Raw genomic sequence first — 57,671 nt, 5'->3', positions numbered from 1 at the left:
CGTCAGGCAACAAAAGATGCTGGTAAGATCGCAGGACTTGAAGTAAAACGTATCATCAACGAACCAACAGCAGCAGCATTGTCTTATGGACTTGATAACGAAGAAGAACAGAAGATCATGGTATACGACTTAGGTGGTGGTACATTTGATGTATCTATCATCGAGATCGGTGATGGTGTCATCGAAGTATTATCAACAGCTGGAGATAACAAATTAGGTGGAGATGACTTTGATAATGTTATCACACAGTATATGTTAGATGAATTCAAGAAACAGGAAGGTGTTGACTTATCAACAGATAAGATGGCAATGCAAAGATTAAAAGAAGCAGCAGAGAAAGCTAAGAAAGAATTATCTTCTGCAACAACAACAAATATCAACCTGCCATTCATCACAGCAACAGCTGAAGGACCAAAACATTTTGATATGAATCTTACAAGAGCAAAATTCGATGAATTAACAGCTCATTTAGTAGAAAGAACAGCAGGACCTGTAAATTCTGCATTAAATGATGCTGGAATGACAGCTTCTGAATTAAGCAAAGTATTATTAGTTGGTGGTTCTACACGTATCCCAGCCGTACAGAGTAAAGTACAGCAGTTAACAGGAAAAGAACCATTCAAGGGAATCAACCCAGACGAATGTGTAGCAATCGGTGCATCTATCCAGGGTGGTAAATTAGCTGGAGATGCTGGTGCCGGTGATGTACTTCTTCTTGATGTTACACCATTATCACTGTCTATCGAGACAATGGGTGGAGTTGCAACACGTCTGATCGAAAGAAATACAACAATCCCTACAAAGAAGAGCCAGATCTTCTCAACAGCAGAAGATAACCAGAGTGCTGTAGATATCAACGTTGTACAGGGTGAAAGACAGTTCGCTAGAGATAACAAGTCTTTAGGAAGATTCAGATTAGATGGTATCGCACCTGCAAGACGTGGAGTGCCTCAGATCGAAGTAACATTCGACATCGATGCAAACGGTATCGTAAATGTATCTGCAAAAGACTTAGGAACAGGAAAAGAACAGCACATCACGATTACAGCTGGATCTAACATGTCTGACGAAGATATCGATAAAGCTGTAAAAGAAGCTGCTGAATTCGAAGCTGCAGATAAGAAACGTAAAGAAGCAATTGATGCAAGAAACGAAGCTGATTCTATCGTATTCCAGACAGAGAAAGCATTAGAAGAAGCGGGAGACAAAGTAGATGCTACAGAAAAAGCAGCAGTAGAAGCTGACTTAAAAGAATTAAAAGATCTTGTAGAATCTACAAAAGATCAGGAAATGACAGATGCTCAGGTTGAAGATCTGAAAGCTAAGAAAGACAAACTGATGACAAGTGCTCAGAATTTATTTACTAAGATGTATGAAGCAGCAGCACAGGCTCAGCAGGGAGCTCAGGGAGCAGCAGATGCTGGAGCTAATCAGGGAGCAGCAAATGATGATGTTGTAGATGGTGACTACAAAGAAGTATAATTTTAAAGAGAAGGTAGACTAAAAATGGCGGAAAAAAGAGATTACTATGAGGTGTTGGGAATTGACCGCAATGCCTCAGCATCAGAAATAAAAAAAGCCTACCGAAAACTCGCCAAGAAATATCATCCAGATACGAATCCTGGAGATAAAGAAGCAGAAGCCAAATTTAAAGAAGTAACAGAAGCTTATGAAATATTAAGCGACTCTGAAAAGAAAGCGCAGTATGACCAATATGGTCATGCTGCCTTTGAGCAGGGTGCTGGTGGATTTAATGGCGGCGGATTTGGCGGTTTTGACTTCGGTGGTGATATGGGAGATATCTTTGGAGATATTTTCGGCGGTATGTTCGGTGGAGGAAGCCGTGGCGGGGCCAGACAGGCAAACCGTCCAACACAGGGAGCACATGTTCGTGCAAGAATCCATGTAACATTTGAAGAAGCAGTATTTGGTACATCAAAGAAGATAGAAATTACATTAAAAGATGAATGTACTACATGTCATGGAACCGGTGCAAAACCAGGAACCAATCCAGAAACATGTCCAAAATGTCAGGGACGTGGTCAGGTCGTATTTACACAGCAGTCCATGTTCGGAACTGTTCAGAATGTTCAGACATGCCCAGATTGTCATGGGTCAGGTAAGATCATTCGGGATAAGTGTCCAGATTGCCATGGAACAGGTTATATAAGCAACCGTAAGACAATTGAAGTCACAGTACCAGCAGGTATTGACAATGGACAGAGTATCCGTATCCGTGGAAAAGGAGAACCAGGTACAAATGGGGGACCAAGAGGAGATCTGTTAGTAGAAGTAATCGTAGAACGTCATCCAAAATTCCAACGTCAGGATACAACCATCTACTCTACAGAACCAATTTCCTTTACACAGGCAGCTCTTGGTGGTAAGATTCAGATTCCAACTGTGGATGGACCATATGAATATACCATCAAACCAGGAACTCAGACAGACACCAGAATCCGCTTAAAAGGAAAAGGTGTGCCAATGGTACGTAACAAGAATGTACGAGGAGATCACTATGTAACACTCGTAGTTCAGGTACCAGAACATTTGAATGGAGAGCAGAGAGCAGCTCTTCAGAAATTCCAGGAAGCAATGGGTGAAGTCCCTAAGAAGGAAGAAACTCATAAAGAACATAAAGGATTCTTTGGAAAACATAAAAAATAATCAAAATTAATGAATTGAAAAGTTCTATAAAAAAGCGATGAGAGAATTAATCTTTCATCGCTTTTTGTCGTAATATATTTTATAAAATTTAAGAGATCAGGTCTTTTATGACTTTTATGAAAAGATCAGATGATTTAGAGTGTGAACGATTCCATTTTCGTTATTAGTAAGTGTAACTTCATCGGCACATTCTTTTAATTCATCACAGGCATTACCCATTGCAACACCATGACCGGCCAGCTTGATCATTTCAAGGTCATTTTTTGCATCACCAAAAGCAATGATCTGATCAGAATGGATTCCAAGTTTTTCACAAACCTTTAAAAGCCCGGTTGCCTTACTTGTACCATGAGGGACTGCTTCAATATAAAAGTCAGCACTCTGTACAAAATCAAGAATTCCTTCATAAGGTTTCCCAATCACTTTAAAGACATCTGGAAGTTTCTCAGGTTCAATCGCAGTAAGAATCTTAATTAATGGGAAATCCAGACAATCGATCAAAGAAGAAACCTCTACACAGTTCATAGAGTCATTTAAAGCTTCTTCACGGACACGGTAAGCATTTTTATCTGTTACATATAAAACATTTCCATCATCGATCATTGGAACAACTGGAAAATTTCCAAGATATTTTAAAACTTCAACAGCAAGCTCATGAGGAATTGTATTTTCATATAGAGTCTCGTGATTTGTAGTATCAACAACTTTTCCGCCATTGTAGGAAACAAGCATACCATGATATTTTTGGAGATTAAGAGCATCTCTGGCATGAAAAAGACCGGGAAGAGGACGGCCGGAAGAAATTGCAACTCGAATTCCCATTTCTTGAGCTTTGATCAGTGCCTGGATCGTTGCTGGGGAAATTGCAGGTTCATCATTGTAAAGAGTTCCATCAAGATCTACAGCGATTAATTTATAATTCATAACATAATCCTTTCTTTAGTTAACACCATGACAATATTGATGCATGATATCATAAAACAACTTTAAATATTATAACTGGAATTAACGAGTGTTGTAAAGTGGTAAAATATATCATTATATGTATACAACATACAGTATAAAAATACTAATAGAAATTAAAAATAAATTTATAAATAATAAATTAAGAGAAAATTTATAAAAATGTAATGATTTTGCAACAAAATATGTATACAAAAGGCATATAATGTCCATGATCCATTCAAGAAGATCTTTGTGATCAGACAAAGATCTTAGGCACGGTATGTGGAAAGGAGAACATTATGTTAATGAGAATGAAAGAAAATTATTATATAAAAAAATGTTGTGGAGATTTTGTGTTATTAAAAAGAAGAAAGAATCAAGAAAAATGTAAAAAAGTATTGGAAAGAGTCGGTGTATATGGTACTCTTAAAGAGACGAAAGAAGCAATCATCAAAGAGATGATCAAAGACGAAGTCAATCATCGTAAGACGGAACCACTTTATAAATTGATTCCCTTAATGCGACAGATGTATGACAGATTTTATGAAGAGAATATGGAGTGTTGTTTCGTTGGATAGTCAGGAAGAACATGTCTTTGTTGGCATTTTCGAATAATAAACAACAGAGAAAGCAGAAGGTTTATGGAGTGCCTTCTGCTTTTTCGTGTTTTTCCAGCAAGAAGATTTTGTCCTCTATAGGTAAAAAGGATGCCATAAAGAAAAATGATAAATATTTTGAAAAAATAAAAAACGTTGTAAAAACAACAGACTTTCTTCGAAGCATCGATTATACTGACGATACAGTAAAGGATAAAAAGTCAAGAAAAGGAGAATAGAAATGATTCGTAGAATTATTGAAATTGATGAAGATAAATGTAATGGATGTGGGCTTTGTGCTGATGCATGCCACGAAGATGCAATCGGAATGGTTGATGGAAAAGCGAAGTTATTAAGAGATGATTATTGTGATGGCTTAGGAGATTGTCTGCCAAATTGTCCAACCGGAGCGATCAGTTTTATAGAGCGTGAGGCAGCTGCATATGACAGAGAAGCAGTCGAAGCCAATATGAAGAAAAAAGCCCAAATGGCAGCAAAAGATAAAGAAGAAAAGCCAGTATTCCATGGATGTCCAGGAACAAGGATGAAGATGATAAATCATAAGGAAGAAGTACAGACAGAGCAGTCAGTACATGCATCTTCCCAGTTATCCCAATGGCCAGTTCAGATTAAATTAGTACCAGTCAATGCACCATATTTTAAAGATGCCAATCTTTTGATTGCAGCAGACTGTACAGCTTATGCTTATGGAAATTTCCATCAGGAATTTATCAAAAACAGAGTGACACTAATTGGATGTCCAAAACTTGACGAAGGAGATTACAGTGAGAAATTGACACAGATCATTGCTAATAATGATATTAAGAGTGTAACGATCGTAAGAATGGAAGTTCCTTGCTGTGGAGGACTTGAAAATGCAGCTAAGAAGGCAATTCAGGATTCTGGGAAATTCCTTCCATGGCAGGTGCATACAATTTCCATTGATGGACAGATTTTATAGTCATAGAATTATCAAAGAAATTAATAAAAACAATGGGAAAAAGAGAATTCTAATAAAGAGGGGATTCTCTTTTTCTTGTATTCCATGCTTTTCTATGATACACTAATTAATTGATATGTTATGAATACGAAATAGAAAAATAAGATAGAAAAAGAAAGGAAACACAGTGTCATGGGATGGAATAAAATTACAATTGATACATTGACATCAGCGGAAGACATGATTAGTTATGAACTTACAGAACTTGGTGCAACAGGTGTGGAAGTTGAAGATCATGTGTCATTGACAGAAGAAGAGATGAAAGTTATGTATGTGGATCTTCTGCCAGACGATATTGCACCAGATGATGGGAAAGCAAAGATCAGTTGCTATTTTGATGAGAATGAGAACTTAGAACACATCACAATGCAGATTCAGGCAATGCTTGAAAGACTTCGTGGATTTATGGACATCGGAGCTGGAACAATTTCATTTGATAAGACAAAAGAAGAAGACTGGGTAAATAACTGGAAGAAATTTTTCAAACCAATCCGCTTAGATGAACAGATCGTGATCAAACCAACATGGGAGACATTAGAAGATCAGACAGAAGATACGATCGTAGTTGAGATCGATCCAGGAACAGCATTTGGAACTGGGTCTCATGAAACAACAAAGCTTTGTATTGAAGGAATGAAACCATACATTAAAGAAGATACAAAGATTTTAGACGTTGGATGCGGAAGCGGAATTTTATCAATTATCGGATTAAAACTTGGAGCCGGACATGCGGTTCTTACAGATATCGATCCACATGCGATTTCAGCTTCAGAAGAAAACTTTGAAGTAAACCATATCAGTAAAGATCAGTTTGAAGTTTATCAGGGAAATGTATTAGATGATAAAGAATTTGCAGAATCCTTGGGATCAAAATGTTATCCAGTTGTTGTAGCAAATATTTTAGCAGACGTTATCTCTCCGCTGATTGAGATCGTAGATCAGTTTCTGGCAGAAGACGGAGTATTTGTTATTTCTGGTATCATTGATACAAAAGAAAAAGAAATTGCTGACAAATTAAATGCATATGGTTTTGATGTCATTGAAACAAGAAGAATGAAAGACTGGGTTTCTATGACAGCGAAGATGAGGTAAGAGATGTACCGATTTTTTATAAAAGAAGAACAGATTCATGATGGAATGATTGAGATCATGGGAAGTGATGTAAATCATATTAAGAACGTTCTCCGTATGAAAACAGGAGATAAGGTTTATTTAAGCAATGGATCCGATTTGGAATATGAATGCAGCCTTAGTGAATGGACACAAGATTCGATTCTTGCAAAGATTGAAGATGTCCATGGAATGGAAACAGAACTTCCAGCAAAGATTACGCTGTATCAGGGACTTCCAAAAGGTGATAAGATGGAGATGATCATCCAGAAAGCCATAGAATTGGGCGTGACAGAGATTGTTCCAACTGCTATGAAACGCTGTGTTGTAAAACTTGATGCCAAGAAAGCGGCAAAGAAAGTAAGCAGGTGGAATACGATTGCACTAAGTGCAGCCAAACAGGCAAAACGTGGAATTATTCCAGAAGTTCGTGAGGTAAGAAGCTTTAAAGAAATTTTAGAGGAAGTAAAAGATATTGAATTGATGCTTGTTCCATATGAAGAAGCAAAAGGAATGCAGGAATCCAAAGAGCTGATCAACAAGGCAAAAGGGAAGAAGTCTATCGGAATCATTATCGGGCCAGAAGGTGGATTTGAAAAAGAAGAGATTGAACAGATCAAAGCCGTAGGCGGCAAAACAATGAGCCTTGGAAAGCGTATCTTAAGAACTGAGACAGCAGGAATGACAGTTTTATCTATTTTAATGTTTACAATAGAAGAATAGAGGAGAAAGTGACATGATTTATTTTGATAATGCAGCGACAACCTGCGTATTTCCAGAAGTTGTAGAAGCAATGCAGGACGCAATGCAGGTCACGTATGGAAATCCATCTGCGAAACATATGAAAGGTATTGAAGCAGAGAATAAAGTAAAAGCTGCACAAGAATTAATTGCCAAAACATTAAGAGCAAAACCAAAAGAGATTTTATTTACCTCTGGAGGAACAGAATCAAATAATACAGCAATCATCGGAACAGCGATGGCCAATCGTCGCAAAGGGAAGCATATCATTACAACAAAGGTAGAACATGCATCTGTATATGAACCAATGTATCATCTGGAAGAAGAAGGATATGAAGTGACATATTTAGATGTTGATGCAGAAGGAATCGTTGATCTTAAGCAGTTAGAAGAAAGCATTAGAGAAGATACGATTCTTGTATCCTGTATGATGGTTAATAATGAAATTGGGGCAATTGAACCAATTGAAGAGATCGCGAAGATCATCAAAGCAAAGAATCCGAATACGATCTTCCATGTGGATGCGATTCAGGCATACGGAAAACTCCCGATTATTCCAAAGAATATGGGGATCGATTTATTATCCACAAGCGGTCATAAGATTCATGGACCAAAAGGAATCGGATTTTTATATATCAAAGAAGGAACAAAGATTTCTCCAATTATTTTTGGAGGTGGACAGCAGAAAGGAATGCGTTCTGGAACTGAAAATGTACCGGGAATTGTAGGATTAGCTGTTGCATGTGAGAAAATGATTGGTAAAAAATATGAGAATGCTGAAAAGATCCGAGAAGTCAAAGAATACTTTCAGGAGAGGATCAAAGAGATTGAGGATATCAAGGATAATTCAGGGAAAGCACCACACGTAGCAAGTATCAGTTTTAAAAAATTAAGAAGTGAAGTTTTGTTGCATGCTTTAGAAGACAGAGAAATTTATGTATCCTCAGGATCTGCATGTTCATCTAACAAGAAACAGGCAGTCAGCGGAACATTAAACGCAATCGCATTAAGTGATGAATTTAAAGATGGAACACTTCGATTTAGTTTTTCCATCGAGAATACAAAAGAAGAAGTTGATCAAACGATCGAGGCATTAAAAGAATTAGTTCCAATGCTTCGAAGATTTGTAAGAAAATAAAGTCATAAAAGAAAATAAAGGAGAACAATATGAAAGTAACCGCATTTTTGATCAAATACGGTGAGATTGCCATCAAAGGTAAGAACCGTTATATGTTTGAAGACGCATTAATGAAACAGATCCGTCATGCAATGGCACCAGTCGGGGATTTTAAAGTAAGAAAAGAATCCGGACGTATGTTTGTTGAAGCACAGGATGATTTTGATTACGACGAAGCAGTTGAAGCATTACAGAGAGTCTTCGGTATTGTTGGAATCTGTCCAATGGTCATTGAAGAAAATAAAGATATGGAACATTTGACAGAAACAGTCATCAAGTTTATTGATGAGCAGTATCCAGTCAAAGATTTTACTTTTAAAGTTCATGCAAGAAGAGGAGACAAACAGTTCCCGCTTGACTCCATGGCAATCAACATGGAAATCGGAGGACAGTTATTAGACGCATTCGAGGGAATCAAAGTAGATGTGCACCATCCACAGGTTATGGTAAATATCGAGGTGAGAAAATATATCTATATTTATTCTCAGGAGATCAAAGGACCAGGTGGAATGCCAGTTGGAACTAATGGAAAGGCAATGTTATTGTTATCCGGAGGAATCGACAGTCCTGTTGCTGGATATATGATCGCAAAACGTGGAGTACACATTGATGCAACATATTTCCATGCACCACCATATACAAGTGAGAGAGCAAAACAGAAAGTTGTAGATCTTGCAAAGATCGTAGCAAAATATGCGGGACCGATCAATCTACATGTTGTAAACTTTACAGACATTCAGTTAGCAATTTATGAGAAATGTCCGCATGAAGAATTAACGATCATCATGAGAAGATATATGATGAAGATTGCAGAACATTTTGCAAATGAAGGTGGAAGCCTCGCTTTGATCACAGGTGAGAGCATTGGACAGGTAGCAAGCCAGACAATTCATAACTTAGCAATTACAAATGAAGTATGTAACATGCCAGTATTTAGACCATGTATTGGTATGGATAAGCAGGAAATCGTTGATATTGCAGAAAAGATCGGAACATTTGAGACATCTATTCAGCCATTTGAAGACTGCTGTACGATTTTTGTCGCAAAACATCCGGTTACAAAAGGAAACTTAAAGAGAATTAAGAAATCAGAAGAACATCTTGATGATGTGATTGATGATTTAATGAAAAAAGCCATTGATTCTACAGAAATCATTCATGTAAAATAAATGGCTTAAGCTGATCAAGTATGTCATCAGTTTCATCCGAATCAATCGAAAGCGTTAAAGACTTAGAAAGATTGAGACTTAACATACTCATCAGTGATTTTGCATCCACGACATAATCATTGGCAACGATTTCAAAAGTGCCAGAATGATTGTTCAGGATATCGACAAATGAGTATAGCTCTTTGATGGAATTCAGTTTGATCAATGTATCATACATGGGATAATACTCCTTCCAATTAACAAGGATAGTGTACTCGCATTTGCCGAAAAAGTCAACTAAGAAAGGAATTGTATGAATTTACAAGGAAAAAGAGCAGCTATTGTAACACTTGGCTGTAAGGTAAATCAATATGAAACGGATGCCATGTATGGAATGCTTAAAGAAGCAGGGGTTACGATGGTTGATCCGAAAGAAGCAGCAGATATTTACATTGTAAATACATGTTCCGTAACAAATATGGCGGAACGCAAATCAAGACAGATGCTTCATCGTGCTAAAAAGAAGAATCCAGATGTTGTAGTAGTAGCTGTTGGCTGCTATGCACAGGTTGGAAAAGATGAATTATCAAAAGATACTAATATTGACTTGATCGTTGGGAATAATAAAAAGAAAGACCTGATTAAGATTTTAGAAGAACATATGGGAGAGATGGAATCTGTTGAAGAGTCCATCGAAGTCATTGATATTGCACAGGATCAGGAATATGAATCTTTATATGTAGAACAGTTAAAAGAACATACAAGAGCGTATATCAAAGTTCAAGATGGATGTAACCAGTTTTGTTCTTACTGTATTATTCCTTATGCAAGAGGAAGAGTGCGAAGCCGTAAGGTAGAAGATATCTTAGAAGAGATTGCGAATTTAACAAAACATGGGTGCCAGGAATTTGTTATTACAGGAATTCATGTAACTTCTTATGGAAAAGATCTTGGAGATATTACATTGATCGATCTGCTAGAAGAGATTGCACAAATTGATGGGGTCAAAAGAATCCGTCTGGGATCATTAGAACCTGGATTTATTACAAAAGACACATTAGATCGTCTTTCAAAGATTGAAAGTTTTTGCCCACATTTCCATCTTTCATTGCAGAGTGGATGTGACAGTGTGCTAAAAAGAATGAATCGTAAGTATACAACACAGGATATCAGAGAAAAATGCAAAGCGATCAGAGAACATTTTGAATATCCAGCACTTACAACAGATATTATCGTTGGTTTTCCAGGGGAGACAGATGAAGAATTTGAACAGACAAGAGAATTCTTAGAAGAGATCAATCTCTATGAGATGCACATATTTAAATATTCTATCCGTAAAGGAACACGTGCAGCAGATATGAAGCCACAGATCGATGATCAGATCAAAGCAAAACGCAGCAATATTTTACTGGAAATGTCAAAACAACATCAGAAAGCATTTGAGACAAAACAATTAGGAATGGTCAAAGAAGTGTTGATCGAGGAAAAAATGCACGGAAAAGATCATTATTATACGGGGCACACAAAAGAGTATATGAAAGTTGCACTTTACAGTGAAGAACCATTAGAAAATAAGATCATTAAAGTAAAATTACTACAAGTTTTAGATGATGGATATGTGCTGGCAAAGTGTTAAGTGAATGGAAAATTTTATGATTTCCATTGCTATTTCATACATTTTATATTAAAATGATAAATAAATGAAAGGGACGTGATAATTATGGATAATAATCGAACACAACATTTTTCGGTTGTAAAAGAAGAACTGGATGTACACATGATCTTAGAGCGTGTATACGAAGCACTGCAGGAGAAAGGATATAATCCTGTCAACCAGATGGTAGGATATATTATGTCTGGAGATCCAACATACATTACCAGTCATAACAATGCAAGAAGCATCATCAATAAAGTTGAACGTGATGACTTGATCGAGGCATTGCTTGAGAACTATATTGAGACAAGATTAAAGTAGAGACCGTGATATTATGAGAAGAATATTAGGGTTAGATTATGGGACAAAGACGGTCGGAGTAGCATTAAGTGATGAACTTCGCATTACTGCACAGCCGCTTGAGACGATCACAAGAAAAGATGCGAATAAGTTAAGAAAGACATATGCAAGAATTGAAGAACTTGTGAAAGAATATGATATTGAGAAGATCGTTTTAGGACTCCCAAAGAACATGAATAATACAGTAGGTGAACGCGGAGAAGATACTCTATCTTTCCGCGATGCCTTAGTGCGTCGTACAGGATTAGAAGTAATTCTATGGGACGAGCGCCTGACAACAGTAGCATCAGAGAAAGTGCTGATGGAGAGCGGCGTAAGACGCGAAAACCGTAAGAAAGTGATCGATCAGATCGCTGCATCTATGATTTTACAGGGATATCTTGATTCCCTATAGGAGGAATAGACAATGAGTAAAACAGATAATAAGATTCTTTTTCTGGACGAAGATGGATCAGAGATTGAATTTCGTGTCATAGAACAGACAACGATCGCAGGACATACCTACCTTTTGGTAGAAGATTGTGAAGCATCAAGTGAAGATGAGAGCGTTGTACTGATCATGAAGGAAGTGCAGCTAGAGGATGATTATGTGTCCTATGAGATCGTAGAAGACGATAAAGAACTGGATATGATCTCAGATATTTTTAATGCATTACTAGATGGACTTGAAGTGAGTTTATAATATATATAAGAGTGTTTAAAACAATAGATTGTCAGACTTACAAAGATATGGAGGAAGAAAGTTGAAGGACAATCAGGTAAGACAGCAGGCAAAAACAAAACGAAACAATTATTATTCAAATGATAACAAGAGATCATACAATAAGAATAATTATCAGGCAAGAGGAAGAAGACCAATGCCTAGAAGAAAGCCTAGCTCAGTAAAGATCATTCCACTTGGCGGACTCGGCCAGATTGGAATGAACATCACAGCATTTGAATGCAATAACCAGATTTTGATCGTGGACTGTGGACTTGCGTTTCCAGATGAAGATATGTTAGGAATTGATTTAGTTATTCCTGATATCACATATTTAAAGGACAATGCAAGCAAGATTCGTGGACTGGTTATTACCCATGGTCATGAGGATCATATTGGGGCGATTCCTTATTTTGAGAAGGAATTGAATGTACCGATCTATGCTACAAAACTTACAATGGCACTGATCGAGAATAAATTAAAAGAGCACGGTATCTTAAATAACGTGGAACGCCATGTTGTAACACATGGTGACAAAGTAAAACTTGGAATCTTTAATGTAGAATTTATTAAGACAAATCACAGTATTGCGGATGCAGCAGCACTTGCGATCACAACACCAGCTGGTGTGATCGTGCATACTGGTGACTTTAAGATTGATCATACTCCATTATTTGGAGAAGCAATCGATCTTGCAAGATTTGCAGAACTTGGAAGTAAAGGGGTTCTGGCATTGATGGCAGATAGTACAAACGTAGAACGACAAGGCTATACACCATCGGAGAAGAATGTAGGTAAACGTCTGGATAGTCTGTTTGCAGAACATCTAAAAGGGCGTATGATCATTGCAACATTTGCATCGAATGTGGATCGTGTACAGCATATCATTAATTCCGCACATAAGTATGGAAGAAAAGTTGCAGTAGAAGGACGAAGCATGGTAAATATTATCTCAACAGCGTCCGAATTAGGGTATATCAAGATTCCAAAGAACACATTAATTGAAACTGATCAGATTAAGAATTATCCTGACGATCAGATTGTTTTAATCACAACAGGAAGCCAGGGAGAGACAATGGCAGCATTATCTCGTATGGCAAACTCAACTCACAGAAAAGTATCCATCGTACCAAGTGATACGATCATATTCAGCTCAAGTCCAATCCCTGGAAATGAGAAGAATATTTCAAAGATTATGAATGAACTTGCACTAAAAGGTGCACAGATTGTATTTGAAGATACACATGTTTCTGGGCATGCGTGCCGTGAGGAATTAAGACTTATTTATGCACTGACAAAACCTAAGTATGCAATTCCTGTTCATGGAGAATATCGTCATCTGATGCGTCACCGTGAACTTGCTATTGAGATGGGAATTCCAAAGGAGAATGCATTTGTACTTGCGGAAGGTGATATTCTAGAGCTTAATAAGAGACAAGGAAAGATCACTGGAAAAGTTCAGGCAGGAGGAATCCTAGTTGACGGACTTGGAGTTGGAGATGTTGGTAATATCGTATTGAATGATCGTAAGATGCTGTCTCAGAACGGACTGATCATTGCAACTGTCACATTACAGAAACATGGTAATGTAATTCTTGCAGGACCAGATATTGTATCTCGAGGTTTTGTATATGTTAGAGAATCAGAATCTTTGATGGAAGGTGCAAGAGAAGTTGCAAGAGATGCGGTCGAAGAATGTTTAGAACGTAACATTACCGACTGGGCAAGAATCAAGACAAAGATCAAGGATGAGCTTAGCAATTATATTTGGAAGAAAACAAAGCGTAATCCAATGATTCTTCCAATTATCACAGAGGTTTAAGATGAGTCTTTCAAAACAAAAGAAATTCTTTGAATCAGAAGCATGGCAGCTGTTTTTTAAGACATTAGGCAGAGCATTTTTAATCTGTGCGATTTTCTGTATTTTCTATGGAGCATATTTTGTGGCAGAACAGACATTTTCTAATCAGCCATATAATGCACAGAGCCATAAGAAGGTAACGATCAGCGTCACAGAGAATGAGTCAGAAGAGGAAGTTGCCGAAACACTCGTTTCAAAGAAACTGATTTATGGAAAGGCAAGATTTGTGATCCGCAAATATTTTTCAAAATACAAGAAGAATTCATTTCTTCCTGGAAGGTATGAATTTACACAATCACAGGGAATGGATGATATCATGGGTATTTTATGCGGAGATCACGTATCAGAGGAGATCATACAATGATAGTGGATTTAAATATCACAGAATATATCCGCTCATTGATGAAAGAAGAGAAGAATGATCTAAGTAAGATCGAAGCAGAGGCCAGAGTCAATCACGTTCCGATCGTCAAACCAGAGACGAAAGAACTTTTAAGGACTCTGGTCCTTTTAAAGAAACCGATGAAGATCTTAGAGGTAGGAGCAGCGGTTGGGTTTTCTTCTCTTTATATGAATCGTTACCAGCCAGAAAGTGGAACGATCATAACCATTGAGCGAAATGAAAAACGAATCAAGAAAGCAAAAGAGAATATCAAAAATCAGGGAAAAGAAGATCAGATTACATTGCTTGAAGGTGATGCAATTGAGATTTTAAAAGAATTAGATGGAAAGTATGACCTTATTTTTGTGGATGCAGCGAAGGGACAGTATATTCATTTTTTAGAAGATGTATTAAGATTATTAGCACCAGATGGTGTTTTAGTATCTGATAATGTACTTCAGGATGGAGATGTAGCGAAATCACGTTATGCGATTGAACGAAGAGACCGTACGATCCACAAACGAATGAGAGATTATTTATATACGATCAAGAATCACCCACTGTTAGAGACAACGATCCTTCCAGTAGGAGATGGAGTAGCAATCAGTATTAAGACAGGAGATAACGAATGAGAGACGTTGAATTATTAATTCCAGCAAGTAATTTAGAAGTATTAAAAGTTGCTGTATTATATGGTGCAGACGCTGTTTATATCGGTGGAGAGATGTATGGACTACGTGCCAAAGCGAAAAACTTTTCTATGGAAGATGTCAAGGCCGGAATCGAATTTGCACATAAACATGGAGTGAAAGTTTATATCACAGCCAATATCGTAGCACATAACGAAGACTTAGAAGGAATCAGGAAATATTTCGAAGAATTAAAAGAGATCAAACCAGATGCACTGATCATTTCTGACCCAGGAGTCTTTATGATCGCTAAAGAAGTTTGTCCAGATATCGACCGTCATATCAGTACACAGGCAAATAGCACAAACTATGCGACATACAAGTTTTGGTATGATCAGGGAGCAAGCCGTGTTGTATCCGCAAGAGAATTATCTCTGGAAGAGATTAAGGATATTCGTGCCCACATTCCGGATGATATGGAAATCGAATCATTTATTCACGGAGCAATGTGTATTTCCCATTCTGGAAGATGTCTGTTAAGTAATTACTTTACAGGAAGAAATGCAAATAGCGGAGAATGCACACATCCTTGCAGATGGAAATACTCCGTAATGGAACAGACAAGACCAGGAGAATATATGCCAGTATATGAAAATGAACGTGGAACATATATATTTAACTCCAAAGACTTAAATATGATCGAATACATCGACCAGATCTTAGATGCCGGAATTGACAGCTTAAAGATTGAAGGACGTATGAAAACAGCACTGTATGTTGCAACCGTTGCAAGAACATACAGAAAAGCAATCGATGACTGCAAAGAATCTGTAGAGAAATATAAAGAAAATATGGATTACTACAAAGAAGAGATTGCAAAATGCACATATCGTCAGTTCACAACAGGATTCTATTTCGGAAAGACAGATGAGACATCCCAGATTTATGACAGTAATACTTATATCAAGAATTGCACATATATCGGAATTGTTCAGGGACATAATGACAAAGGATACGCACTTTTAGAGCAGAAGAATAAATTCTCTGTTGGAGAGACAATCGAAGTCATGATTCCAGATGGAACAAACAAAGAAGTTGTTGTAAGAGCAATTGAAGATGAAGACGGAAGAGCTATGGAATCCGCACCACATCCAAAACAGATGGTATATGTTGATTTTGGAGAAGAGATTAAAGATGGATATCTTTTACGCAGACAAGAAGTTGTAGAAGAAGAGAATTAAGATCTATCAACAAAGAATTCAGAATAAAGATGGAAAAGCACTTTTCTAAGTAACTTATCATAGTATGATAAAAAGGCTTAGAAGGGTGCTTTTCTTTTGCAAGAGTTTTTACAACCTTTATCACCAGAGGAAGAACGACATTATCTGATCCTAAGCCGCAAGGGAGATATCAATGCAAGAAATTTGCTAGTGGAACACAATCTTCGCTTAGTTGCACATATTGTAAAGAAATATCATAATTTAGACAGAGAGAAAGAAGATATGCTCTCAATTGGGACGATTGGGCTTATTAAAGCGATCAATACCTACGATATCAGCAAAGGCCATCGCCTTGTAACCTATGCTGCAAGATGTATAGAAAATGAATTATTAATGATGATTCGTCAGGAAAGAAAGACTTCAAAAAATACATCACTTTACGAACCGATCGGTGTCGATAAAGAAGGAAATGAGATTCATCTGTTAGATATTTTAGGGACACAGGAAACAGATTTTCTGAAAAAGATGGAACAAAAAGAAAATATCAAACAGATTTATGACGAATTAGAAAAAATGGAGATGAATAAGGAAAAGAAAACACTGATCATGCGATATGGACTTTATGGAAGAAAGCCAATGACACAAAAAGAAGTAGCAAAAGAGCTTCATATTTCAAGATCTTATGTGAGTCGGATTGAAAAACGTGCGATTATGTTAATAAAAAGTAAAATAAAGACATAAAAAAAGAAAAAAAGGTCCTATTGTAAATTTCAAAATTTGTTATAATAAAACCATAAACACATGAACACCCATTTAAATAATGAAAACTCAAGGGAAAAGGGGCTGTCGCATTAAGCGGCAGTCTTTTTTGTAATGATCTGGAAAATGAAAAAATCTTCACCAAATAAAGAAAATAATTATAAAAATATTCAAAAACTAAGCAGTGATATAAAAAAGTGAAAAAATTTTCATACCATTTCCATGACAAAACAGGTAAGATAATTGCATACAAAACACACGGACCGATAAGGAGGATAAAAATATGGACGCAATGAAAATCGCAAACAGTATCCCAATGTGGCTTGCCTGTGCACTTCCAGTTGCATTTGTCATTTTACAGGCAGTTTTATTTGCAAGGGGTGCTTATAAATCAGGAAAGAAATTAGGACTTAATGACAAACAGATGAAAAAAGCAATGAAAAGCAGTGCGGTAACATCAATCGGACCATCCATCGTTGTATTAAGTGCGATGCTTTCTCTGTTAGTATCTGTTGGCGGACCAATCGGATGGATGAGATTATCTATGATCGGATCCGTTATGTTTGAATCTATCGCAGCAGGACTTGGAACATCCGCTGTTGGAGTGCAGCTTGGAACTGATACTTTAACACCAGAAGCTTTAGGAATGGCCGTATGGACGATGATCCTTTGTTCTATCGGATGGGCATTATTTGCAACATTTTCAGCAAATAAGATGGATAAGATTGAACATAAGATTTCCAAAGGAAACACAGGAACACTAACAACGATTGCTTCCTGTGCCATCATCGGTGTATTCTCAGCAATGTGTGCAAGCCATCTTGCAAAACCATTTTATTCAATGATGATGAAAGCAGACCAGATCACAATGAGCGGAGCATGGAAGAATGCCTTAGCATGTGTGCTTGGAGCAGTGATCATGTTTGTACTTACGAAAGTTGCAAATAAAAAAGATATCGGATGGTTAAAAGAATGGTCTTTAACGATCACAATTCTTGGAGCCATGATCATCACAGCATTAGTATAAGCAGGAGGAAGATACGATGAACAATCAGGATTATTATAATAAAGAATATGTACCACAAGTCAATAAGATCGGTAAGATTACAGGATACCTTGGAGTTCTTCTTTCTTTTACTCCAGCACTTGTATTAGCCATCATCTATGGAATCTTACCAAAACCAGCTGCATTGTTAACTGCATTTATCAGTGGTGCCAGTGCATTTGGAGTGTTATGGTTTGTAGAACCGATCTCTTACTTCCCAGTTGTTGGAGCTGCTGGAACTTATATGGCATTCTTATCTGGAAATATCTCTAATATGAGAATCCCATGTGCAAGTATGGCACAGGTGGCAGCAGATGTAGAGCCAGGAACAGAAAAAGGATCTGTCGTTGCAACTCTTGGAATGGCAGTATCTATCGTAATTAATGTATCTGTTCTTACGATCGGAGCGATCCTTGGAACTTCTGTATTAGCAATGCTTCCAGAAAGTATTAAAGCAGCGTTAAACTACTTATTACCAGCCTTATTTGGAGCTTTATTAGTACAGTTTGGAATGAAAATGAAAAAACACAGTGTCATTATGGTTGTATTTGCGGTCATCTTATATTTCATGATTGGAATGGGATACTTTAACTGGTTACCAGGAGCATCAAACTGGCTTGGAACATTAGGATGCGTCTTCGTAAGTATTGCCGTTGGAATGGCAACCTTAAAAAATACAACAAAGGAATAGAAAGCAGGCGATAAAATGATCAAACAGGATGTTTATGATGAAGTACAAGGCTTAGAATCTTTGTGTCAGGAAATCTGTCATACACTATGGAATCATCCGGAACTATCTGGAAATGAAAGGGAATCCGCCAATTACTTAAGAAAACTTTTGAGTGAAGAAGGATTCACGATTGAAAATAACGAACATTTAGAACATGCATTTATTGCACAATATGGGGAAGGAAAACCAGTTATCGCAATCCTTGGAGAATACGATGCACTTCCTGGATTATCACAAAAAGCAGATGTCACAAGAGAAATGGTATCCGAAGATGGTGTTGGACACGGATGTGGACACCATATGCTAGGCGCCGCAGCCACAACTGCAGCCATTGTGATCAAACGTTTTTTGGAGAAAGGAAATAAAAAAGGAACGGTAAGATTTTATGGATGTCCAGAAGAAGAGCTGTTAAGTGGAAAGGTAAAAATGGCATATTATCATATGTTTGATGGATGTGATGCTGCCGTTACATGGCATCCATCCAGTACAAACATGGCACATGATCATGCATACCTTGCTAATGCATCCGCACATTTTTACTTTCATGGAGTCTCTTCTCATGCAGCATTTGCACCGGAACAGGGAAGAAGCGCTTTGGATGCTGTGGAACTGATGAGTGTTGGAGCAAACTACTTAAGAGAACACGTCATTGACCGCACAAGAATCCATTACTCTACAGACAGTGGCGGATTTGCACCAAATATCGTGCCAGACAAAGCAAGTGCATGGTATTTTGTAAGAGCACCACATATGGCAGATGTCAAAAGTACCATGGAGCGCTTAAAGAAAGTCGCTCAAGGTGCAGCGATGATGACAGAGACAACTGTGGATATCGAAATGGAATGTGGATGCTGCGAGTTATCCACAAATGAAGCATTTGCAGATCTTGCATATGCAAACCTGATCGAAGCAGATGGACCAAAGTACACAAAAGAAGAACTCCAATTTGCAAAAGAGTTGCAGAAAACCGTGGAACAGGGTATCATAGAGAAAGAAAAAAATCTTCACCAAGTCTATGATGAAGCAATGATCTTGGGTGTTTCACCAAGAGATAAGTGGAAAGAAGCAGAACTTAGTGCATCCTCCGATACTGGAGATGTCAGCAGAATCATGCCAACCTGTTTGTTTACAACAGCATGCTGGCCGATCGGATGCTCTCCACATACATGGCAGGCAACCGCAAGCGGAGGAACTTCCATTGGAGATAAAGGTGCCTTATATGCATCCAAAGTGGTAGCAGGAATTGCCTATGATCTCTTCACGAAACCACAGGTCTTAGCGAAGATCACAAAAGAATTTAAGGAACGAAATAAAGAACCATACACACCGATGTATGAAGAATGATCGATATGCAAAGAAGCATCCGGTTCCTATTGATGGGAGCCGGATTTTTTCGTATAGATTGTGTTTCATATAAGAAAATAGATATTATAATAGAAGAAACACGATAAAGAATGGAGGAAACGAAGAATGGGAATCGCCGTCAAGGAATTACTGACACTAGAATATTTTAAAGACTATCATGTTATCGCAGGAAAATCAGGCTTACACAAAGAAATTCAGGGAACAACCCTCCTTGAAGCACCCGATGCCCTGCGCTGGGCAAAAGGAAAAGAGCTGATCCTTTCCTCAGGATATGTATTAGATCAAGAACCAGACTGCCTCGAAGAAGCATTCAAGTCAGGAAGTATGCAGGGAACCTCCGCGATGATGATCAAGCGAGGCCGCTATCTTGACGAGATTCCACAGCGGCTGATCGATCTGTTTGACGAATATGAGATTCCGCTCATCAGTATGCCATTTTCCGTTCCATGGATGGAACTGATGAGTCAGATCAATACCGCGGTGATGAACCGAACGATCCGAAGATTCAAAGTCCACAGCAATAACCATCTGCAAGTATCAGATCAGTCCTACAAAGTCCAGAAAATCAATAAGATCCTTAGAGCCGTAGAGGTCGAGATGAAATTCCCAGCATTTATCTATGATCTTGCCGAAGAAAAAAGCTACTACAGCTCTCCAGACTTTAAACGTATCACAGAATCCTTCGGATTATCCGAAAGTGATTACTGGGAACCATCCATGCCGTATACGAAACATACCTTATGCGATTACATCAACATGGCAAGGATCCGTCTGATCAATCCAGGCAATTTAGCAGGACCACGTGTCAGTTGGATCATTATTCCAATTGTCATGGAAGATATCGTGCAGGCATACTTTGTCGTGATGGAATCCAGAGAATTTATTGATTACTACGATGAATTTGCCATTCGTATCGCTTTTTTAACCTTGCAGGGAGTTTACGAACAGATTATGATCGCAGAAAATATGGGAAATATCGGATTTGAGAACTTCATTCATTTTGCTCTTGATTACACAGAAAAAGATGCTAAGAAACTGTTCTATCAGGCGAATATTCAAGGAATTTCTGTAAATACAGCCTATCAGTACATTGTGTTCCATCAATGTAACGAAGAATATAACGCACGAAATGAAAGAAACACATTTTTGGAAGACTTCCATCAAAGCAAGTTAGGAAAGATCGGAAAGATCGCTTTTCTGGATGAAAATGACGGATTGATCTTATTAGAAGCAGAAAAGATTCACAACAGCACACTCTGGACCAAAGACACAACCACGGATTTATTAAAAGAATTCCAAAGATACATCGGATTAAAATTTGCTGATATGAAATTAGAATTTGGAATCTGTCAGGAAGAAAAGACACTGCTTGAAGTCAGAGAATGTGTAAAAAAATGTCAGAAAGTATTAAAGATGGGAAGTATCATATTCCCAGAAAAAGATATCTGGGAATATGAAATGTTAGGACCTTTAACATGGATTGAAATTCCTGAGAATGAGTTAAAAGAGATGCTGAGGAAGTATAGGGAGTTGATGGAAGAAGAGAAGAATATTGAATTATTAAAGACATTAAAGATCTATCTCGAAAACAATATGAACTACAGTGTGACCGCAGAGAAAATGTATGTGCATATCAATACGATCCGAAAGAGAATTGATAAAGTGAATGATCTGGTGAAGATTGATTGGGAAGATCATGTGGATCGACTGAAGATGGAGATTTTGTTGCAGTTTTTAAAGCTTGATGACGGAAGACTTAAAAATATGTAAAAGGCAATATGGTGCTAAAATGAATAATAGGATGAAACAAATAACAAAGACAAGATGGGACAATCCCTTGTGTTATTTATAAATCAATCATCAATCCCAAATTTATTTTCCAAGGCATCTTCCAAAAGATCAAGTTGATCTTCAAGTTTTTCTATTGTCTTTTCTCTGGATTTGTAAGTTTTGAAACTCAGTTTACCATTTTCATAAGTATGCTCAAATTCATCATCCAGATGATCTAGTTCATCATCTACTACATCGAGTTCCTTTTTTAAAGTGTAAAATCTTTTTTCGTTGACGGATGCATTGGAAGAAGATTTTGCATTGTTTACTTTTTTAGTGAGTTTTTTGATTCTTTTTTTATAAGCCGAAAAATCATAAGAATCATTTTTCGCAGATGAATCAGAGGTAGAAGAATCGGTGGTATTCTTCGTATTGGAAGCAGTTGTTGCAATTTCCTGCGTTGTGGTAGCTTCGGCAGAATCTTTCTTTGAAGAACTGCATCCTGCAAAAGTAAAAATGATAGAACATGCGAATAATAAAAATAATATTTTTTTCATGATAAACTCCTTTCGTTTGGTTGAATTGATTTCTTTTTGTTATAAATATCATAACCAACAAAGATTAAAAGAACATTAAAAATGAAAACTAGATTCAGAAAACAGATTGTATTATAATAAAGACATTATGAGAATATTAGTTGTTGAAGATGAAAAAGATTTAAGAAATATTATAAAGAAACGTCTGGTAAGAGAACATTACAGTGTGGATGTCTGTGGAGATGGAGAAGAAGCTTTAGATTACATGGAAATGACATCATATGATGGAATTCTTCTCGATATTATGCTTCCTGGGAAGGATGGTTTTACAGTTTTAAAGGAAGTTAGACAGACTGGAAATGATACCCCGATTCTTTTACTGACAGCCAGAGATGGCATTGATGACCGAGTAAAGGGGCTTGATCTTGGAGCCGATGATTATTTGATCAAACCATTTGCGTTTGAAGAGCTACTTGCAAGAATTCGTGTGATGATGCGAAGAAAACCACAATTTATAACGAATCAGTTAAAGGTTGCAGATCTTATTCTGGATCGAGATACGAAAGTTGTAACAAGAGCTGGAAAAGAGATTAGTTTGTCATCAAAAGAATTTATGGTGTTAGAATGTCTGATGCGCAATCAGAATATCGTGATGACAAGGCAGCAGATTGAACAAAATGCCTGGAATTATGACTTTGAAGGAGGATCGAATGTGATTGATGTATATATCCGCTATCTGAGAAAGAAAATTGATGCTGGATATGACAAAAAATTGATTCATACAGTGCGTGGGACAGGTTATGTGATGAGGAAAGAATGATGAAGCAGATGACGATCAAGAAAAAGATCACGTTGTGGTATACAGGGATCATTGCGCTTATTTTGGGAATGGTTCTTGGCTTTATGTTTTACTTTGTCGATAAAGTCGGGATTTCAGCGACGGAAGAAGAAGTCAGTACAGCAGTGACAGGATTTTCTTCGAATTTCCAGTTTCAGGATGGAACCTATTATTTATCAGAAGATACCAAGTTTTATGAAGATGGAGTCATGTTTTGTGTATATGACGACAATGGAAAATTACTGTATGGTACAATGCCAGAGAAATTTCCGAAACAGACAATGTTAAAATCCCATACACCAAGGGTTATTAAATCAGGCAGCAGTAAATGGATGGTATATGATAGTGTATATACCTATGGACAAAATAAGGTAATATGGATCAGGGGAATCACATCCATTCATGCAATCGAAGTATTTATGACAACATCTCAGAAAATGATGCTCGTTTTATATCCATTGTTTATTTTATTGATCGGAACGACAGGATATTTTATGTTGAAACGTGCATTAAAGCAAGTTGATCGAATCTGTGATCAGGTAGAAACCATCAGTTATGGAAAGGATCTTACAAAAAGACTTCCATTGCCAAAAGCAAGAGATGAATTGTATGAACTATCACAGAAATTTAATCAAATGTTCGAAAGACTGGAACAATCCTTTGAAAAAGAGCAACAGTTTACAGCAGATGTATCCCATGAACTTCGAACTCCAGTGACTGTGATCATTTCTCAATGTGAATATTTAATAGAAGATCCAACATTAGAAAAAGGAGAAAAAGAAGAGATCATGATCATTTTAAGGCAGGCAAGGCGTATGTCAAAATTGATCAGTGAGATGCTAATGATCGCAAGGGGTGAGATGAAAGAATCTTATGATATGGAAGAGGTGGATCTTGGACTATTGACAGAAGTTGTTGTAGAAGAATTGCAAGAGCAGGCAAATAAAAAGAAGATACAGATATCTGTTTCCAATGATTTGGATATAAAGATGATGGGAAATCATACGTTATTATTACGAATGATGATGAATCTTGTTCAGAATGCGATCAGCTATGGAAAAGAACATGGCCATATTGAGATTTTGTGGAAAAATCAGGGAGAATTGATCATAGGAGAAGTAAAAGATGATGGGATTGGAATTGATCAAAAACATCTACCTAAGATCTGGGATCGATTTTACAGGGTAGATAAAAGCCGCTCCAGAGAAAATGGAGGAACAGGACTTGGTCTTTCAATGGTTCGTTTTATCGTAGCAGTACATGGTGGAAAAATACGAGTGGAAAGTAAAAAAGGAGAAGGAACAAGTTTTATATTTCAGTTTCCAAAAGAAAGTATTAAATGAAAAAGGATAGATGCCATAGAATCAAGGCATCTATCCTTTTTACAATCATCATAAAATTACTGAATATGTTTCAATCCTTTACAAATACTATCAAGAACAAAATCATCTCCAAGAGAAGTATCCAGTGTTAGATGATAATTTCTGGATAATCCCCAAGGCTGATGTGTATAATAATGATAGTTATCAGAACGTTTTCGGTTCATCTCAATTGCTTTGGTCAGTGCTGCATCATGTGATAAATTTTCGGTTCTCATAATTCGTTTCACACGGTATTCAGCGGGGGCATGTAAAAATATTCGCATGCAATGAGGACGGTTTCTTAAGATATAATCTGCACAACGACCGATCACAACACAATTTCCTTTGGAAGCAAGATCAAGAATTACCTTAGATTCTGCCGCAAAGATATTATCTTTAGGAGCTGGGTTTTGTGGTGCATGAGAGTATGCTTGATTGACAAGGTCATAGAGAAGAGAGCTTCGCATCTGTTCATCATTATTCTTAATAAATTCAGGATCATAACCAGTAGATCCGGCAGCCATCTGAATGATCTCATTGTCATAGAAATCAAATCCAAGACGTTTCGCAAGAGCTTCTCCAAGATCATGTCCACCGCTTCCATATTCACGTGCGATTGCAATGACAGTAGGAGTATTTGCTGAATCTGCAGAAACTTCGGAATTTTCGGCAGTCTGTGATTCTGTGAAAAGCATAGGTTCCACAAAAGATAAGAAACGTCCAAGCAAACGTGCGATAAATCCAACAAGCAAAGCGGCAATGATAGTACCTTCACGAACACCGTCTAATTTACCTGCGAATACAAAGGAAAGAACACCAGCGATCACTGTCATAGATACGTCAAAACAGATCTTAGTGACACCGAATTCTGTATGCCATGTCATTACAATGGCACGAACAAAAGATTCCCCAGGAAGCATCGCAACATTAGCAAGTACTTCGGTATACACACCAAATCCAAGAATCAGACATCCAATTAACAGATAGATCAATTTCATCAGATATAAATGAGGGTTTACGAATCCAAGAAGGATCATAGACCAGTCAATAAAATACCCAAATAATACAGAAATCGGAATCTGTAAAAAATGTTCTAGTTTAAAATTTTTTCTTAAGATCAGCAACTGTAAAAAGATTAAAAACAGACTGAAGAAAATTGTGAAATTTCCAAGTGTAAATGGGAAATTAAGACTTAGTACATAAGGAATTGATGAAATTGGTGATGTACCAAGACTTGCTTTTGTGATCAGGGCAACTCCAAGGGAGTTAATGTAAAGTCCAATAAAAAAGATGATATAACGTTTTAGTTTTTCCATGATGTAATTTACTCCTCTTTTGTAATATTTTGATATAGTTTTTCAAAGATCTTTAAAAACTGTTCCTTTTCAGTATTAGAAATTCCAGAAAAAACTTCATGTTCAAGAGTCAAGAAAGCTTTTTCAATCGATTCAGACTGTTCCATCCCATAATCGGTAAGGAAAATATGATATGACCGGCGGTTTCCATTTAAGATTTTACGTTCGATCATGTTTTGTTTTTCCATTCGATTCAAAATGGAAGTTAAGGAAGCTGGTTCGATATGACAAGCATGGGCAATGTCTTTTTGACTGGCACCATTATGATATCGAAGATGGTCTAAGACCTTAGGCTGGCCAGTTGATAAACCAAGCGGCTTTAAGATGGCCATGACTTTCTTCTGGAATCCTAAATGATTGGACATCAGAAGGTAGTGGTAAGATGATTCATACATATATTATGATGCTCCTTTATGATTAGAAAGCTAATAGTTAGAATTCTAACTATTGCGACGTTCATTATTATAAGACAAAGGAAAGCATCCTGTCAAGAAGATTTCTTTCAAAAATCATAAGACAAGCAAAGGAAAATCAAGTATAATAGACCACAGACAGAAAAGAAACATACCATATATAGAGAAAGAAATTGTTTCAAAAGATAAGGAAGGGAAGAATCATGACATTAACACAGTTAAGATATATTATTGCGATCGCAGATACAGGATCTATGAATGAAGCAGCAAAAAGCCTATTTATTTCACAGCCAAGTCTGTCTCTAGCAGTAAAAGAATTAGAAAAAGAAATCGGGACAGAACTGTTTAAGAGAAGTAACCGTGGAGTATCCGTTACACAGGAGGGAATGGAATTTCTAAGTTATGCAAGACAGGTTGTAGAGCAATATCAGTTGATGGAATCACGTTATATTGAAAAGAAGAATATTAAGAAGAAATTTGGGGTTTCCATGCAGCATTATACATTTGCGGTAAATGCATTTGTAGAAATGGTCAAACAGTTCGGGATGGATGAATATGAATTTGCAGTTAGAGAAACAAAGACATATGAAGTGATTCAAGATGTCAAAGATTTTCACAGCGAAATAGGGATTCTTTATATGAATGAATTTAATAAGAAAGTATTAAGCAAGATGCTGCAGGAATCGGGGTTGGAATTCCATCCATTATTGGAATGCGGAATTTACGTTTATATGTGGAAAGGGCATCCATTGGCAGACAAAGAGGAAATTTCAATCGAAGAGCTGGAAGAGTATCCATGCTTGTCCTTTGAACAAGGAGAATATAATTCCTTTTACTTTGCAGAAGAAGTATTAAGTACTTATGAATATAAACGTTTGATCAAAGCAAATGACCGAGCAACAATGCTGAATCTTATGGTTGGATTAAATGGATATACCTTATGTTCAGGAATTATATGTGAAAGTTTAAATGGTGACGATTACTGTGCAGTGAAACTGAAATCTGATGAAGTAATGACGATTGGCTATATCAAGCGAAAAGGAGTCGCGATCAGCCCATTGGGCGAGAAGTACTTGGAAGAAATCAAAAAGTATAAAGCTATGGGCGATGATTCTGGATATAAAGATCTTTTATAATAAGCAATATAAAAGAAATTATAAAAATAAGGGTACACCGGAAATTAATTTGATCCTTATTAAGTCCTTCAAGAAAATCTTTTGTAGGTCCTTATTTGACTTATTTTAGAACGTTAGCTATATCTTTCTGATTTACTGGTATAGGAAGAGTGTTAAATATATTAGTTTGTCTTGCTATAGGTTATAGCTATAACCAGATGTTGACTTTTCATATTGGACAAGTAGGAAATAAGATGGTAAGATAAGTTTGTAATCAAGAAAGACAACAAACAAAATTAAAAATAAAAGTCAACAAAGGAGATAGAAATTATGAGTAAAGAAAGAAATTATAAGTTTGAAACATTACAGTTACACGTAGGACAGGAACAGCCAGATCCAGTAACAGATTCAAGAGCAGTACCTATTTATCAGACATCATCTTATGTATTTAGAAACTGCGATCACGCAGCAGCTCGTTTTGGACTTGCAGATGCAGGTAACATCTATGGAAGATTAACAAACCCAACAGAAGATGTGTTTGAACAGAGAATCGCAGCACTTGAAGGTGGAGTTGCAGCATTAGCAGTAGCATCTGGAGCAGCAGCTATTACATATGCGATCGAAAATATCACAAAAGCAGGAGATCATGTCGTTGCAGCGAAAAATATTTATGGTGGAACATACAACTTCTTAGAGCATACATTACCAGATTACGGAATCGAAACAACATTCGTAGACATTTTCAATGAAGATGAAGTAAGAGGAGCAATCAAAGAAAACACAAAATTATTATTTATCGAAACATTAGGAAATCCAAACTCAGACGTTGTAGACATTGAGAAAGCAGCAGCGATCGCTCATGAACATAATATTCCACTGATCGTAGATAACACATTTGCAACACCATATCTTGTAAGACCAATCGAATACGGAGCAGACATCGTTGTACATTCTGCAACAAAATTCATCGGTGGTCACGGAACAACAATTGGTGGTGTTATTGTTGATGGTGGTAAATTCGATTGGGAAGCATCAGGAAAATTCCCATCATTAGTAGAACCAAACCCAAGTTATCATGGAGTAAGCTTTACAAAAGATGTTGGAGCAGCAGCATTCGTAACAAAGATTAGAGCATTATTACTTCGCGACACAGGAGCAACATTATCTCCAGTACACGCATTCATCTTCTTACAGGGATTAGAAACATTATCCTTAAGAGTAGAACGTCATGTACAGAATGCATTAAAAGTAGTAGAATACCTGAAAAATCATCCAGCAGTAGAAAAAGTAAACCATCCATCTGTATCTGACGACCCAGAACAGCAGAAATTATACAAGAAATACTTCCCTAACGGTGGAGGATCTATCTTCACATTTGAAATCAAAGGTGATGCACAGAAAGCAAAAGATTTCATCGACCACTTAGAGTTATTCTCATTGCTTGCAAATGTAGCAGACGTAAAATCTTTAGTAATTCATCCAGCATCTACAACACATTCTCAGATGACTGAAGAAGAATTATTAGGATCAGGAATCAAACCTAACACAATCCGTCTGTCAATTGGTACAGAAAATATTGATGATATCATCGAAGACTTAGACGAAGCTTTTAAAGCAGTACAGTAAGAATATTTCTTGCAAAACACAATAATTAAAACATTAATGTCAATTTTCCTAAAAAATAATATAATCTCGACCATATAAAAAAAGCATCAAGATAAGGTATTGGAAAGTACCTATCTTGGTGCTTTTTAGCTTATATAGAAGTCTTTATTATTGACTCTTTATAATTTGTTGATTTTATCGATGAAAGTATTTATTTTTTCAGATAATGATTGTTTTATTGTATGAAACATGTCATGAATCGTGGCTTTCTTTCGGAATAAAAACAAAAGAATCAAAATCAAAACAACAACAGGAATGCCCCATTTTAAAACATTCATCCAAAAGCTTGCAGCTGTATTGCCTTGATAATTAGCCTGAAAGCTGTTTCCAGTCAATTCAAAATCGCAAAGATCATGGATATTTTCATCTGAATGAACAAGTTCGGAGATCGTTTTTGTCGATGTATTTTGTTTTGTCTTGTTCTTTACATTGTGTGCAGGTGTAATAGACACTGAAATAGATTCTTTTGGATTGATCGAAGCAAAAATATAATGACCAGATAGTTTTTTACCATTTTCATTGAAAGGCAATGCAATTTTATCCGAAAAATTAATTTTTCTACCAGCAGTCAGGGAAAAATGCTCTTTTGCAGTCATTGCACTGTTCTTAAACAATGCTGAAAAATCCTTATTACATTCAGAGATACTTCCTGTTTGTACAAAAGATAAAGTAATAGTTTTGGTGCCACTTAAAGTTACATCACTGATCGTAGGTCCCTGAAACTGTTTTTTGAGGATGGATAATTGATGAGTGGTGATCATTTTTCTAAAGGAAAAAGAAACCTTGCGTCGGATATCTTTTGATGTATTCCACACAACAGCAATCTCATATTTAGAAATTGGTTGTGTAATGGAAGAAGTAAAACTGATTTCTTTGTCCTTGATCGAGTCATTAAAAATCTGTTTACCATTAAATGTATAAGTGACAGGGACACTTCCTTTTTTGGAAAGAAAGTTTGATACGTCCAGAGATTCCTTGTAATTGATCTTAAGTTTAAATGGATTGTCCTCACTGCATGTAGAATTATAGGTCCCAAAGGAACTTTTAGAGTGAAGAACAGATCTTGTTTTCTGTGCAAGATCAGAAAAATTATTAGCATTAAAACTTATACATAAAGTTTTTCCATCGGAAGTATTCTCCCATGTAATATCATTTCTATCAAAATAAGAACGGATCTTTCCGGAATTTTGATCTAATGTTTTCTGTGGAATATTAAATTTTATTTTTCTTGTAAGTTTTCCAGATTTTTCCGTTATAGTATCAATATCAATCGATGATAATGGAACATATGTCATCTCATTAATGTTGATCTTATCTTTTGTCTCATAAGTTTTTCCAAGGAAGGAAATCTGAGTTGTTTTTAAATCCCATAGGTCGGATGAAGAGTCTTTATCAATATATTTTTTCTCATATAGTGCTGTGTAAAGCCATGTCATTAAATCTTTAGATGTAAAGTTTTCTTTATAAATAAGCCCATTTACAAATGGAGAATCTCCATATTCATAAGTGATATCCGGCGAAAAATTAAGAAGATCACTAACTTTTTTCTTATAATCATCCAGAGATGAAAATCTTAGATAAAATGTATAAGTATCATTCTCACCATCTGAAGATGAAGTATAAGTAAGAGAATCTGGGCAAGATTCTTTGATCAGTTTGTTAAGATCTTCTTTACTTCCTTTGAAATAAGCATTAAAATCGCGGGAAGAAAAGGTACAAGACATTGTTCTTGTACCTGAAAAGTCTTTATTGAGTTTTATCTTGCTGCTAAGGTTTACACCACATCCGCTTAAAAGAAGCAGAGACAACAGCATAGTTAAAAGAAAAACTTTTTTCTTCATATATAAGGTTCTCCTTATTATTTGAGATCTGCTAAATAAGCATCATTGATCGCAATAACTTTTTCCATAGCATCGTGCCCTGGAGCTCCGATCGTATTACGTTTTTCAACACATGTTTTCATGCTGATCGCTTCGTAAATATCTTCTTCAAAAACAGGGCTGATCTTCTTATATTCTTCAAGAGACAGATCATCTAAAGGAATCTGTTTGTCGATGCAAAGAAGTACAAGTTGTCCAACGATTCCGTGAGCATCACGGAAAGGTACTCCATGATTTACAAGGTAATCAGCAGCATCTGTTGCGTTTGTAAATCCATGTTTTGCACTGCCTTCCATCTGTGGTTTGTTAAATGTCATAGTCTTCATCATTCCATTAAATAAAGAAATACATCCTTTGACAGTATCGATCGCATCGAATGTAAGTTCTTTATCTTCCTGCATATCTTTATTATATGCTAGTGGAATTCCTTTCATTGTTGTAAGGATAGAAGTTAGAGCTCCATATACACGTCCTGTCTTACCACGAACTAATTCAGCAATATCAGGATTCTTCTTCTGAGGCATGATACTGCTTCCTGTACTGAATCCATCGTCGATAGATACGAATTTATATTCATTAGAGTTCCAGATGATAATTTCCTCGCTGAAACGGCTTAAATGCATCATGATCGTAGATAAAGCAGATAAAAGCTCAATTACATAATCACGGTCGGATACAGAATCCATACTGTTTAGTGTAGGACCATAGAAATCAAGCAGAGAAGCTGTTTGTTCACGATCTAATGGGTAAGTTGTACCTGCAAGAGCACCAGCTCCAAGAGGACAGTAGTTCATTCTGTCAAAAATGTCATTTAAACGGCTGTAATCTCTCTTAAACATTTCCATGTAAGCTCCGACATGATGAGCAAGAGTGACTGGCTGAGCCTTTTGAAGATGTGTAAATCCAGGCATAAATGTATCAATGTGTTCTTTCATGATACCATGAAGTGTTTCCATTAATTCTTTTACTAAACCTTTGATCTCAACAACTTCATCTCTTGTATAAAGTTTCATATCTAAAGCAACCTGATCATTACGGCTTCTTCCAGTATGAAGTTTTTTACCGACATCACCGATACGATCGATAAGATTTGCTTCTACAAAGCTGTGGATATCTTCATATTCACTTGTGATCTCAACAGCTCCAGATTCGATATCATTTAAAATACTATTTAAACCATCAATAATCTGATCACGTTCTTCTTCTGTTAATACACCAACACTTGCAAGCATCGTAACGTGTGCAATACTTCCGCGGATGTCCTGTTTATAAAATTTCTGGTCAAAGGAAATAGATGCGTTAAAATTGTAAACTAACTGATCTGTTTCTTTTGTGAAGCGACCGCCCCATAATTGTGCCATAAGTGTTTTCCTCTTTTCTGTATATATTTTTATTTTTTATCATAAAATCAAATGAATTTACTTTTCTATTTTACATGAAATAGCAGTATTTTGCTACAAATTTTTCAAATCAAAGGAAAAAATTGAGGGATTCTTAAGAAAAAATAAATAAGATTCTCTTTAATAAGAAAGAATATACTCGAAGAAAATAACGCACAATAAAAAGAAAGTTAGAAAAATGGATGGGTGGTTATGAAAATAAAATATCAAATAGAAAAATATATGATTTTATTTGCAATTGGAGGAATGGCATATTTTTTACTGGAAGTTTTGGTACGTGGATATTCTCATTATTCTATGTTTTTATGTGGAGGAGCATGTTTTCTTTGTTGTGGACTTTTAAATGAGAATATGAAGATAAAAATGAGCTTTATCAGTCAGATGGTTTTATCAGCTTTGATCATTACGGCACTGGAGTTTATCACAGGTCTCATCGTTAATATATGGCTGAAAATGGATATATGGGACTATTCACAGCTCCCATATAACTTTATGGGGCAGATCTGTTTGTTATATTCCATATTCTGGTTTCTTGTATCAAGTGTAGCGATCGTGCTAGATGATTTTTTGAGATATAAAATATTTAACGAAGAAAAACCACATTACAAGATTTTTTGATCAATGGATATGACAGGAAAGCTATCGACATTTTTAAGAATTTCTGCTAATCTAATATAGGTATAAAAATAGATTGGAGGAATAACAAAATGAAAATTACAATGGGAAGGACAATGAAGATCGTTGTAGCGGTTTTGATCGTAGCAGTTCTTGCGTTCGTTATGCTTTCACCATATTCTTTTGAAAAATATACTGCATCATCCAAACTGATTCAGGTTACATCAACAGATACTGTAACAAAAGATGCTAATGGAAAGAAGCAGCAGCAGGTATACTCATTTAAACAGGGAGATAAAAAGTATACAGAAATCGTAAATGTTTTAGATCAGTATTCTTATCACTATACAACAAAAACATTAACGAATTCATCCCAGATGGGAGAATCAAGTAAGCCACAGATGATCATGTTATTTGGAAAGAAGATGCTGGTTATCAGTGATTCAGGAGAAATCCTGTTAGACGATCATGTATACCGCATGGGATATTCTGGCGGAAAAGATGCTAAAAATATGATGAAAAGCATTAATAAGATTTTAAAAAGTAAATAAAATAATATAAACTATATAATAGGTAATGGAGGAAGACAAGATGGGATTTGAACGTCTTTATAAGAATTTGATCGACATTATCAAAGAAGAACAGGCAAAACTTGGATTTCGAAGAGAAGCAATCCGTTTATATTATCCTTTAAGTTCCTTAAATCATTTCTTTGAAACAGAATATAGTGAAGAAGAGATGTTGAATAAACTTCAGGAACTACCGGATTTTATTAAGGAGACATTAGGAGATATCAAAGTTACCAGTAAAAAGGAGAGATTTTGTTTCCATATTCCAGAAGAAGGAAGCAGTTATGTTCATGACAACACAAAGCCAAATGAATTTATTAAAGAGCTGGTGGAACTTGTTGGACAACATGGATGTAAGATAGAAGATATCATTGCACTATTTAAAGAACATAATAAAGATATCGTTGTAGAAGAAATCAACAATGGAGAATTCGATTACCTGATCCGTTTTCCGAAAGAAAATGAAGATCCATATTATTATTGTTTCCACGATGAAGGATGTCATATCATCTATCATCGCTTTTTACCAGCAGATTATGAAGATTTTGATTTTTAAGACAGTATTCTTGCAGTCACAAACAAAGAGATCAGAGACAAACTGTCTAAATGGAATGCAGACATCATGGGAAGTGATATGGATTCACAGAGCTAAAGAAGAATTTGAAAGCGAAGAAGGAAAAGAAGCTTTTGAAATCTCTTGGAATTGAAGGAGAATATGCAGAAGGTGCGAAACGTAAAGATAATTGGGTGTATTATGTTGAATAAATTAGCCAGTACCATTTAACATACATACCCATAGTGGTTTCGATAACCAAAAAAGCCTGAAGATAATCAATTCTTCAGGCTTTTTTGCAACTTTATATTTATTTTTAAGGTAGGTAGGATAGCAAGTTAAAATTTAAACTGCTTTATTGTATTGTTGTATGTTTGTTAAGTATATCTTACAGATATTCGTGATCTGCAAGTACGTTTAAGATGTTATGTCCTTCCTGAACACCATCAATGATTCTTCTAGCACGAACACTATCACCAATGTTAACAATTTCAACGTTAGTATCAGCGAATGCTTCACGGATTTCATCAAGAACAGGAGCGTTCGCTCTCATTCCTAAGCATACGAATCCATAGTCAAATGGCAGATCTTTTTCTTCTCCATCAACTTTTACTGTAAATGCATCAGATTTCACTTCGCAAAGAGCAGTGTTAGTCATCTGGTTTACATGATGTTCTCTCATTAATGTGTTTGTTCCACATTTAGATACTGGATCTAAGTCTTTACCGATCTGAGGCATCATTTCTACGATGCTTACCTGCGCACCTTTAGGAGCGAAGTATTCAACAACGTCAAGACCTACAGCTCCACCACCAACTACAACGACTTTCTTACCTGTGCAGTCTTCTGGATAATCAGCTAAGTGGTTGATCATTCCTGTGATAGAAGCTACTTTAGATCCTTCTTTGTCGATGTGGTCATGTAATCCTTTGATTGGTGGAAGTAAAGGATTAGAACCTGTTGAGTTAACGATGATGTTTGGATGCAGTGCTTTAATTAATGGCAGAGTTGCTTCCTGTCCTTTGAAGATAAACAGGTTTGTTAATTTAGAAGCACGGTTTACAAGGTAGTCAGGGAAATCTCTTAAACGTTTCTTATCTGGAATCTTAGAGATTTCAACAGCTAATCCACCAAGGTGATCGTTCTTTTCAAATAAGAATGTAGTACATCCAACTTCAGCAGCTGTACAAGCAGCTTCAAGACCAGCAGTACCACCACCGATAACAACTACGTTACAAGGTTTATTTACTTTTTTCTTCTTATAGTCAAATCCAGAGTTTACAGTAGGGTTTACTGTACAACGGATAGGACGGTTAACTCCGATACGGTTTCCAGCACATCCAACGTTACAAGAGATACATTTTCTGATCTCATCTTCACGTCCTGTAGCGACTTTTTTCACCCAGTGAGGATCTGCGATCAGTCCACGACCCATACCGATGATATCAGCATCACCGCGGTCTAAGATATCGTCAGCGACACGAGGATCACGGATGTTACCCATAGTTACACAAGGTTTGTTGTATTTTTCTTTCACAGCTTTTGCCATGTAAGATCTCCAACCATCTTTTAAGTAGTTCGCATCGATCTGGAACTGAAGAGAACCATTTAATCCAGCGGATACGTCAAATGCATCAACTTCTTCCTGGAAGTAAGAAAGTAACTCTAAAGTATCTTCTAATGTGTTTCCACCTTCCATCAGTTCATCAGCACTGATACGAACGAAGATAGGGAACATAGGACCAACCTGTTTACGAACTTCTTCAACAACTAATTTTGTGAAGCGGGCACGGTTTTCTGGACAGCCACCGAATTCGTCTGTACGTTTATTCGTTGTAGGGGACATAAACTGGCTTAATAAGTAAGAATGTCCTGCATGAATCTCAACACAGTCAAATCCACAAGCCTGTGCACGAGCAGCAGCTTCTCCATATTTTTTTACAATTTCATAAATTTCTTCTACTTTAAGAGGGCGAGGGATTTCTCCACCTGCTTTTGATGGGATATCAGATGCAGATACTGGCTGCATGTTTGTTCTCTTAGACTGAGCAGAAGCACCAGCGTGGTTTAACTGAATACCAACGCAAGCTCCGTGAGCGTGTAATGTTTCACATAATTTGAAGAAACGTGGCATATAGTTGTCATGATCGATACGGATCTGAGTTGTTCCGTTAGATCCAAGTGGTGAATCAACACTTGCGTTTTCAACCATGATCAGACCAACTCCGCCTTTTGCTCTTTCTGTATAATAATCAATGTGTAAGAAACTCATTTCACCTGTCTGTTCACCATAGTTCGTTCCCATTGGTGTCATCATGATGCGGTTTCTCATTGTCATGTTCTTAATTGTTAATGGTGTGAAAATGTTTTTATAATTGCTTTTCATTAGAATTGAACCTCCAAAAAATTAAATCCAAAAATCAAAAAATTAAATTCCATATAATCTGAGGTTGTTAGAATCATAAAAATTTGGGTAAATGATTTATGATGGTTTTAGTATAACATACGGTTAATTATTTAACAAATAAATCTTTTTTGAAAAATCAATAGGGATTATCTATGGTTTTTTTTGTAAAGTCAATAAACTTACGAACGGCAGGGATCATTGGCATATTTTTAAGATAAGCCATATAAACAGTGTGGTATGGCTTCACATTACTAAGATGTAGGATTTCTACATCATATGCTTGTAAAGATTCTACATGGGCAACAAAACCGATTCCAAAATCTTCTGCAACAAGAGAAGCGATCGCATTTTCATCGGATGATTCAAAAGCAATGGAAGGTTTGATATGGTTTTGTTTATAAATGGAATTAGTAAAACGTCCAAGACCAGAGGTTCTATCATAACCAATAACTGGATAATCAAGCAAATCTTCCAAAACGAGATCTTTCTTATATTTTAATGGATGTTCCGGTGGGGTGATGATGACCATTTCTTGGTTAACAACAGGCACAAACTCAACTTCTGGTTCATTAGGAACGAGAGAACCAAAGACAACATCATATTTTTCATTTTTGAGATCGGCGATCAGATTTCTTGTGATCTCCTGGCTTAGAGAAAATGTGATCTCATGATTTTCCTGTTGATTTAGAAAACTACGCACTAATCTTGGAATATAACTTTTGGCAAGTGGAAATACATAGCCGATATCAATATGTCCGCTAGAGTTGCTGGCTAAGGACTTCATTTTATTCTCTGCAACTTTGATTTCTTCTATAATACGGTTCACATGTTCCAAAAAGATGGAACCGTATTTGGTCAGTTCGATATTACGACCATTTTTCTGAAATAAAGAAACACCAAGTTCGTCTTCAAGATTGGCAATGGAACGGCTTAAACTGGGTTGAGAGATATTTAATTCTTTTGCAGCCTGATGATAATGTTGTAATTGTGCAACTTTTTGAAAATAATACAACTGATTTAAATTCATACATACCTTCCTTATTATATTAATTGATGGTTAAGATCATTATAACATAATTGATAGCTTAAAGCTATCAAAAAACGCCAAAAGATATATTGGAAGTATCAATCATTATGGAATATAATATAGCCATAAGGTTGTTAAAAAATTAACTTTTGGGTGAATGAAACTATTAACAAGCATATTATTAAGGAGTAAAAATTATGGCAGAGAGAATCACAGGACATACTGAATTAATCGGATTAATGGCTTATCCAATCAGACATTCAAGCTCACCTGCAATGCACAACGAAGCATTTGCAACATTAGGACTTGACTATGCATACTTAGCATTTGAAGTTGACAACAGCACATTAGAGGATGCAGTAAAAGGTCTTCGTGCATTAAAGATGGTTGGATCAAACGTATCTATGCCTAACAAAACAGTTGTAGGACAGTATTTAGATGAGTTATCTCCAGCTGCAAAAATGGCAGGAGCTGTTAACACGATCGTAAATGATAACGGAAAACTGATCGGACATATCACAGATGGTATCGGATACATGCAGTCATTAAAAGACAACGATATCGACGTGATCGGTAAAAAAATGACAATCGCTGGTGCTGGTGGAGCTGCTACAGCAATCGAAATCCAGGCTGCATTAGATGGTGTCAAAGAAATGTCAATCTTCAATATCAAAGATAAATTCTGGGCGAACGCTGAAGAAACAGTGAAAAAGATTCGTGAAAACACAGACTGTGTTGTAAATCTTTATGATCTTGATGACAAAGAAAAATTAAGAGAAGAGATCGCAGACAGCTACTTATTCGCACAGGCAACCGGTGTAGGAATGAAACCATTAGAAGGACAGTCTGTTGTTCCTGATGAAACATTCTTCCGCCCTGACCTGATCGTAACAGATACAGTTTACGCTCCAAGAGAGACAGAAACATTAAGACTTGCTAAGAAAGCTGGATGTAAGACAATGAACGGTCTTGGAATGATGTTATTCCAGGGAGATGCTGCTTTCCACTTATGGACAGGAAAACATATGCTAATCGATCATATGAAAGAAGTATTGTTTGTTAATTTAAGATATGATGTTTTATTAAAAAATACTGAAAATCAGTAAAGAATATAATCTGTGCATAGATTTTTAAGAATTTATGTACAGATTCTTTGCATTTCTATAGTTTCGTCTTGCCAATATCAAAAACGTATTATAAAATAAATAAGATAATATTAAAAAAGATATATAAAAAAGGAAGATAAATTATGTTTCAGAAATTCTATCCATCCGAAGATATCAGAAGTACCTATGATATTGATTTCGAACGATATTACCAAGAAGGATACCGAGGAGTGATCTTCGATGTCGACAATACGTTAGTACCACACAATGCACCTGCGGATGAACGTGCAAAGAAATTGTTTAAAAGACTGGATGCGATCGGTATGCAGTACTGCTTTACAAGCAATAACAAAGAACCAAGAGTCAAAGCTTTCTGCGAAGCGGTTGGTGGAAAGCATTATGTATACAAAGCCAATAAGCCATCTGTGAAAGGCTATGAGACAGCAATGAAACTAATGGGAACGAATAAGAAGAATACATTCTTTGTAGGAGATCAGTTGTTTACCGATGTTTATGGAGCAAACAGAACAGGATTACATAGCATCTTAGTCACACCAATGAATCCAAAAGAAGAGATTCAGATCGTGTTAAAACGTTATCTGGAGAAGATTGTACTGTGGCAGTACCGTAAGAAAAAACATTAATTATATTTCATTTCAAAATAAAAAACACGAGTCAGATAAAATAAATACTGACTCGTGTTTTAATTTTAATTCTTATATTTTTTTATTTCTATCTGGATCTTAGATGAAATCCTGACGTTCTAATGCAACTAAGATGTCACGACCTTCTTTTACACCTTCAATGATACGACGTGTCTGAGCACTGTCACCGATGTTAAGAACTTCAACACCTTCATAGATGAAGTGGTTGTATAATTCCTGAAGAGAAGGAGTTGCAGACTGCATTCCAAGACATACAAATCCATAATCAAAGTCTAATTCAAGATCTCTATAGTCATGTTTTACAATAAAGCTATGTTCTTTTACTTCTAATAAAGAAGCGTTTGGATACTGAGTTACTTTATTTTTATTCATGAATTCAATAGAACCAGTCTTTGTGATAAAGTCAAGGTTTTCACCAAAGTGAGCTTTCTGCTCAACGATTGTTACATCAGCTTTTCTAGGAACAAAGAATTCAACAACGTCAAGTCCTACGTTACCACCACCGATAACAACAACTTTCTTTCCTGTTAAATCTTCAGGATAAGAATCTACATGATCTACAAGATCAAAAATTGTAGATACGTTTCCAGCTTCTAAGTTTTCCTTTAATCCAGGAATATTTGGAAGAAGTGGAACAGATCCTGTAGCATTTACAACGATATCTGGTTTGAAACCTTCAATGAATTCAATAGAAGCTTCTGTATTCTTGCAGATAAACAGATTTTTAAGTTTCATTGCACGACGTTCTAAATACTGTGGGAAATATCCAAGACGCTGTTTGTTTGGCATCTTTCCTACACGGCGGGCAAGTCCTCCAAGTTCTCCGGATTTCTCGATAAGAACTGTAGAACAGCCAACTTCAGCAGCTGTACATGCAGCTTCAAGACCAGCAGTACCACCACCAACAACGACAACGTTGCAAGGTTTCTTTAATTTCTTATTTTTGTATAAGGAACCTGAAACAAGTGCAGGGTTAATGCTGCATCGAATAGGTTCATCACCTAAAGTTGCTGTACATCCATTATTACAAGAAATACAACGATTGATATCATCTGTGTTACCAAACTGAACTTTGTTTACCCATTCAGGATCAGCAATCAGTCCACGTCCGATAGCGATCAGATCGGCTTCCTCATCTTCAAGAATACGATTTGCAACTTCTGGTTCACGGATATTACCGCTTGTCTGGCAAGGTTTACCAGTTTTTTCTTTAATGGCTTTTGACATATAAGATTTCCATCCATCTGGAAGGTAATCTGCGTCATACTGGTACTGAATAGAACATGTAAGTCCAGCAGAAACATCAAATACGTCAACATAATCTTTGAAATATTCAACAATCTCTAATGTATCATCTAATGTGTTACCACCTTCAGCAAGTTCATCAGCACTGATTCCTAAGAAGATAGGAATATTTTCACCAATTGTCTCACGAACAGCTTTTAATACTAATGTAGTGAAACGTGCACGATTCTCTTTAGAACCGCCGAATTCATCAGTACGATCATTTGTTGTTGGAGATAAGAACTGGTTTAATAAATAACCATGTCCGGCCTGAATCTCAATAGCATCAAATCCTGCTGTAACTGCACGTTTTGCTGCTTCGGCAAATTTGTTAACGATTGTATAAATCTCATCGGTTGTTAATGCTCTTGGAATATCTCCACCAACTCTTGATGGGATATCAGATGCAGATACTGGCTGGATGTTTGTCATCTTACCATTCGCTGCAGATCCAGCATGGTTTAACAAAATGCTGACTTTAGACCCACAGTCATGAATGCTTTCGCATAATCTGTAAAGACCAGGAATGTAATTGTCATGGTCAATACGAAGCTGATAAGCACCGCTTGCACCCTGTGGTGAATAAACGCTTGCTGCTTCAATAGTGATCAGACCAGTTCCGCCTTTTGCACGCTGTTTATAATAATCAATGATTCTCTCATTTACTTCTCCGGTATGCTCAGCAAAATTTGTTCCAATGGGAGTCATGACAATACGATTTCTTAATGTCATAGATTTTACTGTGTACGGTTCAAATAATTTACGGAAATTCTTTGCTGCCATAATTATGATCCTCCAATATGTTTAATAGTTTTCTAAGAATAATTATAGCAAAGTGAATATATAAATGCAATGAAGAATGTGGTATACTATTTATAAATAAATTTTATGGATTGGGAGATCATAGATTATGAATTTGAATCATTTATACTATTTTCGGGCATTAGCAAAGGAAGAACACTATACGAGAACTGCTGATATGCTGTCAATTACACAGCCAAGTTTAAGTCATGCAATTTCATGTCTTGAGGGTGAATTAGGGGTAAAATTATTCGAAAAACAGGGAAGAAATGCAAAATTAACAAAATATGGAGCTTTATTTTTAAGATATGTAGAACAATCTCTTGATATGCTAGATGAAGGAAAAAGAGTTTTAACAGAAACTTCAGGAATCAGCGGCGGATTTATCGATATGGGGTATATTTTTACACTGGGAAGTCATTTTATTCCAAATTTGATCAAAAGCTATCTTGAAGAAAAAGGAGAAAATCATATCAGATTTTCTTTTGGACAGGGAACAACGAAAAAAATCGTAGAAGAATTAAAGGATGGGAAGTACGATCTTGCATTTTCTTCCTATATAGAAGGAGAAGATGAATTGGAGTTTATTCCGGTAGGACAGGAAGAATTGGTTCTTATTATGCCAAAAGATCATCCGTTGACAGAGAAAAAAGAGATTGATCTTATGGATACTGTTGATTACGATTATGTATATTTTACAAGAAACAGTGGATTAAGACCGGTGATCGACAGTTGTTTTTCAAAGATTAAGAGACAGCCAACGATTGCATATGAAGGTGAAGAAGATTCTTCAGTAGCAGGTCTTGTCGCAGCAGGATTTGGAATTGCGATCGTACCAAAAATTCCGTTGCTTGATACGATGGATATCTGTATCCGTCCAATTGTATCGCCAGAAATTGAACGATATATTTATCTTGTATTAAAGAAAGATAAATATCTGACACCAGTTGTAAAGGATTTTATTTCATTTATTACAGAACAAAGTGAATTTGCTTAAATTATAGATGCAATGAATTGAAAAAAGATAGAAATGTATGATATACTATTTAAGGCCATACTTTGTATTTATGAAAAGATGGAATATTTAGGATAGAAAAGGAAAGAACAAGAAGATGAGTCAGTTAGAAGAGATTAGAGAGAGACTGGATCTGTGTGATAAGAAGATTGTCTCTGTATTAGAAGAGAGAATGGATATCATCAAAGAGATCATGGTCTACAAGAAACAGAATGGATTACCAATCCTTCAGCCGGAACAGGAAAAGAGACAGCGCAAGATGCTGCTCACTCATGTGGATGAGAATACATATAAGGATGAGATTCTTGATATCTTTACATATATTGTAGAGAACAGCAGAAGAATTCAGGCAAAGACATTGTTTACACATAATATCTTGCTGATCGGATTTATGGGAGCAGGTAAGAGTACTGTTTCTACATATTTGAGTAAGATTCTTGCTTCCCCACAGGTTGAGATGGATGAAGAGATCGTTAAGAAGGAAGGAATGTCTATTAATAAGATTTTTGAGGAATATGGAGAAACATATTTCAGAAACTGTGAGACTAACCTTTTGATCGAACTTCAGAAGAAGAACAACCAGATCATTTCCTGTGGTGGAGGGGTCGCACTTCGTGATGAGAACGTTGCAGAGATGAAGAAGAATGGAAAGGTTGTTTTATTAACAGCATCACCAGAAGTAATCTTAGAGCGTGTTAAGGACAGCGATGACAGACCATTATTGCGTGGTAATAAGAATACAGAATTCATTTCTAATATGATGGAACAGCGTCGTCCAAAGTATGAAGCAGCTGCAGATGTTGTAGTAAATACAGATTATAAGACAGTAGAAGAGATTGCTGAAGAGATCGTCGTAAAGCTAACAAGAGGCGATAACTAAAAAACATATATATTATTTTCAAGATCAGATGATCAGATGGAGGAAGAAGCAATGCATGGATTTACTCAGTACACACCAACAAGGATTATTTTTGGTAAAGCGACTCAGAAACAGGCAGGAGAGCTTGCTAAGAGATTTGGAGCAACCAAAGTATTTGTTGTATATGGTGGAGGAAGTGTTGTAAGAAGCGGATTGTTAGATCAGGTTACAGCATCATTACAGGAAGCTGGGCTTGATTATATGACGATCGGAGGAGTAAAACCGAATCCGAGACTGTCATTTGCAAGAGAGGCAGTAAAGAAATCCATTGAGTTTGGAACAGATTTTGTATTGGCAGTCGGAGGTGGAAGTGTCATTGATACTTCAAAGGCTGTTGCACATGGAACTGCCAATCCAGAGACAGATATCTGGGAATTCTGGTCTAAGAAGCAGACGGTTACGAAGTCCCTTCCAGTCGGAGTTGTACTTACACTGGCGGCAGCCGGAAGTGAGACAAGTGATTCAGCGGTTCTTACGAATGAGGATACAAAGATCAAACGAGGACTTTCTACAGATTTTAATCGTCCGGCATTTGCGATCATGAATCCTGAGCTTACATACACATTACCAAAATATCAGGTTGGATGTGGGGTTGTAGACATTATGATGCATACACTGGATCGTTATTTTACTCAGACAGAGAATAATGAATTGACAGATGAGATCGCAGAAGGATTACTTCGTACCGTGATCAGGAATGGTGCTGTTGCGATCAAAGACTCTCATGATTACAATGCGATGAGTGAGATCATGTGGGCAGGAAGCCTTTCACATAACGGAATCACAGGTCTTGGAGCTGAGAAAGATTTTGCAGTTCATCAGTTAGGACATGAGTTAAGTGCGAAGTTTGACATTGCACATGGAGCAAGTTTATCTACTGTGTGGGGCGCTTGGGCAGCTTATGTATATGATGCGAAACCAGCAAGATTTGCCCAGTATGCAAGAAGAGTCTGGAATGTTGAAGAAGCAGACGATGTGAAAGCAGCTCAGGAAGGAATCAAGAAAACAGTCGCATATTTTGCATCACTTGATATGCCGACAAGTTTCAGCGAAGCAACAGAGATCGGCTTAAAAACAGACGAAGAAGTGAAGAAAATGGCGCATGGATGTTCTTATGAAGGAACCAGAACGATTGGATCATTTAAGGTCTGTGATGAGAATGATATATACGAAATCTATAAATTAGCAAATAAATAGTTGATTCAACTATAGATTTAAGATAAAATAAGAAAAGATATAATTTAAGGAGGACAATTATAATATGGTTACAGCAGGAGATTTTAAGAATGGATTAACAATTCAGTTCGAGAATAACATCTACCAGATCATCGAATTCCAGCATGTAAAACCTGGAAAAGGAGCAGCGTTCGTACGTTGTAAATTAAAAAATATCAAGAACGGTGGAGTTGTTGAAAAAACATTCCGTCCAACAGAGAAATTTGAAAACGCTCATATCGAACGTAAAGAGATGCAGTATCTGTACAATGATGGAGAATTATTCTACTTCATGGACAACGAAACATTTGATCAGATCGCATTAGGACCAGATGTTATCGGAGATTCTTTAAAATTCGTAAAAGAGAATGAGAACGTTACAATCGTTTCCCACGCAGGAAATGCATTCCAGGTTGAACCACCTATCTCTGTAGAATTACTTGTTACAGAATGTGAACCAGGAGAAAAAGGAAACACAGCACAGGGTGCTACAAAACCATGTATCGTTGAAACAGGTGCGCAGGTAATGGTACCATTATTCGTTAACGAAGGTGATACGTTAAAGATCGATACAAGAACTGGAGAATATTCTTCAAGAGTATAATCTTGTTATGAAAGATAAGAATCGAGGAATTTTATGCATCATACTGTCATCTTGTTCTTTTGCCCTAATGGCAATGTTTTTAAAGATGGCTGGGGATCTTCCATCGATTGAGAAGAGTTTTTTCCGTAATTTAGTTGCATCAGTCATCGCATTTGTGATGCTTATTCGCAGTAAGGAAAAGATTCAGATTCAGAAAAGAAATTTGCATTGGTTTATTCTAAGGTCCCTTTTTGGGACCTTAGGTATTTTCTGCAACTTTTATGCGGTAGATCACCTGATGCTTTCAGATGCTTCCAGTCTGAATAAGTTATCGCCATTTTTTGTTATCGTATTTTCTTATTTAGTACTGAAAGAGAAGATTACACCGACACAGTGTGCCTGCGTTATTGCAGCATTTGTCGGAAGCTTATTTATTGTGAAACCAAGTTTTGCGACTGGAGTAACACCAGCAGCGGTCATTGGTTTTGCCGGAGGAATGTGTGCAGGTTTTGCATACACCTGTGTAAGAAAACTAGGACTTCGAGGAGAGAAAGGTCCAATGATCGTATTTTTCTTCTCAACATTTTCCATGCTTGCATGTGTTCCATATCTGATCGTTGATTTTCATCCAATCTCTACACAGCAGATGATCTTCCTGTTATTGACAGGACTTGCGGCAGCAGGTGGACAGTTCGGTATCACAGCAGCTTATACTTATGCACCAGCAAGAGAGATTTCTGTTTATGATTACACACAGATCATGTTTTCGGCAGTTCTTGGATTTTTGTTCTTTGGACAGCTTCCAGATTTGTTGAGCTTTATCGGATATTGTGTGATCGTTGCAGCAGGAGTGATTATGTTTCTTTATAACAAGAGACGTGGAGGAAATTAGATGAAATTCATATCATGGAATGTCAATGGAATTAGAGCATGTGTGAAGAAAGGATTTTTAGACTTTTTCAATGAGGCAGATGCTGATATTTTCTGTATTCAGGAAAGTAAGATGCAGGAAGGACAGCTTGATCTTGAGCTGCCAGGATACCATCAGTACTGGAATTATGCAGTGAAGAAGGGATATTCAGGAACAGGTATTTTTACAAAAGAAGAACCAATGAACGTTTTTTATGGCCTTGGGATCGAAGAACATGATCAGGAAGGGCGTGTGATAACACTGGAGTTTGAAGATTATTACTTTATTACAGTGTATACACCAAATTCACAAAGTGAACTGGCAAGGCTTTCTTATCGTATGAAGTGGGAAGAGGATTTTCTTGCTTATCTGAAGAAGTTAGAGAAGACAAAGCCTGTGATCTTTTGTGGGGATCTTAATGTTGCCCATACAGAGATCGATCTTAAGAATCCAAAAACAAACCGCAAAAATGCTGGTTTCACAGATGAAGAACGAGAGAAGATGAGTTCACTGCTTGACAATGGATTTATCGATACCTTTCGTTATTTATATCCAGACCAGACAGGAATCTATTCCTGGTGGTCTTACCGTTTCAATGCGAGAAAGAATAACGCAGGGTGGCGTATCGACTATTTCATTGTATCAGAGTGCTTAAAAGAGCGAATCAGTGATGCAAAGATCTTAACAGATGTGATGGGATCAGATCACTGTCCGATAGAATTGGATTTCAAATGATTAAGTAAGGAATCTATATGTTGTGTCGGACTCGATAAAATTACCGACCGTGGATTGAAACAAATAATAAGAACAGAAAGAGGTAAGTCAGATGGTAGAATTAACAAACAAAGAATTCTTTCAGGATTTAGATCAGACAATTGCAACAGAATTATTTGAACAGACAACTTATCCATGGGAGATTCTTCCCTTGATCAAAGATTTTGTGCTGAAAGTTGGACCAACATTATCGGCAGATGAATATGATCAGGTGGAAGAAGACGTATGGATCGCCAAAAGTGCAACAATTGCTAAGACAGCAACGATCAATGGGCCAGCGATCATCGGACCAGATACAGAAGTGCGCCCAGGAGCATTTATCAGAGGAAATGCATTGATCGGTGCAGGCTGTGTGGTAGGAAATTCTACAGAGATCAAGAATGATATTTTGTTTAATAATGTTCAGGTACCTCATTATAATTATGTTGGGGATTCTATTTTAGGATATAAATCTCATATGGGAGCAGGATCTATCACATCGAATGTAAAATCCGACAAGACAAATGTTGTGATCAAAAATGGAGAGGAAAAGATTGAAACAGGAAGAAAAAAGATTGGAGCAATCTTAAGTTCCCGCGTTGAAGTGGGATGTGGAACAATCCTGAATCCTGGGTCTATTGTTGGGCATGATACAAATATTTATCCATTGTCTATGGTACGTGGATGTATCGCACCAAATAGCATCTATAAAAAAGCAGGAGAAATTGCCGAAAAACGATAAGGCCTGTAATGGAGGAAACCATATGAAAGGTGCTAAATATATACTGACAGCAGCAGTTATCGTAATGAGCAGTGTGATGATGACAGGATGTTTTAAGCCGTCAAAAGATTCGGTTGTGGAATCCAAATATTATCAGAGCCTTAAGGATGAGAGAGATAAACTGTCTGTTCAGTTAAAAGAAGAAAAGAAAAAAACAAGTTCACTGAATAAGAAGATCAAAGCCATTCATGCAACTTCCGGAGACCAAAAGATTGCGGAGTACAAAAGCAAAGTGAAAGACAGCAGGATCATTAAAGTTGATTTTGCAACGAATACGATCAAGAATCAGAGCTTTGCGGTAACGAATATTCCTGTCTGCAAATATGTAAAGAAGATTGTGACAGGATGCAATCGAATGATCGGAATTACACCAACCGATGTAGAGAAGCAGTATAAACAAAGTTATTCTTATGCATTGATCGATGAAGATAACACAACATTCGAGTTCAAAGTATATGGCGACAGCTATATTGTGTTTGATGAGATTCCAGAGAATGTCTATGCATATAATGGTGCTTCAACCGTTGGAGATGCGCTGATCGATGCCGCAGAGCAGAAGAATTACAGCAATGTCGCAGCAAGAATTGCTGATGCACAGATCATTGTAACAGATAAAAAAATGAAATTTAATGATACAGCGATCAAAGTTTCTAAGATTGTTAGGAAAGCAAAAAAGTTATCTGGAAAAGATGCCGCGCAGGATATAACTTCATGGGATGAGTATCGTTTTTATACAAGTGGTACGTTAACAAAAGTACTTCTTGGAGATAAAACAGTGATTGGCATTGAAGATAAAGATGGAAAGCAGACTTTCTATCAGATCAGTGACAAACAAAAGAAAAATCTGCAAAAATACATGAAATAATAAGCAATAGGAGACGTTTTGGCATATAGAAGATATATGTTGAAACGTCTTTTTTTCGTGCTCTTTTTCGTAAAAATTCATGTAATAAAAAAATCTTTGAATTAGGTATTATATTTTTTTATAACAATATTTATTGACATGTATACAAAAATCCTCTATAATCCAATTCATATAAAACATACAGAAATAGTATGGAATAAAAACAAAGGAGAAAAAAACGATGAGAATACGACAACAAAGAACCAGACAAATAAATATTAGTAAGAAAATGATGCTGATCTGTCTCTGTATGATTCTCATGGTTTCCATAGTAGGATGCGGAGGTAAGAAAAAAGAAAATCTTACGATCACAAATGTATCCTATGATCCAACAAGAGAGTTTTATGAAAAATATAATAAAGATTTTATTAAATATTATAAAAACAAATATGGTAAGAAAGTAGAAGTGATCCAGTCCCATGGTGGTTCTGGAAGTCAGGCAAGATCAGTCGTAGAAGGAAGCAATGGTGATGTTGTGACACTGGCCCTAGAACATGACATTTCACTGATCGAGCAGACAGGATTGATCAACAAAGGATGGCAGAAGAGATTTTCAAATGATTCTGCACCATATACATCAACAATTGTCTTTTTAGTAAGAAAAGGAAATAAGAAAAATATTAAAGACTGGAATGACCTAGTCAAAAAAGGAGTTGAAGTTATCACACCAGATCCAAAGAGCAGTGGAGGAGCCTGCTGGAATTTCTTAGCAGCTTATGGATACGCACTTGATACCTATCACGACCAGAAAAAAGAAGAACAATTTCTGACAAAATTATATCAGAATGTATCGGTCATGGATTCGGGAGCCAGAGGTTCTACAACAACATTTGTGGAGAATAAAAAAGGAGATGTTCTGATCGCATGGGAAAATGAAGCCTTACAAACAGTGAAAAACTATCCAGGCAAGTATGAGATCATTACACCAAGTATCAGTATCTTAGCACAGCCAAGTGTCAGTCTTGTCGATGACAATGTGAACGTCAACGGCACAAAGAAGATCGCCACAGAGTATTTAAAATATCTCTACAGTGATAAGGCACAGAAACTTGCAGCCGAAGAAGGATACCGTCCATCCAATCAGACAATCTTAAAACAATATAAAGATAAATTTAATCTGAATATGAAATTATATAAGATCAGTGATTTTGGAGGATGGGATCAGGCTTATAAGAAATATTTTGAAGATGGAGCGTTGTTTGACAAGATTTACACGAACAATTAAGAAGGCAGGAATGAAGATGAGCAATACAAATAACGAGAACAATATATTAAAAAAAGCGAAAAAAGCAAGAGTCATTCCGGGATTTGGATTAACGATGGGAGTTACCGTAACGATGTTATCACTGATCGTTCTGATCCCATTAGCGTCGGTATTTGCTTATGCATTAAAATTATCACCGAATGAATTCTTTACACTCATATCAAAAGAAACTGTAAGAAATGCATTTATCACAAGTATCGGAAGCTCTTTTATTGCAGCATTGATCAATGTGGTATTTGGACTGATCATCGCATGGGTGCTTGTAAAATACGAGTTTCCAGGGAAGCGGTTAATGGATGGAATGATTGAACTTCCGTTTGCATTACCAACCGCAGTTGCAGGCATCACATTATCCAAAATGTATGCCGAAGATGGAATGATCGGACGATACTTTGCACACTTTGGGATTAAGATTTCCTATACAAGGATCGGACTTTTGATCGCACTTGTATTTATCGGGATTCCATTTATCGTAAGAGCAGTTCAGCCAGTACTTGAGAAAATGGATGACCAGTACGAAGAAGCAGCTTATATGTTAGGTGCAACACCGACAAGAACCTTTTTCAAGGTTATTTTACCAGAATTAAGGCCAGCATTATTGACAGGATTTGGACTGGCATTTGCAAGAGGAATTGGAGAATACGGAAGTGTGATCTATATCTCAGGAAACAGTGCCAAAGAACATACACAGATGATTTCTTATGTGATCATGCAGAAATTAAACTATATCGATTATAAAAGTGCAACTGCAATTGCTCTTATCATGTTGATCATTTCCTTTGTGATGTTATTTGTGATCAATATCATACAGGTAAGACAGGCAAGAAGAGTGAACGCACAGTAAGGAGGAAGATCATGAATGAACAGCAGAAGTTTGAAAAAAGAAAACAACGAACAAAGATCATCCTGATTACGGTCAGTGTTTTATTTATGATCGTCATGTTAGTTTTACCATTATTTTCTGTTATTACAAATTCGCTAAATGAAGGATTTAAATTTTATGTCGATGCGATTTCAACAGATTATGTAAAAAGTGCTCTATTTGTAACGATTTTAGCAACATTAATTGCAGTTATAGTCAATACATTTTTTGGAATCATGGCAGCATTTTTATTAACAAAATTCAGTTTCAAAGGAAAACAGGTGTTAGCAACGTTGATCGATATTCCGTTTTCCATTTCACCAGTCATCGTAGGACTTGCATTCTTAATGACATTTGGAAGACTCGGATGGACATATCCAGCGATCCGTGCGGTCAATTCTTTCTTTGGAACAAACATCCGAATTGCATTTGCGATTCCAGGAGTTATCTTAGCAACGATCTTTGTTACTTTTCCATTTGTGTCAAGAGAGATCATACCGATCTTAAATTCACAGGGAAAAGATGAAGAAGAGGCAGCAGCACTAATGGGAGCCAGTGGATTTACAATCTTTCGAAAAATTACGCTTCCTCAGATGAAATGGGGACTGATCTATGGAATCATCTTATGTAGTGCCAGAGCATTAGGAGAATTTGGTGCAGTCAATGCACTTTCCAAAACACGAGGTGAGACATTTACCTTACCATTGGAAATCGATGCTTTATACATGTCAGGAACATCGTCATCGATCACAGCAGCATTTGCAGTATCATCTGTCTTAGTATTAATCGCAGTCATTGTACTGATCTTAAGAAATATCGCATGGTATCGCTCACAGGATAAACAACAGGGAAAGGACGGAAGATAAAATGTATGTAGAAATGAGAAATATCTATAAACAATACGGAAACTTCCGGGCGTCAGACAATGTAAGTTTTGGGATTGAAAAAGGAAAACTTGCAGCATTGCTTGGACCAAGTGGAAGTGGAAAGACAACATTGCTTCGAATGATCGCAGGACTTGAAAATCCAAATGCAGGAGATATCTTTATTGATGGAAAGCGTGTGAACGATATTCCGGCAGCCAAACGAGGCATTGGATTTGTCTTCCAAAGTTATGCATTATTCCGTTATATGACAGTCTTTGATAATATCGCTTTTGGATTAGAAATTGCAAAAATGCCAAAGAAACAGATCAAAGAGAGAGTGTTTGAACTATTAGAACTTACGGGATTATCCGGACTTGAAAATCGTTATCCAAACCAGTTATCTGGTGGACAGCGACAAAGAGTTGCATTTGCAAGAGCATTGGCACCAAATCCACAGGTATTATTGCTTGATGAACCATTTGCAGCGATTGATGCGAAAGTAAGATCTGAACTTCGTCTCTGGTTAAAAGAAATGGTATCAAAACTTGGGATTACAAGCATTTTCGTGACTCATGATCAGGATGAAGCGGTAGAAGTAGCCGATGAGATCTTAATTACAAATCATGGAAAGATCGAACAGATGGGAAGTCCGTTAGAGATTTATAAATCACCAAAAACACCATTTGTAGCCCAGTTTGTTGGAAGATCATCCATTGTAGAAAATTATGAATCCCTAAAAGGATTTGAAAAAATAGAAAATGCTCAAAAAGCGATCGTCAGACCGGAATTCCTTGAATTAGCGAAAAAAGGTGAGTTAAAACGATACATGAGTGCGGCAGAAAAAGGAATCGTCGAAGATGTAATCTTTAGTGGAAGCCGATTGGATGTGATCATTAATATCAACGGAATCAAAGTCACAGCAGAACGCTCTCTGGAAAAAGACAGAGTAGAAGTTGGAGAAGAAGTTGATGTTTTGATCTATCGATTATATGTATTTGACGATAAAGAAACTTATTTATTAGAGAATAAAGAAATGCAGGAAGGCGATGTCTTCTATATTTAATCAATATTTGAGAAAGGAACGATCATGGAAATTACAAAACAACAGATCATACATACCGACGTGTTGATCATCGGCGGCGGAACGGCTGGATGTTATGCGGCACTTACCATCAGAGAAAAAAGTGATGCAAAGATCGTCATCGCCGAGAAAGCCAATATTAAACGAAGCGGATGCTTAGCAGCCGGAGTTAACGCAATCAATGCTTATATCGTAAAAGGAAGAAAACCTCAGGATTACGTTGATTATGCAAGAAAAGATGCCGATGAGATCGTGCGAGGTGACTTGCTTCTTACGATGTCAGAGCGCTTAAATGAAGTGACAAAAAAGATGGAACAGCTAGGACTGGTCATCTTAAAAGACGAAAATGGAGAATATGTCGCCAGAGGTAACCGAAACATTAAGATCAATGGAGAAAATATCAAACCGATTTTAGCAGATGCAGTAAATCAGTTAAATGATGTCGAAGTGATCAATCATTTAAATATCACCGATTATATCGTGGAAGATAATACGATCAAAGGAGCCTTCGGTTTCCATATGGAAAATGGAGCAGCTTACGAGATCCGTGCGAAGAAAGTCCTTTGTGCAACTGGCGGGGCAGCAGGACTTTATAAGCCAAACAATCCGGGATTCTCAAGACATAAGATGTGGTATCCACCATTTAATACAGGAGCCGGATATGCGATGGGAATTGATGCCGGAGCAGAGATGACAACTTTTGAGATGCGTTTTATTGCATTAAGATGTAAAGACACGATCGCACCAACCGGAACGATCGCTCAGGGAGTCGGGGCAAAACAGGTAAATTTCAAAGGTGAGATTTACGAAGATAAATACGGAATCACGACATTCCAGCGTGTTTATGGAACAACACAGGAGAACTTAGAAGGAAGAGGTCCTTGTTATCTAAGAACAGAAGGAATTGATAAAGAAAAAGATACCGATCTTAAAAAAGCATATTTAAATATGGCACCAAGCCAGACTCTCAAATGGATTGAGCAAGGCAAAGATCCAAGCGAACAAAATGTGGAAATCGAAGGAACTGAACCATATATCGTCGGTGGACACACTGCCAGCGGCTATTGGGTCAATACAAAGAGAGAAACAACGATCTATGGGCTGTATGCAGCAGGAGATGTTGCTGGAGGATGTCCACAGAAATATGTGACAGGAGCTTTGGTAGAAGGTGAGATCGCGGCAATGGATATCGTAGAGAAATTAAAAACCCAGACATTTGATACAACAGATGCCAAAGAAGAACAGTTATTAGATGATAAAGTAAAAGAATATAATCACATTTTATCAGACAAAGACAGCATTTTTACGATCGAGCAGATGGAAGAAGCCATGCAGAAAGTCATGGATGCCTATGCAGGTGGAATCTCAAGTCATTATCAGTTTAATGAAAACTGCTTAAACCTTGCAAAAGAAAAGATCAATAACCTGATCACATTATCCGGACAGTTAAGTGCCAAAGATTACCATGAGCTGATGTTCTACTACGAGCTAAAAGAACGATTAACAATCTGCCTGACTCTGATCGAACATCTAAAGGCAAGAAAAGAGACAAGATGGCATTCTTTTGCAGAGAATCTTGACTATCCACAAAAGAGTGATGACTGGAAAAAATATGTCAATACAAAGAAAGTGGATGGTAAGATTCAAGTAATTTTACGTGAACTTGTAAAGGAGGATAAACAATATGAGCATCAGAATTAATAAAAATAAATGCGTTGGATGCAAGCGATGCTTAGATGTCTGTCCTGGAAGTCTTATAAAAACCGATGAAACTGGAAAGGCATATATCAAATATCCAAAAGACTGCTGGGGATGCACATCCTGCTTAAAAGAATGTAAGACAGGAGCCATCGCATTTTTCCTTGGAGCCGATATCGGAGGCATGGGAAGTGAAATGACAGTCAATGAAAGTAAAGATACCATTCTCTGGAAGATTAAAAAATATACTGGAGAAGAACAAACCATAGAGATCAACAAGAAAGATTCAAATAAGTATTAGATTGGAGGACATCAAAATGAGCGAATTATCACATCTTGACCAGCTGGAGGCAGAGGCAATCTACATTATCCGAGAAGTAGCTGCTTCTTGTGAAAAACCGGTAATGTTATATTCTATCGGAAAAGACAGCTCTGTTATGTTACATTTAGCATTAAAAGCATTCTATCCGGAGAAACCACCATTTCCATTTTTACATGTAAACACAACATGGAAATTTAAAGAAATGATCAAATTCCGTGATGATACAGCAAAGAAATACGGATTAGACATGATAGAATACATTAATGAAGACGGAGTGAAACAGGGAGTCAATCCATTTGATAGTGGAGCTGCATACACAGATATCATGAAAACTCAGGCCTTAAAACAGGCGTTAACAAAATATGGATTTACCGCGGCCTTTGGTGGTGGTCGCCGTGATGAAGAAAAATCTCGTGCAAAAGAAAGAATCTTCTCTTTCAGAAATGAAAATCAGGCATGGGATCCTAAGAATCAGAGACCGGAAATGTGGAAATTGTATAATTCTAAGATCAAAAAAGGAGAAAGCATTCGAGTATTCCCTATTTCTAACTGGACAGAGACAGATATCTGGAAATATATCAAACGCGAAAAAATTGATATTGTTCCATTATATTTTGCAAAAGAACGTCCAGTCATCGAGAGAGACGGAAATATCATCATGGTCGATGATAACAGATTAAAATTAAGACCAGGTGAGAAGATTGAACATAAGAGTGTAAGATTTAGAACCCTTGGATGTTATCCATTAACTGGAGGAGTGGAGTCAAAAGCCTCAACACTTGATGAGATCATTGATGAGACATTAAGTGCGGTTTCTTCAGAAAGAACAACCAGAGTTATTGACAACGAAGCAGCAGGAAGCATGGAAAGAAGAAAGAGAGAGGGGTATTTCTAAGATGATCGGATTATTAAAATTTATTACTTGCGGTAGTGTAGATGATGGAAAATCCACATTGATCGGACATATTTTATATGATTCCAAATTATTATATACAGACCAGGAAGAAGCATTAGAGTTAGACAGTAAAGTCGGAAGCCGTGGCGGTAAGATTGACTATTCCTTATTACTTGACGGATTAATGGCAGAGAGAGAACAGGGAATTACGATCGACGTTGCTTATCGTTACTTTACAACAGAAAAAAGAAGTTTTATCGTAGCAGATACACCAGGACATGAAGAATATACAAGAAACATGGCCGTAGGAGCATCTTTCGCAGACTTAGCAGTTATCTTAATTGATGCATCTCAGGGAGTGTTAGTACAGACAAGACGTCATGCAAGAATCTGTGCGTTAATGGGAATCAGACATTTCGTATTTGCAGTCAACAAGATGGACCTTGTAAAATACGATCAGGAAACATTCAGAAAGATCGAAGAACAGATCAAAGAATTACAGGAAGAATTATCTCTTGCAAATGTAAAGATCATCCCAGTATCCGCAACAGAAGGGGATAACGTCACAACAAAATCAGACAATATCCCATGGTATACAGGAGAACCATTACTTGAATACTTAGAGACTGTTGATGTTCGCGAGAAATCCGAAGAAGAAGGATTCTACATGCCAGTTCAGCGAGTATGCCGTCCAAACCACACATTCCGTGGATTCCAGGGACAGATTGAATCTGGACAGATTTCTGTTGGAGATGAGATCGTGACATTACCAAGTAAAGAACACGCAAAGGTTAAGAGTTTATTAATTGGAGATAAAGATGCACAGACAGCTGAAAAAGGCCGTCCAGTAACGATTCAGTTAGACCGTGAAGTGGATGTATCCAGAGGATGTGTTCTGGCAAATAAAACAGAACTTCCAGTCAGCAAATCATTTACAGCGACAGTTCTTTGGATGGATGACGGAGAATTATTACCAGGAAAAGAATATTTCGTAAAAATCGGAACAAAAGAAATTCCGGGAATTGTGACAAATATTCAGTATAAGATCGACGTTAACACAGGAGAATACATTCCAGCAAATAACTTAAGAAAGAACGAGATCGCAGTATGTGATGTCATTTTGCAGGAAGAGATCGTATTAGACGAATTTGATGATCATAAGACATTAGGAGAATTAATCTTAATCGACCGCATCACAAATATGACATCCGCATGCGGAGTTATCAAAAACTCTGAAGTTGACGAAGAAACAGACTTAAAATGCGTCTTCGCACACGGAAAATTAAAAGCAAATGGAGACATCTTTGAAGAATTCTACTACAATATGGAAAGTATGACAGTCACAAAGATCAAACCATCCGGAAAATCCTACACGATCGGAGATGAAATTCCAGTCGAAGGAGAAAGCTATCACTATCCAGACTACTTCGATGTCATCGTATTCAGAGACAAAGTAGCCGTACAGATCAGAGACCGCAAGGTAGCAGCAATCCAGCCAATCAAAGAATACGAATACAAAGGATTACCATTAATCAACGGACGTGGATTTGAAATACTTGTAGATTCCAAAGAAAAAGCAGATAAGTTATTTGCAGAATTAAAAGAACAAGGATACAAACCAGGAAGCGAATTCTTTAACCGCTGGTTACGATTTGAAGCATATCGTAAGATTGTGTTTAGAGATAGTATTTATTAAAATTTGCTTACTCATAATATTTCTATAATAAAATGGCAGACAGGCATAGTATGAAAAATACTGTGTCTGTTTGTCGTTCAATTCCAATTTGCTGGTTTGATGACGGAAATTATAATATTCAAATAATTTACGTAATCGAAACCATTACCGAATGTGTATGGAGAATGTTACTGGCTGTAAACTGGGGGTTTCTAAGACAGAAGATATGAAGTTTGAAGGTATCTTAAACATCTCGTCAAATTGATACATGAACAATCGGTTTCATCTTTTCTTTCTTGTTGCGGCAGGAAAGAAGTCCATAGTGACGGATCCTTACAAACCCTTTGGAAAGCACATGCATCAAAAACATCCGCAGAAAGTCTATTCCCTTGATTGTATGTGGGATATATCTTCCACCATTCCTGTAATCTTTTACAAGGTAAGTAACTGTCTGATCTGTCATTCTAAGGATCCTCTGG

57 protein-coding genes and 2 pseudogenes (1 of these 59 only partly in view) are annotated in these 57,671 nt (G+C 36.8%); 48 read left to right on the top strand and 11 right to left on the bottom strand.

The annotated features are described in order from the left end of the window. Both dnaK and dnaJ read left to right on the top strand, forming a co-directional pair. Positions 1–1,482: the 3' portion of a molecular chaperone DnaK gene (gene dnaK, locus OCV53_RS10570; RefSeq protein WP_055198207.1), read on the top strand. It extends 378 nt beyond the left edge of the window; 1,482 of the gene's 1,860 nt are visible here — the last part of the coding sequence; its start codon lies off the left edge, out of view; its stop codon occupies positions 1,480–1,482. A 24-nt stretch (positions 1,483–1,506) separates the two neighbouring features. After that, positions 1,507–2,667 carry a molecular chaperone DnaJ gene (gene dnaJ, locus OCV53_RS10565; RefSeq protein WP_055198205.1) on the top strand — a complete coding sequence of 387 codons (1,161 nt, stop codon included), beginning with the start codon at positions 1,507–1,509 and terminating at the stop codon, positions 2,665–2,667. Positions 2,668–2,781: 114 nt separating this feature from the next. On the opposite strand, the gene OCV53_RS10560 is transcribed toward dnaJ, so the two are convergent. Next, a complete protein-coding gene (locus OCV53_RS10560; protein ID WP_055198203.1) occupies positions 2,782–3,591 on the bottom strand; it encodes a Cof-type HAD-IIB family hydrolase in 810 nt (269 codons plus the stop codon). Positions 3,592–3,911: 320 nt separating this feature from the next. Here OCV53_RS10560 and OCV53_RS10555 point away from each other — a divergent pair, with 320 nt between their 5' ends. From OCV53_RS10555 to thiI, 7 genes are all read left to right on the top strand, one after another. After that, a complete protein-coding gene (locus tag OCV53_RS10555; RefSeq protein WP_022374103.1) occupies positions 3,912–4,190 on the top strand; it encodes a hypothetical protein in 279 nt (92 codons plus the stop codon). Between the two features lie 20 nt (positions 4,191–4,210). After that, the gene (locus tag OCV53_RS10550; protein ID WP_147340808.1) at positions 4,211–4,447 is read left to right on the top strand and encodes a hypothetical protein; all 237 of its coding nucleotides are present in this window, start codon (positions 4,211–4,213) and stop codon (positions 4,445–4,447) included. Between the two features lie 2 nt (positions 4,448–4,449). After that, a complete protein-coding gene (locus OCV53_RS10545) occupies positions 4,450–5,169 on the top strand; it encodes an ATP-binding protein (protein ID WP_055198201.1) in 720 nt (239 codons plus the stop codon). 171 nt (positions 5,170–5,340) lie between these two features. Further along, positions 5,341–6,300 (top strand): 50S ribosomal protein L11 methyltransferase, encoded by a 960-nt coding sequence (gene prmA, locus OCV53_RS10540; RefSeq protein ID WP_022374106.1) that lies wholly within the window; start codon positions 5,341–5,343, stop codon positions 6,298–6,300. Between the two features lie 3 nt (positions 6,301–6,303). After that, positions 6,304–7,041: a 16S rRNA (uracil(1498)-N(3))-methyltransferase gene (locus OCV53_RS10535; RefSeq protein ID WP_055198199.1), complete on the top strand. Its 738-nt coding sequence runs from the start codon at positions 6,304–6,306 to the stop codon at positions 7,039–7,041. 13 nt (positions 7,042–7,054) lie between these two features. After that, positions 7,055–8,197, top strand: coding sequence for a cysteine desulfurase family protein (locus OCV53_RS10530; protein WP_022374108.1), 1,143 nt, complete (start codon positions 7,055–7,057; stop codon positions 8,195–8,197). Between the two features lie 29 nt (positions 8,198–8,226). Continuing rightward, positions 8,227–9,405: a tRNA uracil 4-sulfurtransferase ThiI gene (thiI, locus tag OCV53_RS10525; protein WP_055198198.1), complete on the top strand. Its 1,179-nt coding sequence runs from the start codon at positions 8,227–8,229 to the stop codon at positions 9,403–9,405. Here the strand turns inward: thiI and OCV53_RS10520 are convergent. Then, entirely contained in the window at positions 9,389–9,622 is a 234-nt protein-coding gene (locus OCV53_RS10520; protein WP_022374110.1) for an HPr family phosphocarrier protein, read from the bottom strand. The genes thiI and OCV53_RS10520 overlap by 17 nt on opposite strands. Before the next feature lie 75 nt (positions 9,623–9,697). Here OCV53_RS10520 and mtaB point away from each other — a divergent pair, with 75 nt between their 5' ends. The 13 genes from mtaB (at position 9,698) to OCV53_RS10455 (ending at position 21,859) form a co-directional block, all read left to right on the top strand. Then, positions 9,698–11,020 carry a tRNA (N(6)-L-threonylcarbamoyladenosine(37)-C(2))-methylthiotransferase MtaB gene (gene mtaB / locus OCV53_RS10515; protein WP_055198195.1) on the top strand — a complete coding sequence of 441 codons (1,323 nt, stop codon included), beginning with the start codon at positions 9,698–9,700 and terminating at the stop codon, positions 11,018–11,020. Positions 11,021–11,104: 84 nt separating this feature from the next. Next, a complete protein-coding gene (locus OCV53_RS10510; protein WP_055198193.1) occupies positions 11,105–11,359 on the top strand; it encodes an IreB family regulatory phosphoprotein in 255 nt (84 codons plus the stop codon). Between the two features lie 13 nt (positions 11,360–11,372). Then, positions 11,373–11,792, top strand: a complete 420-nt coding sequence (gene ruvX / locus OCV53_RS10505; RefSeq protein ID WP_022374637.1) for a Holliday junction resolvase RuvX — start codon at positions 11,373–11,375, stop codon at positions 11,790–11,792. A 12-nt stretch (positions 11,793–11,804) separates the two neighbouring features. Then, positions 11,805–12,080 carry a DUF1292 domain-containing protein gene (locus OCV53_RS10500; protein ID WP_022374638.1) on the top strand — a complete coding sequence of 92 codons (276 nt, stop codon included), beginning with the start codon at positions 11,805–11,807 and terminating at the stop codon, positions 12,078–12,080. A gap of 175 nt (positions 12,081–12,255) precedes the next feature. Then, complete coding sequence (locus OCV53_RS10495; protein ID WP_055198321.1) at positions 12,256–13,920, top strand: ribonuclease J; 1,665 nt, start codon at positions 12,256–12,258, stop codon at positions 13,918–13,920. 1 nt (position 13,921) lies between these two features. After that, complete coding sequence (locus OCV53_RS10490; RefSeq protein ID WP_055198191.1) at positions 13,922–14,323, top strand: hypothetical protein; 402 nt, start codon at positions 13,922–13,924, stop codon at positions 14,321–14,323. Next, positions 14,320–14,973 carry an O-methyltransferase gene (locus tag OCV53_RS10485; RefSeq protein ID WP_055198189.1) on the top strand — a complete coding sequence of 218 codons (654 nt, stop codon included), beginning with the start codon at positions 14,320–14,322 and terminating at the stop codon, positions 14,971–14,973. The genes OCV53_RS10490 and OCV53_RS10485 overlap by 4 nt, the downstream gene beginning before the upstream one ends. Continuing rightward, positions 14,970–16,211, top strand: a complete 1,242-nt coding sequence (locus tag OCV53_RS10480; RefSeq protein WP_055198187.1) for a peptidase U32 family protein — start codon at positions 14,970–14,972, stop codon at positions 16,209–16,211. The genes OCV53_RS10485 and OCV53_RS10480 overlap by 4 nt, the downstream gene beginning before the upstream one ends. Before the next feature lie 96 nt (positions 16,212–16,307). Then, on the top strand, positions 16,308–16,931 hold the full coding sequence (sigK, locus tag OCV53_RS10475) for an RNA polymerase sporulation sigma factor SigK (protein WP_055198185.1): 624 nt from the start codon (positions 16,308–16,310) through the stop codon (positions 16,929–16,931). Positions 16,932–17,232: 301 nt separating this feature from the next. Beyond that, a complete protein-coding gene (locus tag OCV53_RS10470; protein ID WP_055198183.1) occupies positions 17,233–17,976 on the top strand; it encodes a DUF5058 family protein in 744 nt (247 codons plus the stop codon). A 16-nt stretch (positions 17,977–17,992) separates the two neighbouring features. Next, positions 17,993–18,685, top strand: a complete 693-nt coding sequence (locus OCV53_RS10465; protein ID WP_055198181.1) for a hypothetical protein — start codon at positions 17,993–17,995, stop codon at positions 18,683–18,685. Positions 18,686–18,700: 15 nt separating this feature from the next. Beyond that, entirely contained in the window at positions 18,701–20,068 is a 1,368-nt protein-coding gene (locus OCV53_RS10460) for an amidohydrolase (RefSeq protein ID WP_055198179.1), read from the top strand. A gap of 126 nt (positions 20,069–20,194) precedes the next feature. Then, positions 20,195–21,859, top strand: a complete 1,665-nt coding sequence (locus OCV53_RS10455; RefSeq protein WP_022375404.1) for a PucR family transcriptional regulator — start codon at positions 20,195–20,197, stop codon at positions 21,857–21,859. Between the two features lie 83 nt (positions 21,860–21,942). Here OCV53_RS10455 and OCV53_RS10450 read toward each other — a convergent pair whose 3' ends face one another. After that, positions 21,943–22,416 carry a hypothetical protein gene (locus tag OCV53_RS10450; protein ID WP_022375403.1) on the bottom strand — a complete coding sequence of 158 codons (474 nt, stop codon included), beginning with the start codon at positions 22,414–22,416 and terminating at the stop codon, positions 21,943–21,945. Between the two features lie 127 nt (positions 22,417–22,543). Here OCV53_RS10450 and OCV53_RS10445 point away from each other — a divergent pair, with 127 nt between their 5' ends. After that, a complete protein-coding gene (locus tag OCV53_RS10445) occupies positions 22,544–23,215 on the top strand; it encodes a response regulator transcription factor (RefSeq protein WP_022375402.1) in 672 nt (223 codons plus the stop codon). Further along, a complete protein-coding gene (locus OCV53_RS10440; RefSeq protein ID WP_242852160.1) occupies positions 23,212–24,576 on the top strand; it encodes a HAMP domain-containing sensor histidine kinase in 1,365 nt (454 codons plus the stop codon). The genes OCV53_RS10445 and OCV53_RS10440 overlap by 4 nt, the downstream gene beginning before the upstream one ends. 56 nt (positions 24,577–24,632) lie before the next feature. Here the strand turns inward: OCV53_RS10440 and OCV53_RS10435 are convergent, their stop codons facing one another. Beyond that, a complete protein-coding gene (locus tag OCV53_RS10435; protein ID WP_055198175.1) occupies positions 24,633–25,910 on the bottom strand; it encodes a cytidylate kinase family protein in 1,278 nt (425 codons plus the stop codon). Positions 25,911–25,918: 8 nt separating this feature from the next. Next, positions 25,919–26,344, bottom strand: a complete 426-nt coding sequence (locus OCV53_RS10430) for a MarR family winged helix-turn-helix transcriptional regulator (RefSeq protein ID WP_055198174.1) — start codon at positions 26,342–26,344, stop codon at positions 25,919–25,921. 221 nt (positions 26,345–26,565) lie between these two features. On the opposite strand from OCV53_RS10430, the gene OCV53_RS10425 reads away from it, so the two are divergent. Continuing rightward, the gene (locus OCV53_RS10425) at positions 26,566–27,498 is read left to right on the top strand and encodes a LysR family transcriptional regulator (RefSeq protein ID WP_055198172.1); all 933 of its coding nucleotides are present in this window, start codon (positions 26,566–26,568) and stop codon (positions 27,496–27,498) included. 309 nt (positions 27,499–27,807) lie between these two features. Continuing rightward, the gene (locus OCV53_RS10420; RefSeq protein WP_055198170.1) at positions 27,808–29,103 is read left to right on the top strand and encodes an O-acetylhomoserine aminocarboxypropyltransferase/cysteine synthase family protein; all 1,296 of its coding nucleotides are present in this window, start codon (positions 27,808–27,810) and stop codon (positions 29,101–29,103) included. A 158-nt stretch (positions 29,104–29,261) separates the two neighbouring features. On the opposite strand, the gene OCV53_RS10415 is transcribed toward OCV53_RS10420, so the two are convergent. Next, complete coding sequence (locus tag OCV53_RS10415; protein ID WP_055198168.1) at positions 29,262–30,983, bottom strand: hypothetical protein; 1,722 nt, start codon at positions 30,981–30,983, stop codon at positions 29,262–29,264. A gap of 17 nt (positions 30,984–31,000) precedes the next feature. Continuing rightward, entirely contained in the window at positions 31,001–32,383 is a 1,383-nt protein-coding gene (argH, locus tag OCV53_RS10410) for an argininosuccinate lyase (RefSeq protein ID WP_055198166.1), read from the bottom strand. 231 nt (positions 32,384–32,614) lie between these two features. Here argH and OCV53_RS10405 point away from each other — a divergent pair, with 231 nt between their 5' ends. The 4 genes and pseudogenes from OCV53_RS10405 to OCV53_RS10390 form a co-directional block, all read left to right on the top strand. After that, positions 32,615–33,040: a putative ABC transporter permease gene (locus OCV53_RS10405; protein WP_022375415.1), complete on the top strand. Its 426-nt coding sequence runs from the start codon at positions 32,615–32,617 to the stop codon at positions 33,038–33,040. 89 nt (positions 33,041–33,129) lie between these two features. Continuing rightward, a complete protein-coding gene (locus OCV53_RS10400) occupies positions 33,130–33,588 on the top strand; it encodes a hypothetical protein (RefSeq protein ID WP_022375414.1) in 459 nt (152 codons plus the stop codon). A 40-nt stretch (positions 33,589–33,628) separates the two neighbouring features. Continuing rightward, the gene (locus OCV53_RS10395; RefSeq protein ID WP_022375413.1) at positions 33,629–34,162 is read left to right on the top strand and encodes a DUF3877 family protein; all 534 of its coding nucleotides are present in this window, start codon (positions 33,629–33,631) and stop codon (positions 34,160–34,162) included. Between the two features lie 6 nt (positions 34,163–34,168). Continuing rightward, positions 34,169–34,371: pseudogene (locus tag OCV53_RS10390) on the top strand (diguanylate cyclase); the annotation flags it as partial. A gap of 176 nt (positions 34,372–34,547) precedes the next feature. On the opposite strand, the gene OCV53_RS10385 reads toward OCV53_RS10390, so the two are convergent. Both OCV53_RS10385 and OCV53_RS10380 read right to left on the bottom strand, forming a co-directional pair. Continuing rightward, complete coding sequence (locus OCV53_RS10385; protein WP_055198164.1) at positions 34,548–36,545, bottom strand: oxidoreductase; 1,998 nt, start codon at positions 36,543–36,545, stop codon at positions 34,548–34,550. 157 nt (positions 36,546–36,702) lie between these two features. Continuing rightward, a complete protein-coding gene (locus OCV53_RS10380; protein WP_055198162.1) occupies positions 36,703–37,593 on the bottom strand; it encodes a LysR family transcriptional regulator in 891 nt (296 codons plus the stop codon). A 197-nt stretch (positions 37,594–37,790) separates the two neighbouring features. On the opposite strand from OCV53_RS10380, the gene OCV53_RS10375 reads away from it, so the two are divergent. Beyond that, complete coding sequence (locus tag OCV53_RS10375) at positions 37,791–38,699, top strand: shikimate dehydrogenase (protein WP_055198161.1); 909 nt, start codon at positions 37,791–37,793, stop codon at positions 38,697–38,699. 143 nt (positions 38,700–38,842) lie between these two features. Then, a complete protein-coding gene (locus tag OCV53_RS10370; protein ID WP_022374477.1) occupies positions 38,843–39,343 on the top strand; it encodes a YqeG family HAD IIIA-type phosphatase in 501 nt (166 codons plus the stop codon). 99 nt (positions 39,344–39,442) lie between these two features. Here the strand turns inward: OCV53_RS10370 and OCV53_RS10365 are convergent, their stop codons facing one another. Continuing rightward, positions 39,443–41,431 (bottom strand): oxidoreductase, encoded by a 1,989-nt coding sequence (locus tag OCV53_RS10365; RefSeq protein WP_055198159.1) that lies wholly within the window; start codon positions 41,429–41,431, stop codon positions 39,443–39,445. 127 nt (positions 41,432–41,558) lie between these two features. Here OCV53_RS10365 and OCV53_RS10360 point away from each other — a divergent pair, with 127 nt between their 5' ends. From OCV53_RS10360 to OCV53_RS10285, 16 genes are all read left to right on the top strand, one after another. Further along, positions 41,559–42,446, top strand: coding sequence for a LysR family transcriptional regulator (locus OCV53_RS10360; RefSeq protein ID WP_055198157.1), 888 nt, complete (start codon positions 41,559–41,561; stop codon positions 42,444–42,446). 115 nt (positions 42,447–42,561) lie between these two features. After that, positions 42,562–43,344: a shikimate kinase gene (locus OCV53_RS10355; protein WP_022374474.1), complete on the top strand. Its 783-nt coding sequence runs from the start codon at positions 42,562–42,564 to the stop codon at positions 43,342–43,344. A 51-nt stretch (positions 43,345–43,395) separates the two neighbouring features. After that, positions 43,396–44,580: an iron-containing alcohol dehydrogenase gene (locus OCV53_RS10350; protein WP_242852159.1), complete on the top strand. Its 1,185-nt coding sequence runs from the start codon at positions 43,396–43,398 to the stop codon at positions 44,578–44,580. 64 nt (positions 44,581–44,644) lie between these two features. Further along, on the top strand, positions 44,645–45,202 hold the full coding sequence (efp, locus tag OCV53_RS10345) for an elongation factor P (RefSeq protein WP_008391359.1): 558 nt from the start codon (positions 44,645–44,647) through the stop codon (positions 45,200–45,202). Between the two features lie 7 nt (positions 45,203–45,209). Then, positions 45,210–46,073 carry a DMT family transporter gene (locus tag OCV53_RS10340; RefSeq protein WP_055198153.1) on the top strand — a complete coding sequence of 288 codons (864 nt, stop codon included), beginning with the start codon at positions 45,210–45,212 and terminating at the stop codon, positions 46,071–46,073. Then, positions 46,074–46,826, top strand: coding sequence for an exodeoxyribonuclease III (gene xth / locus OCV53_RS10335; RefSeq protein ID WP_055198152.1), 753 nt, complete (start codon positions 46,074–46,076; stop codon positions 46,824–46,826). Positions 46,827–46,917: 91 nt separating this feature from the next. Beyond that, a complete protein-coding gene (locus tag OCV53_RS10330) occupies positions 46,918–47,586 on the top strand; it encodes an LbetaH domain-containing protein (RefSeq protein WP_022374830.1) in 669 nt (222 codons plus the stop codon). Positions 47,587–47,608: 22 nt separating this feature from the next. Continuing rightward, a complete protein-coding gene (locus OCV53_RS10325; RefSeq protein ID WP_055198149.1) occupies positions 47,609–48,490 on the top strand; it encodes a hypothetical protein in 882 nt (293 codons plus the stop codon). 220 nt (positions 48,491–48,710) lie between these two features. Next, positions 48,711–49,754 carry a sulfate ABC transporter substrate-binding protein gene (locus OCV53_RS10320; RefSeq protein ID WP_055198147.1) on the top strand — a complete coding sequence of 348 codons (1,044 nt, stop codon included), beginning with the start codon at positions 48,711–48,713 and terminating at the stop codon, positions 49,752–49,754. A gap of 10 nt (positions 49,755–49,764) precedes the next feature. Next, the gene (cysT, locus tag OCV53_RS10315) at positions 49,765–50,637 is read left to right on the top strand and encodes a sulfate ABC transporter permease subunit CysT (protein WP_055198319.1); all 873 of its coding nucleotides are present in this window, start codon (positions 49,765–49,767) and stop codon (positions 50,635–50,637) included. A gap of 11 nt (positions 50,638–50,648) precedes the next feature. After that, the gene (locus OCV53_RS10310; protein WP_055198145.1) at positions 50,649–51,521 is read left to right on the top strand and encodes a sulfate ABC transporter permease; all 873 of its coding nucleotides are present in this window, start codon (positions 50,649–50,651) and stop codon (positions 51,519–51,521) included. Between the two features lies 1 nt (position 51,522). Continuing rightward, positions 51,523–52,584: an ABC transporter ATP-binding protein gene (locus OCV53_RS10305; protein ID WP_055198143.1), complete on the top strand. Its 1,062-nt coding sequence runs from the start codon at positions 51,523–51,525 to the stop codon at positions 52,582–52,584. A gap of 24 nt (positions 52,585–52,608) precedes the next feature. Continuing rightward, positions 52,609–54,303 carry an adenylyl-sulfate reductase subunit alpha gene (locus OCV53_RS10300; RefSeq protein WP_055198141.1) on the top strand — a complete coding sequence of 565 codons (1,695 nt, stop codon included), beginning with the start codon at positions 52,609–52,611 and terminating at the stop codon, positions 54,301–54,303. After that, positions 54,287–54,601: a 4Fe-4S dicluster domain-containing protein gene (locus OCV53_RS10295; protein WP_009264321.1), complete on the top strand. Its 315-nt coding sequence runs from the start codon at positions 54,287–54,289 to the stop codon at positions 54,599–54,601. Before OCV53_RS10300 ends, OCV53_RS10295 begins: the two co-directional genes overlap by 17 nt. A 16-nt stretch (positions 54,602–54,617) precedes the next feature. After that, positions 54,618–55,517, top strand: a complete 900-nt coding sequence (cysD, locus tag OCV53_RS10290; RefSeq protein ID WP_055198139.1) for a sulfate adenylyltransferase subunit CysD — start codon at positions 54,618–54,620, stop codon at positions 55,515–55,517. 1 nt (position 55,518) lies between these two features. Further along, the gene (locus OCV53_RS10285) at positions 55,519–57,213 is read left to right on the top strand and encodes a sulfate adenylyltransferase subunit 1 (RefSeq protein WP_070097226.1); all 1,695 of its coding nucleotides are present in this window, start codon (positions 55,519–55,521) and stop codon (positions 57,211–57,213) included. Between the two features lie 262 nt (positions 57,214–57,475). On the opposite strand, the pseudogene OCV53_RS10280 reads toward OCV53_RS10285, so the two are convergent. Next, positions 57,476–57,671, bottom strand: a pseudogene (locus OCV53_RS10280) (transposase); the annotation flags it as partial.

The sequence above is a fragment of the Anaerostipes amylophilus genome (assembly GCF_025567365.1).
Lineage (GTDB): Bacteria > Bacillota > Clostridia > Lachnospirales > Lachnospiraceae > Anaerostipes > Anaerostipes amylophilus.
Note: the sequence above shows the minus strand (reverse complement) of the source record. Positions and strands in the feature narration are given on the sequence as shown.

What these genes read in the sequence shown, in the direction of transcription:
- cysT (WP_055198319.1), top strand. Translation starts at nt 49,765, where the DNA reads ATGAAGATGAGCAATACAAATAACGAGAACAATATATTAAAAAAAGCG.
- OCV53_RS10420 (WP_055198170.1), top strand. Translation starts at nt 27,808, where the DNA reads ATGAGTAAAGAAAGAAATTATAAGTTTGAAACATTACAGTTACACGTA.
- OCV53_RS10500 (WP_022374638.1), top strand. Translation starts at nt 11,805, where the DNA reads ATGAGTAAAACAGATAATAAGATTCTTTTTCTGGACGAAGATGGATCA.
- OCV53_RS10535 (WP_055198199.1), top strand. Translation starts at nt 6,304, where the DNA reads ATGTACCGATTTTTTATAAAAGAAGAACAGATTCATGATGGAATGATT.
- OCV53_RS10305 (WP_055198143.1), top strand. Translation starts at nt 51,523, where the DNA reads ATGTATGTAGAAATGAGAAATATCTATAAACAATACGGAAACTTCCGG.
- xth (WP_055198152.1), top strand. Translation starts at nt 46,074, where the DNA reads ATGAAATTCATATCATGGAATGTCAATGGAATTAGAGCATGTGTGAAG.
- OCV53_RS10470 (WP_055198183.1), top strand. Translation starts at nt 17,233, where the DNA reads ATGGACGCAATGAAAATCGCAAACAGTATCCCAATGTGGCTTGCCTGT.
- dnaJ (WP_055198205.1), top strand. Translation starts at nt 1,507, where the DNA reads ATGGCGGAAAAAAGAGATTACTATGAGGTGTTGGGAATTGACCGCAAT.
- OCV53_RS10310 (WP_055198145.1), top strand. Translation starts at nt 50,649, where the DNA reads ATGAATGAACAGCAGAAGTTTGAAAAAAGAAAACAACGAACAAAGATC.
- OCV53_RS10455 (WP_022375404.1), top strand. Translation starts at nt 20,195, where the DNA reads ATGGGAATCGCCGTCAAGGAATTACTGACACTAGAATATTTTAAAGAC.
- mtaB (WP_055198195.1), top strand. Translation starts at nt 9,698, where the DNA reads ATGAATTTACAAGGAAAAAGAGCAGCTATTGTAACACTTGGCTGTAAG.
- OCV53_RS10490 (WP_055198191.1), top strand. Translation starts at nt 13,922, where the DNA reads ATGAGTCTTTCAAAACAAAAGAAATTCTTTGAATCAGAAGCATGGCAG.
- OCV53_RS10425 (WP_055198172.1), top strand. Translation starts at nt 26,566, where the DNA reads ATGACATTAACACAGTTAAGATATATTATTGCGATCGCAGATACAGGA.
- OCV53_RS10380 (WP_055198162.1), bottom strand. Translation starts at nt 37,593, where the DNA reads ATGAATTTAAATCAGTTGTATTATTTTCAAAAAGTTGCACAATTACAA.
- OCV53_RS10560 (WP_055198203.1), bottom strand. Translation starts at nt 3,591, where the DNA reads ATGAATTATAAATTAATCGCTGTAGATCTTGATGGAACTCTTTACAAT.
- OCV53_RS10435 (WP_055198175.1), bottom strand. Translation starts at nt 25,910, where the DNA reads ATGGAAAAACTAAAACGTTATATCATCTTTTTTATTGGACTTTACATT.
- OCV53_RS10370 (WP_022374477.1), top strand. Translation starts at nt 38,843, where the DNA reads ATGTTTCAGAAATTCTATCCATCCGAAGATATCAGAAGTACCTATGAT.
- OCV53_RS10530 (WP_022374108.1), top strand. Translation starts at nt 7,055, where the DNA reads ATGATTTATTTTGATAATGCAGCGACAACCTGCGTATTTCCAGAAGTT.
- OCV53_RS10320 (WP_055198147.1), top strand. Translation starts at nt 48,711, where the DNA reads ATGAGAATACGACAACAAAGAACCAGACAAATAAATATTAGTAAGAAA.
- OCV53_RS10355 (WP_022374474.1), top strand. Translation starts at nt 42,562, where the DNA reads ATGAGTCAGTTAGAAGAGATTAGAGAGAGACTGGATCTGTGTGATAAG.
- thiI (WP_055198198.1), top strand. Translation starts at nt 8,227, where the DNA reads ATGAAAGTAACCGCATTTTTGATCAAATACGGTGAGATTGCCATCAAA.
- OCV53_RS10295 (WP_009264321.1), top strand. Translation starts at nt 54,287, where the DNA reads ATGAGCATCAGAATTAATAAAAATAAATGCGTTGGATGCAAGCGATGC.
- OCV53_RS10325 (WP_055198149.1), top strand. Translation starts at nt 47,609, where the DNA reads ATGAAAGGTGCTAAATATATACTGACAGCAGCAGTTATCGTAATGAGC.
- OCV53_RS10445 (WP_022375402.1), top strand. Translation starts at nt 22,544, where the DNA reads ATGAGAATATTAGTTGTTGAAGATGAAAAAGATTTAAGAAATATTATA.
- OCV53_RS10460 (WP_055198179.1), top strand. Translation starts at nt 18,701, where the DNA reads ATGATCAAACAGGATGTTTATGATGAAGTACAAGGCTTAGAATCTTTG.
- OCV53_RS10300 (WP_055198141.1), top strand. Translation starts at nt 52,609, where the DNA reads ATGGAAATTACAAAACAACAGATCATACATACCGACGTGTTGATCATC.
- OCV53_RS10350 (WP_242852159.1), top strand. Translation starts at nt 43,396, where the DNA reads ATGCATGGATTTACTCAGTACACACCAACAAGGATTATTTTTGGTAAA.
- OCV53_RS10520 (WP_022374110.1), bottom strand. Translation starts at nt 9,622, where the DNA reads ATGTATGATACATTGATCAAACTGAATTCCATCAAAGAGCTATACTCA.
- OCV53_RS10375 (WP_055198161.1), top strand. Translation starts at nt 37,791, where the DNA reads ATGGCAGAGAGAATCACAGGACATACTGAATTAATCGGATTAATGGCT.
- OCV53_RS10495 (WP_055198321.1), top strand. Translation starts at nt 12,256, where the DNA reads ATGCCTAGAAGAAAGCCTAGCTCAGTAAAGATCATTCCACTTGGCGGA.
- OCV53_RS10340 (WP_055198153.1), top strand. Translation starts at nt 45,210, where the DNA reads ATGAAAGATAAGAATCGAGGAATTTTATGCATCATACTGTCATCTTGT.
- OCV53_RS10405 (WP_022375415.1), top strand. Translation starts at nt 32,615, where the DNA reads ATGAAAATAAAATATCAAATAGAAAAATATATGATTTTATTTGCAATT.
- OCV53_RS10415 (WP_055198168.1), bottom strand. Translation starts at nt 30,983, where the DNA reads ATGAAGAAAAAAGTTTTTCTTTTAACTATGCTGTTGTCTCTGCTTCTT.
- OCV53_RS10510 (WP_055198193.1), top strand. Translation starts at nt 11,105, where the DNA reads ATGGATAATAATCGAACACAACATTTTTCGGTTGTAAAAGAAGAACTG.
- OCV53_RS10485 (WP_055198189.1), top strand. Translation starts at nt 14,320, where the DNA reads ATGATAGTGGATTTAAATATCACAGAATATATCCGCTCATTGATGAAA.
- OCV53_RS10545 (WP_055198201.1), top strand. Translation starts at nt 4,450, where the DNA reads ATGATTCGTAGAATTATTGAAATTGATGAAGATAAATGTAATGGATGT.
- prmA (WP_022374106.1), top strand. Translation starts at nt 5,341, where the DNA reads ATGGGATGGAATAAAATTACAATTGATACATTGACATCAGCGGAAGAC.
- OCV53_RS10385 (WP_055198164.1), bottom strand. Translation starts at nt 36,545, where the DNA reads ATGAAAAGCAATTATAAAAACATTTTCACACCATTAACAATTAAGAAC.
- OCV53_RS10465 (WP_055198181.1), top strand. Translation starts at nt 17,993, where the DNA reads ATGAACAATCAGGATTATTATAATAAAGAATATGTACCACAAGTCAAT.
- OCV53_RS10480 (WP_055198187.1), top strand. Translation starts at nt 14,970, where the DNA reads ATGAGAGACGTTGAATTATTAATTCCAGCAAGTAATTTAGAAGTATTA.
- OCV53_RS10555 (WP_022374103.1), top strand. Translation starts at nt 3,912, where the DNA reads ATGTTAATGAGAATGAAAGAAAATTATTATATAAAAAAATGTTGTGGA.
- OCV53_RS10360 (WP_055198157.1), top strand. Translation starts at nt 41,559, where the DNA reads ATGAATTTGAATCATTTATACTATTTTCGGGCATTAGCAAAGGAAGAA.
- OCV53_RS10330 (WP_022374830.1), top strand. Translation starts at nt 46,918, where the DNA reads ATGGTAGAATTAACAAACAAAGAATTCTTTCAGGATTTAGATCAGACA.
- OCV53_RS10285 (WP_070097226.1), top strand. Translation starts at nt 55,519, where the DNA reads ATGATCGGATTATTAAAATTTATTACTTGCGGTAGTGTAGATGATGGA.
- OCV53_RS10440 (WP_242852160.1), top strand. Translation starts at nt 23,212, where the DNA reads ATGATGAAGCAGATGACGATCAAGAAAAAGATCACGTTGTGGTATACA.
- OCV53_RS10450 (WP_022375403.1), bottom strand. Translation starts at nt 22,416, where the DNA reads ATGAAAAAAATATTATTTTTATTATTCGCATGTTCTATCATTTTTACT.
- argH (WP_055198166.1), bottom strand. Translation starts at nt 32,383, where the DNA reads ATGGCACAATTATGGGGCGGTCGCTTCACAAAAGAAACAGATCAGTTA.
- OCV53_RS10395 (WP_022375413.1), top strand. Translation starts at nt 33,629, where the DNA reads ATGGGATTTGAACGTCTTTATAAGAATTTGATCGACATTATCAAAGAA.
- efp (WP_008391359.1), top strand. Translation starts at nt 44,645, where the DNA reads ATGGTTACAGCAGGAGATTTTAAGAATGGATTAACAATTCAGTTCGAG.
- OCV53_RS10430 (WP_055198174.1), bottom strand. Translation starts at nt 26,344, where the DNA reads ATGTATGAATCATCTTACCACTACCTTCTGATGTCCAATCATTTAGGA.
- ruvX (WP_022374637.1), top strand. Translation starts at nt 11,373, where the DNA reads ATGAGAAGAATATTAGGGTTAGATTATGGGACAAAGACGGTCGGAGTA.
- OCV53_RS10365 (WP_055198159.1), bottom strand. Translation starts at nt 41,431, where the DNA reads ATGGCAGCAAAGAATTTCCGTAAATTATTTGAACCGTACACAGTAAAA.
- cysD (WP_055198139.1), top strand. Translation starts at nt 54,618, where the DNA reads ATGAGCGAATTATCACATCTTGACCAGCTGGAGGCAGAGGCAATCTAC.
- OCV53_RS10400 (WP_022375414.1), top strand. Translation starts at nt 33,130, where the DNA reads ATGAAAATTACAATGGGAAGGACAATGAAGATCGTTGTAGCGGTTTTG.